This window comes from Paenibacillus xylanexedens (assembly GCF_007680605.1).
Lineage (GTDB): Bacteria > Bacillota > Bacilli > Paenibacillales > Paenibacillaceae > Paenibacillus > Paenibacillus xylanexedens_B.
The window spans coordinates 1,984,947-2,042,617 of the sequence record NZ_VEIO01000001.1; the positions used below are offsets into that span (position 1 = coordinate 1,984,947).

The following is a 57,671-nucleotide window of genomic DNA, read 5'->3' on the forward strand; positions in this document are numbered from 1 at the left end:
ATCCGAGGACGATTTTCCTTTTTGCCCCAGATCGGATGTCCACCCATCGCATGAACTTCGATTCCCTGAGCTTTCGCTCTTTTTACAAAACTGCGATAACTGGAGTAGCGCTGATCCAGATCAAGCCGTACGTATAGCCAGTTAATCTTTTGTTGCTTGGCAAAAGCGAGAATGTGATCCCCGCCATCATCCGTCACTTGTGAGGCCTCCCAGATATAGGTGCCGCGAATTTCAGGTGCACTCGCAGGAGGGTTCGCTGGTTTCTCTGGCGGTGTCTGTTCTCCTGGCTCCAGTTCGCCCCAATACGTCAAATCATGTACAGCCGAACCGGCATAGGACTTATGTTCCCGAAATGCAGTTGCGACCTCTTGGAGCGCATTCTCCAGCTGCGCTGAGCCTTTGCCGGCAAAACTGGTAAACTCTTCACCTGGCATCGGCTTGGTGTTTACTCCCACGGTAACACTTGTCCCGCTCGCGTCTGCCCACTGCATCTCCTGTTCGATTAAACGAATAATTCCGTTACTTCCTTGTGCATTATCCCGGTAAGCAAGCAAGGTCACATGGTCTACATTTTGAATAAACCAGTGTGACAATGCTTCGTTATCTGCATCATCAGCTGTGCGATCACCCTTCACCGTGTATGAATCGAGCCAGAAAGGCAGATCGACATGCACGGCTATTCCGCCATCCTGTTTGGCCTGATTTAAAACCATTTTCATATTACTGATCCAGGATTGCACTAGTGGTTTGGCATCTTCCTTCCATGCAGGCAACACGTATGGTTTAACATCCAGATGGATTGCATCAAAACGTTCGCTAGCTTCCACAGCCTGATTGTAATCCTGCACCCAAGAAGTGAATCGAAGCATCGGAGCCTCGCGGCCTTGAACACCCCAGGAAGGATCGCCGCCCAGTGCCTCAATGGAAACACCTTCACGATCCGCTTTGGCAATAAATGCTCGATACACCTCTTTGGAGATGGTCGTGTCTACGTTTACATACAGCCGATTTATCTTATGTTTAGCCGCATTTTCCAGCAGCTCATCTCCTGCACTCTTAACAGACTGTGCCTGCCATATCCAGGCTGCCCGTATATCCACATCTTCAGCTGTAGCAGGTGACTTGATCCCGATCATTATCATTCCTCCGATCAGTAATAACAGCCAAAATACTTTCCGGGACGTTTTCCCGAACATACACTCCCTCCATTCCTGTTCTGTTGTAAAATCACATTCATTATAGCAACCGATTTATCAAAAACAAATAAGCCCAAGTGCTTAACTTGGGCTTATTCCAGCTTCGAGGAATATCGAAAGACCGGCTTCGGGGCAACGTCCCGGTTCTAGTCCTCATATATCATTTTTCGGGTCATGCCTCCATCAACTACGAGATTAGTCCCTGTGACAAAGGTATTAGCAGGGTCGGACAAATACAGACAGGCCCTTGAAATATCCGATGGCACCCCCACCCGGCCGGATGGATGTTGCTCATGGTCTTCTGCTTTGAGTTTGGACACATCTCCAGTCTCAATCCAGCCGGGACTGATACAATTGACCCGAATTTTGTCTTTACCAAGTGAGACTGCCATCGCATGTGTCAGCGCTGTAATTGCACCTTTGGATGCGGCATATGCCTCGCTATTCGGCTCAGACATTCGTGCACGAGTCGAAGCCATATTTACGATGGCACCGCCATGTTCATTTTTTTTCATATGCCGGGCCGCCTCCCGACTTGCCAGAAAACAGCTTCTTACATTCGTATTGAGCACATCGTCCCATTCGTCCAGCGTTAGCTCATAGGGCGATTTCCACCTGGACACGCCAGCGTTATTCACCAATACATCAACCTGCTTGAACTCTTTCACTGTGGTATCGAATAGCTGCTGAATATCCTGCTCCTTCCGCACATCACACTGCACAAAGATAGCTTCGCCGCCCTCATTGCGGATAGAAGCCGCTGCCGCCGCTCCCTCGGCTTCCTGAACATCGGCAAGCACGACTTTGGCCCCGGCAACCGCATAAGCTTCGGCAACACTACGCCCAATTCCCTGGGCCGCTCCCGTGACAACAACAACCTGATCTGTAAATGACATGACCATCTTCCTCCTCTGGTAAGACTCTCTTTTTAATTTGATATACTTATTACCTTGTTCACTTCTTACCGATTTCCACTAACTCTATACTTATATACAAACACGTTCGCCCCTTTAAGAAACGCTTGTCCTCGAATCCGTCAAAAAAAGCTTACGCCATTCGGGCGCAAGCTACTCCATTTTCAACTTCTTTTAACCTCGTAAACGTTCAGTGTACAGACGATTCGTGCGTTCAAATCCAATATACCGGGTTCCCTTGAAGGAGAGCCGTCCTTCATCCCCTTCGGCACACATACCGTACTCTTCGCCATTCACTTTGAATTCCAAGCGGTCACCGCTCTCTACTTCAAAAGTGACGTAATACAACGTTCGTGCGGCATTTGCGGTGCCGGATTCGGAAGGCGCCTGGCTCATCTTTACCCGTCTGCTGGTGATGCGAGAGTGTACGGTCAGCAGAGGCTCTGCATTGTTGCGCCCCCACCTCCATACTTCTTTGCCCATTGATAACAGCACGATACCCAGAATCAGGACAAATGCCACCGGAAAGACGGTTCCAAACAAATCAAACATCCAGGATGATTCAATGCCCATGTCTCTCCCCTCCGTTCATACTTCGGACAGCCGGAGTCTTGACCCGTCTTCTGTAATGTATATGCGGACGAACACGGAACTTGTTAACCTGATGAAATATTTACATCGTATATCGTAGGTGGAGCACCGATTATATTATGAACATACTCAGCCATGCTTCAACCGTTTTATAGCACTATTTATTACGCGGATTTATCTAAAGAATCAGGTTTGGGCTCAATCACGATATAAGAGTTGCGGCTGAAAGGCAACCATGTGTTCCATAACGATTCCAGTTCATTTACGCTTATCTTCCGGTTGTACTGCGCTTCGTCACAATTTCGCTTGAAATCCAGAGACTCTGCCAGATAAAAATGAGTTTCGTCATACCCGACAACAGGCACAAAGTGCAAAAATCGCCGGTCCGAATGAACCCTGATGAACAGAATGACAGGCACGCCGCGGCTGATCTGCTTTCTTAACGTAGTGACATTACCACGCAAATACGTGGCAGAGTACCCGAGTTTTTTGAAAAAAACAATGATTGCTTTTGGATAAAAGGTGCCATCCAGTAATTTGCGCGGATACCTCCGATAAAGCTCATCTCCTTCGGATTCGGTACCGAAATGTCTTAACACATATGCACTGGAAAAAGCAGCACATTCGACGTTCTTCTGTACCTCCGTCCTGTTGGGGGACGAAATGAAATATGTAGTGGGCACTTTGACGCTGTACATGTGATCTTTCTTCGGAAGACTGTAATAGCGATAAATTAACCAGATGATTGCCAGCCATATGATGGTGTTGAATATCATTTCGAACCTTCCTCCTGCCAATCACTGGACAATAAGCTGTACGTCACAATGTTCTCATAATGATCATATAACCACTGAGCCTGTCTGGATGTGCCCTCGTTTATAAATCCGATCTTCTCAGGGATGGATCTACTTTTGATGTTGTTCTCTGCGCATTGAATCACAATTCGGTTTAACTTCAGTTCATTAAATAGATATGTACTCAATTTTCGAATAGATGTTGTGATGATGCCCTTCCCTTGAGCCGATTCCGATAGGAAATATCCGATGCTCGTCGCTTTGTTTTTCCAATCGATGTAATGCAAACCTATCATGCCAACCAATTCTTGGTTATACCATACTCCTGCATCGAAACCATTTCTTTCTTCGTAGTTACGTATCCATATTTCAATAACAGTATCCAAATCCTCAGGAGATTGTCTTTTATCAACCCACAACAGCCACTCTCTTAGAATCACTCGGTTCTCATCAATTAAGGAGTATAGTTCATCTCGATCTTGTGATTGTATAACCTTTAACTGAATAGAATCATTGACTTGAAAAGGGAGCATGTAACCCCTCCAATCATCCTTCTATGTTACCTTCTGAACGTTTTTTCCATTCAGATATAAGACTAGTCTACCAATTCTTCCTTACCCACTACTCAATCTGTTTCGTAGCTTCTTCGGAAGACAGGTTCGTTGTATCCACCGTCGGCATCGCCGGGTCAAAGGCTTTATCCGCGTTCTGCAAAGACATCAGATTCAGGCAAAAGCTTGCGAACAAGCGATGGCACCGCTGTTTTTCCCGTACCGCTCGCACCTGTGATTACAAATAAAGGTAGTTTACTCATTAGAGTATTCATCCCGTTGTCGTCTTATAAGCTCTAATCTCGCTGTGAATCACTAGATTTCCACTCATCGGCCCTTAGGCCGTACATCACTCGATGTAGAAATCTCCCATTCAAAAACTCGTAATCTCGCAACTCGCCTTCACGTTGAAATCCCAGCTTCTCCGGTATGGCACGACTTCTCTGGTTACCAGTTGCTACACCAATCTCCACTTTATTTAATCCAAGTTGCTCAAATGCGTGCTGAATAAGGACCTTAACTGCCTTCGTGATGAGTCCATTCCCCTCATATTCCTGGCCCAGCCAATAACCAATTTCAGCCTTTCTGTTACCAATGTCAATGTCACAATATCCAATCGAACCTGCCAGTTCGCCTCGAAACCAGATCCCTAACCAGTATCCTTCCTCCTGCGCGTAACGCAGACGAGTGCGTTCGATAAAACCCGCTGAATCCTCTTCAGTCAAAGTCATATCAGGAATCCTGAGCCAGGCTCCGAGATGTTCCCGGTTACGATCAATTAACCGAAATAACGCTGCAGCGTCATTGGATGTAAACAGCGAAAGATACGCTGTATCTGTTCGGTCTAAGGCATGTTTGAACATAATTACCCCTCCACATATTTATTCTACAGCCGCCTTAATCTGCTACCAGCCAGCTTCAAATCTTAAATCGGTTTATATTCCCCTTCGAAATGAAATTGGTAGCCATCATTGATTCGAATGTATCCAAGAATACAGTCACCTCTGGATCTGTTTACGATGCCCGAGTAGTTGTGATTATCCACGTTTCCTTCTGCGACGAGTAAGTGATCACCCTCACAAGACAAAACGATGCCAATGTGATCATGCGAGTCATCGGACAGCAGTTTTTCGTATACGACCAAGTCACCACGCTCTGGCTTGAAACCGTCTTCCTCATCAAGATAGAAAAATCCAGTTTCAGGTAATCTCGACCAGTCCAGCCATGCTCCAACTCCAGCTAAACGATACGTCTGGTTAGGATAACGAATAGGTAGTTTAATACCAACCTGCATACAGCAATGATACAAAAAAGCCGCGCACCAATTAGCCTTGAGTATCGAGTGGATATCGGGGTCCGGCCAATACTGGCAAATCTCCCGAAAGAGTTCATCCTCTGGAACTCCGATAATCTTTTGCTTGGCCAACTTTTCTGCAACATCAGCAAGGGCTAAGCGTCTTTGTTCACAGTAACCCTGTTTTTCTACCGTTGAGCCAGTGGAATCCATTTCATCTACCTCAACCGTCATTCCAAGCTCATGTAGTACATGATGCAATCTGACCTTCTCCATTTTGGTTGCAGTACTCTGTTTTACAGGGGAGAAGTTCATTTGTAACTGGATCGCATCCTTTAAAATCTCTTCGTACGGCCCCTGAACCTGCTGGCATGCCTCTTGAACAAAAATCGAATTCAGTATGATACTCAACTCTTCCTCACTGAATAGCTGTAAACCCCGGAGTAGCTGCCTTGCAGTATCTGCGCTATTAGGACCTGGGAAAACATTGATCCCGGTTCTGTAAAGGTAACATCCGTGAAGCAAACCTGTGATCGCAGCCAGTTCCTGGTTTACTCCTCTTCGAGTCGCAAGCAAGGAAGCGAAACTAGACACACCAACAAGTTGAATCCACACCTCTTCTTTACCCATGAATCCTTCGTGAGACATTGCGCGAATAACACGTGCCACTTCGTCTATTCTATTATTTGGGGTTCCTATAGTACCACCTGTGTTCATCTCATCGCAACCCTTCAACAATCTTGTGTGTCATCCGACTCGCAACAGCAAAGTTAACAACTACGTGGAGCGAAGCAAACCAACACTACAGCAGTTTCTTTTTCAAATCCATCCGTGTGTACGTTTTCTCGTAACTTGAACCATCTTCATTATAGTAGATAGCCTGCTTGGAGTAAGGCTCAGAGATGGCATGATAACCGTGCTTCGAGATCAGCTTGACCATTTTAGGATTTTCGACTGGATCAACACTTACGAACATTTCGTGATAACCCAATTCTTTTGCACATTCTTCCCTATACCGGATCAATGCTGATCCAACACCCTGACCTCGATATACTTCCTTAACGTACAGATCACTTAATTTAGGAACCAGCTTTCCTTGTAATTTAAGAACACCAAACCCCAAGATGGCCCGATCCTCATCATCGGTTTCAGCAACAGCTACGATGATTTCTTTATTTTCCTGCTGTTTCATGTAGGACATGAATAATTCCTCGTTATTACGAACAGAACGGAGTCCTGCGATATCCCTAACAACAGCTGTTCTTATGATATATTTCATGGCTCTGTACCTCCACATTCCGTTCACGACATCACTGACAAAGTCTCTCCAAAATAACAGCTACCCCGTCATTTTCATTCGTTTCTGTTATCTCTTTGGCTCTGCATGTTAAATCCCGAGTGGCATTCCCCATCGCCACAGGCCAACCACATTGATCAAACAGACCGATATCGTTTACATCATCCCCAAACACCATCACATCTTGCATTGCAACACCCATGGCATCACAGATCACAGAGACGGCATGTTCCTTGGATGCATTCAACGCCGAGACTTGTGTTAATTCACCTTGATCCGTGACCAATATGTTCAACTTCCCTTCAAAGCGTTCTTGAAAAGCCATCCGGTCCAGATTGCCTGTGAAAAGGATCTTAGATGCTTCTTGCTGTTTAAGCTCCATCAACGACCTGACCATCGGCTGGCCTTTTACTTTCATGATGGTCTCTGCATCATAGGGCTTCAAACTCATCCATACATCCCTCACTTCTAAACTAATGTCCAGATCCGGATTACATGCCAAACAATAGTCTAGAACCTCCGCAGTTAACGCAGGTGTGATTCCAATGTGATTTTGTTTTCCAGTATGTCTGCAATTTGTATACGCGCCGTTATAATAGACAAATGAACCAAGCTTCAGCAATTCTTCGGGCAAAAAAGCTTTCACAGCCCTCGGTGGGCGCGCCGTCGCAAATATGAATTTCATCCCACGATGGGCACAGTTCAAGATCGCCGTTATGTTTCTCTCGGAAACTTCTTTGTTAGCCTTCAAAAGTGTTCCATCCAAATCTACAACAATTAACGGGAATTCCATTGCACAGCCCCTGTCTCGCTTTTGTACACTTTTAGAAAAAGTTATATATTCCATCTTCGAAATATCGATATTCTTCTTCCGTTAATCTCCGTTTGCCATACGCATCATAAAAGATATCTTTGTCCCGCTCAAGCTCGAATGCATTCGTTTTCGGCCGAATGGCTAAGGCCACGTCATACCGGGGATCACCATAGGTAGCGCCCGCCCAATCGATTATTCCCACGACTTCGCCGTTATGGACGAGTACATTATCGATAGTGAAATCGCCGTGAATTAAGGTAGGCTGCACCGGACTTGGTCGGTTCTTTTTCAAACGAGTGAGCAATTCTTCGGTTCCGTCTACTGAATAATGAGCCAGATTATACTCCGCCTTGGCTAGCATTGTATCGAGCCAAGTAGACTCCGCATGTTGCCATTCCATTGGACAAGGGCATTCATGTAGCTTTCTCAAGGAACGTCCGAAGCTGGTAATTGCCTTTTCCTTATGCTCTTGAGCCGGATGGCTGGCAAGAAATTGCCTCAACGAGATTCCTTCCACATAATCCATCAATAGCCATCTGGAGTGATTCTCTATGTAAAATAAATGCGTTTTCGGAATAGGGATTCCTGTTCCTTGAAGAAGCTGCATCGCGATATATTCGTCCGATAACCATTCATTGTAGAGTTCATGCTCTGTTTTTTTGATAACATATCTCTGACCTACTGTCTCCAGAACGGCAACGGTAGACGTGTGACCTTGCCTTGGAAACGTAATTCGCTGTACCGTTCCAACCTGCCCCAATATCTCCGATGGAATATCTGCGAGTTGCAAGGGAGTTCCTCCTCCGTTTAAGTGAGATGTTTAGTACAGTTATAGAGCGAGCAATCCCACCGAGGAGTTCCGCTATGCAAGTGAGTTACCGATGTGTTTGACAGATTTTCATGAATATCCATATGAGCAAGAAGTTTTTTCATGGTTAGACCGAGAAATGCTCCGTGACTTACAACTAATATGTTCTCACCTGAATGTCGGTTAGCTAGCTCGGCAAGACACTGCCTTCCCCTTTTTACAATCGATTCATGAGATTCAATCCCCAAATCCAGCTTGGACCAGCCATAACCCCACCGATCTACACGTTCCTGCTCCGTGGTACCTTCAATCTGTCCGCAGTCCATCTCGCGTAACCGTTCATCCACACGTATTTCAATCGAATTTGCTTCGCCAAGGATAGATGCCGTTTCCAATGCTCTCGATAAATCACTTGAATAGATGTAATGCCATTGCTCCGATCGAATTCGCTCAGCAAGCAAATGTGCCTGTCTTCTCCCCTCTGCATTGAGCGGGATATCAGTGTGTCCTTGTGCCCGATATTGATCGTTCCAGTCTGTCACGCCGTGACGGATAATTCCTAATGTAGCCATATGTATCCCTCTTTTCTAGAACCGTTCATTCATTCCTGCATCTATGTAAAATGAAGTCTTTACATGTATTTGCTGTTCGTCAATGGGAGCTATGTAATGGCTTTTTCATTGATGTAGAGATTTATTAATTTATATAGAAAATTAATGTTCCAAATATAGATAGAAGTGAAACAGAGTATAATATCCATTTACTCACACGATCTTTGTACCTGATAACCAGACAAATCATACCCGTGCACACAACCATAAATTCAAAATTGATCCCTCCAATACAACGAATGAAATGGATTATTTACTATACTATCTAGGCGAGTAGTTACGTGGTTTAATACCCATTTTCCACTGAGCCTCGACGGTATCTTATTTACCATTTTATGTTATGAAACTAATGGGAGCAAGCATTGTTAAATAGATATATATTATACACGACATGTTTAGCTTCCAAAAAATGCCCCATCAACCTAAGTTGATGAAGCACTCTTCATTAATATTCACTTACCTCAAATGTCAGGATACGATCAAACAGGACATAGTCCTTGCGGCTTTTAAAAGGTCCTCTGTTATTATCATGCTTATCAATGGCATACGATGCTTTTCCGCTACCTGCTTGTTTTGTTTCATACCAGTCAATAAAGCTGTTAACTTCTTGCATGCTTAGGTCAAATTCCTTTTCAAGACCTGTATTCATCGTAACTACCAAGATTGCACGGTTGCTAGAGGGTTGCTCTGGTTCTGGTTCTGGTTCTGGTTCTGGCTGTGGAGTAGGGATCTGGTCGTACACATTAAATTCATATACTTTTAAAGGTTGAGTTGTATCGCTGTGAGCAAGGCTTACTTTACTAACTCCTGTTACAATCTCAGGAAACTCAACTAATGAACCATCTGTCGTGGAAATATCAAATCTTTTAATTTTGATCCCAGCGTTGTCATATAGCTCAATAACAATACCATTGCTCCGATCCGTTTTTAAACGATATGCTTTTAGCGTCTGTGGAGTTGTAAAATCATAGTTGACATGATCAAAGGTTCCTGATGGTCCTTGTGTGTATTTTGCAATCAAAAATGAAGTGCTCTCATTATTGTCGGTCATCTCAGTGTCCGTTAGTACTCCATTTGTAGGACCACCACTATTAAACAATTTTTTTCCGTCTAACAGCCCTCCGCTATAATCTACAGTAGCTCCTACACTAGCATTTGAAACTAAACTTGCTACTAACATAAATGCAGCAATTAATAGACCAGCTTTTTTGAATAATGTTGTTTTCACCTGAATCCCCCTAAAGTGTTTATGTACAATCCTAATTTAATGTTTCCCTATCCACTTGTCTAAACATTAACTTGCTGATCTATAAATATCATCTAAATTTTTGCATTTTTATTTTTTTACTGGATAACAACAGAAGGAACAAAGGTTACTCACCCTACTATCTTGTTGTATTGCAGGTTATGTGATTTTCCTTTGCTTTTTCAAAAAGAAAAACCCCCTTTTGGGGGTCAATCGTTGATACAGCGCTATTTTCATCTCCACTTTCTTTCACTAGGCGTACATCATGTCCATGAATCCACGGGTTACATCTACGCCTTCTGCTTGTTCCGGCTGCTCTGTCTCTGCATGTGCAGCCATGCAAGCTTTCACGGCTTCTTCAGTGGTGCAACGATTAGCATCGTCACATGTGTAGCATAAGTGAAGCATGTATCTTGTTAATTCATCCGCCTGCGTGAATTGAGTTTGACCGTTGGTTCTCATCTTCATCACTCCTTTTCTTCTTGAGTTAAATATAACATCATCTTCACGATTTAATTGTGATTTATTTCACAATGTATCAAAAAAATAAAATAAAAATAAAGGGAAACCTCATCCGAGATTTCCCCTACACTTTTCACAATAGCGGCATATTAAAGTACTTTCCAATGTTCTCCGCCATCTACAGTTTGCAATAGCAACGATCGTTTGGCATCGGTATTCTCCACCAAGATCCAGCCGAGGTTCGGCGATACCATCTGCATCTTCACAATTTCAGGATAATCTTTGAAAATCTTTTCTAAAACACTGCTCGTTGGATAGGCTGTCCACGTTTTGCCTGTATCTTTCGTATAATACATAATGCCCTTCTGCATCGCCCAGCCTTCGGACGGACTTAGAAATACAGGCGCCAGGTTGCGGTTAATCCCTGTTTGCTTATTCAGGTTGAATGAATACGGCTTCCAGCTTACACCACCATCTGCTGTGAAGAAACCGCTGAACGTTATGCTCTCTCCGCTGGCACAGGACATGGACATCCAGGCCGACTTCGCTTCACGTCCAAAAAATTGAGGTGCACTAATCGTGAAATTACCGCACGCTTTGAATTTATCCCGGTTGAAAAAAGAAGAACCCGTTCGCCACTGCTCACCACCATCTGATGTCACATACAGCTTCGGTGTACCGAACTCTATGGCACTCAAGAATCCATGCTTGGAGTCTGAAAATGTCATGCCCGTGGTGTAGCCACGTCTTGAAATTTCACCCGTTTGGAATTTATCCTTGTCATCACTGGAAGTCATTCGCTCCCAAGTTGTACCTCCATCCTGAGTACGATACAGGTTCTTGTCCTGTTTACCGATTCCCGTATCGAGTGTCGTCAGAACCCAGCCTTTCTCGGGAGAGACAAAGGATATCGCTGTTACTTTATCCGTCTTCGACAAGGAAGACAGACTCCAGCTCACGCCTCCATTATTGGTACGAAGCACAATCGTATCTGTGCCCCCCATCCCCTCTCGAACAATCCAGCCATGCATACGATCTACAAAATAAATACTTTCTCCATATTTCGGATTAGCCGGAAATTGCACATTCTCTGACGGCGAAATGTTTGTCCACGTTTTCCCCCGATCCTGAGTGTAATAAAGCCGGAGCGCGTTACGCGTAACTCCCCAGGCCAGGCCGCCGTTATCATTAATGAGTTGAAAATCGGTCAAACGTGTCTGAATTTGATATTTGGCCATCTCCGTTGCTTCAGTGTTATTGTTTGTCGGAGGTACAACGGTAAGGGTCTGACCCACGTTACCGCTGTCATCCTGTTCCTGAGGTTCTGCAACTGGCGGCTGTTCCGTTTTGGTACATGCAACCAGCAACATCATGATGCCTATAGACAGCAGGGCTGTCTGCGCGATTTTTTTCCATTGCAAACGCAAGTGGGTTCCACCTCTCTCATTCATCAGACAGACGCGCATGTCTCTGTGACGAAGTTATATTTACGATTCATCAGAATCCACTGCTCCTATTCTACCACAAACTTCGACCTAAAGGCTCACACCGTCGGGGAACCTGACGAATGTTGAATATACTTGCCGATCATTGTCCTTAATTAAAAAGGCACAACTAATTTATTTAGTCGTGTGAAGTCCATTTATTAACCTTTTTAGCGAATTTCCTAGGTAAATGAGATATATTGTGAAAAAAGTTATAGACAAAACTCGCTTTATCTCCACATATCCCTTAATATGGATGGTAGTATACCCAAAAAGGAGAGGATAAAGATTATGACAACAAGTACAGCATTGAAACCCAGTCGTGTCGTTATTATCGGCATGGGTGCGGTAGGAACAACAACGGGATACACGCTAATGCTCAGACAGCGTTCGTCCGAGTTGGTATTTGTGGATGTGAATCATGACAAGGCAACCGGCGAAATGCTGGATATGAACCACGGTCTGCCATTTACCGGGGGAGTTAAAGTTTGGGCAGGCGACTATTCCGACTGCAAAGATGCCGATATCATCATCATTACTGCGGGTGCTTCCCAAAAGCCGGGCGAGACTCGAATTGATCTGCTGAAGAAAAATGCAAGCATTTTCAAAGACATCATTGATCGAATTACCGAAGTCAACTCGCACGGTATTTTGTTGATTGCTACGAACCCTGTCGATATCTTATCCTATACGTCCTGGAAACAAAGCGGCTGGCCGGCATCCCGGGTCATCGGCTCAGGTACGTTGCTGGACAGCGCACGATTCCGTTATCTGATCGGTAAAAATAAAGGCATCGATCCTCGTAGCATTCACGCTCACATCATCGGTGAACATGGCGATTCCGAGGTGCCTGTCTGGAGTCTGGCAAACGTTGCGGGAACAGACCTTGAACTGGACGAAGAAACCCAACAAGAGATTTTCAACAGCACCAAAAATGCAGCTTACGAGATCATTAATGCCAAAGGAGCCACTTCCTATGCCATCGCCTTGGCGCTCGATCGTATTGTCGCTGCCATTCTGGGTAACGAAGGCTCCGTTCTGAATGTTTCCACACTGCTTGAAGATTATAACGGCGTTTCTGATGTATATCTGGGTGTACCTTGTGTCGTAGATCGCCATGGTGTGCGTGAAATTCTGCCTCTTCCGTTGAATGAAACCGAGAAATTGGCCTTTCAGGCATCTGCAAACAAATTAAAAGAACAGATTGCCGGACTGGAATAACATATACTCTTATCCATTAAAAAAAGACCATCCAACAACTCTGTATGGAGTTCCGGATGGTCTTTTGATATGACGTGACAAGGCGTTCCACTTCCATACAAGATCATCGTTTAATCTCAGCCCGTTCATGATTATCATTAATTATTTTAATCTTTAACTTTATAGCATCCCTTTGTTTACATAACAATAATGGCGGAAACTAAAAATTAAATTTGATTGACAATCATACCTCCAAGGATACCTAATAGAACAATGATCCATGGTGGACATTTCCAGAAGTTTAGCAGCACAAACAAAATACATACTAACGCAAAATCAGCAGGTGACAACACAGCCGTTGTCCACAACGGCTGATAGAGTGCGGCTAACAGAAGACCTACGACTCCTGCATTGATTCCAGCTAACGCTCCTTGCATATGCGGATTACCGCGAAGTACATTCCAGAAGGGCAACGTACCGATAATGAGCAAAAATGCAGGTAAAAAGATAGCTATTGTAGCAATAAACGCTCCTGCTCCGCCCATTGAAACGGCCCCAAGATACGCGGCAAAAGTAAACAAGGGGCCTGGGACCGCTTGTGTTGCCCCATATCCAGCTAGAAAGTCATCTTTGCTCACTATACCGTGAGGTACGAGTTCCTGCTCAAGCAATGGCAATACGACATGTCCCCCTCCGAATACCATGGAACCTGCTCGGTACATCGAATCGAAAAGAGCGATCCACTCCATATTTATGGCCTGCCGCAGCATCGGCAACAGGATCAGCAGACCTGCAAAAGTGATTAAACACAGCACAGCCAAGCTACGACGGATGGGGACATTCATTTTGATAACTGGAGTGACCGGAACATCGCGGTACATCCACCAGCCAATGAAACCCGAGAACAGGATCAATATGACCTGACTATATGGAACTGTCCATAGTAAAGCCGCTGTAGCCACTAACACAGCGATGGTAATCCTCACTTTGTCCGGGGTAAGCTTCTGAGCCATGCCAAGAATGGCATGAGCAACAATTACCACTGCTACGATTTTCAAACCGCTAATCCAACCCGCATGGCCCACATCGTAACCTTTTAACATAAAGGCAAATAACACCAATACGAGCACCGACGGAAGGGTGAATCCGATCCAGGCCATTAATCCACCAAGCAGTCCTGCACGCATGACACCGATACCAATTCCCACCTGACTACTTGCTGGTCCCGGGAGAAATTGACACAAGGCCACAAGATCAGCATATCTCTGCTCGTCCATCCATTTTCGTTTGCGTATATACTCATTATGAAAATAGCCCAAATGCGCTGTCGGACCTCCAAAGGATGTAAGTCCCAGCTTGGATGCAACCATAAGCACTTCCCACAGCGCACGCCATCGTTTTCGTGTAACAGCCTGATCTTGATCATTCGAAGCAGGAATGCCCGTCTTCATGCTCGCCCATCTCTCCTAGCAGGTCATGTGTTGTTGTCCAGATTTTTTTGGATTCTCTTTACCAAAGGTAAAAATCTGGTGATAAGCGTAGGCTTACGATGTAGCTTTCTTTCAGAAAGTTTTCAGGCGAAGGCTTCGCTTTTCCAGAAAAGTTCAACTCATATTGTTCATTTTAACTAATTCGTCACTTCGTTAACCGGAAGTTTGACATCCAGCAAAGCCATCGCCTCTTCTTTTTCCCGGCTGGTAACATGAGTGTATACCGTTGTCGTTTGAATGGAGGCATGTCCAAGCAGTTCCTGTACCGTGCGCAGATCTGCTCCGCGCCGCAACATCATGGTTGCGAACGAGTGACGCAGCTTATGGCTGGAATAGCTTTGGCGCTGATGAACAGGAGCTTCCTGCTGGAAACGTTCGAAGGTTTCGGTTGAGATGAGTTGAATGCTACGAATGGACAGACGCTTGCCTTTTTGCGATACAAACAGGGCTTCTTCCTTCTCGCCCCGCCACGGATTTAGCCGTTCTTCAAAAGCCCGAGACAACACTTCTGCAACCGTTTCAGGAACCGGGATCGATCGCCATTTCCGCCCCTTCCCGAACACATCGAGTGTGCGTCGCTCGGGGTTGTAGTCTTTACAATTAAGGGCATGAACTTCCCCCACCCGCAGTCCCATATAGCCCATAAGCAGGAACAACGCCAGATTACGAGTGCGATATTTCCCTTCGACGGATGCCAAAAAACGTGTCAAACCGCCTTCGTCCAGGAAGACCGGAGCACGGTTTTTCTCGGTTTTGGACTTCTTGATGCCAGAAGCCGGATTGCTCGCCAGCACTTCGAGTTCAATGAGAGACTTGTAGAAGCAGTTGACTGCCGCGTGTTTACGGTTCCGGGTAGCATCACTCACGCCACGCTCCCGTGCACGAGACAGAAAAGCAAGCACATGCAGCTTTTTCACCTGCTCCAGTGACTTTCCCTGGATAGAGGTAAGGAATTCCGTTACGTCCCCCGTGTAGGATTTGACCGTATATCCGGTGTATCCGGCATCCTTCATCCAGATACGAAAGGCCTGCAACTCATCCCCATACTGCTCCTGAACCTCTTCATTGATCATCTGCTCTTGTCACCTCCACTGACTTCTCTTGTACGGACAGGCCTGATGTACTGAATTGATATGCATGCATGTATTTCTATTTTCAGGATCTGTTTACTATTGCAGAACACAGATGCTTAACTTAGTGGAAAATCAACCTCTTCGACGATCACGACATCAGCCATCATCAAAATCATCTCCGGTTTGCCCTCACGACGTGTGAGCACAAACGATGGGATCGGATTTTCATGAAGCTCATTGACTGATTCAGCCATTTGAACATACAGTTCCAGATGTAAGGTCTCGCCTTCACCTGAAATATCAATGACAGGCCAATCTTTTCGTATACAATCAGCCCAAAAAGCAAGTTCATTCGCTGGAATGATACTTAACTGCTGCACGTTTGTATCAATCGGATATATCGCTTGCCGCTCAGGTTCATCCCCCAGCTTGTCCCATGGCAATACATAAGAAGCTTGCTCGCTTGGTGGGGAAAACAGAGAGTAACACCACGGAGTGATGCCCCACACAACGACCATCAGCCCTTCTGCGAGCAATACATCCAGGCGACCTTCCGTAAAATGTTCAATTAAATTATGATTACCTGGCCCCAAAAGTTCCTCTACTCTCTTCGCGAGACGATCCAGATCCGCCAGAATGAATCCCCTTCGGCCATAAGAGTCGAACACATGATGATTCCGAGTCCATGGTGCGGATGGTAAATCGAGTATTGGGGCATCTGCCGGGAACAGTGTGATATGTACGGTATTCACTTGTGCGTATTTCACCATCGCTAGCTGTTCCGGTTCTAACGGACCTTCTGCGATTCGGGGTGTTTTTCGGTGCAAAGCAACGCGAACCTCATATTCACCCTCTTTATAAGGTGCGAGATCAACTTCAATCGGATAACTTATGCCTTGAATCGAAGCTAATGAAATCTTGCTGTTCTCGGTTAGACGAACCGCGTATTGTACATAGGATATTTCGGCTCCATACAAAACATTAGCATCCTCACGGTGCACAGGTGTCTGCAATAGCTGCGCGATGACGGAAACTTTACGACCATCCTCCAGATGTCGCTGCGGATCGATGTCCAACTGCATATCATCTGTCTCATTCTCTTGTGATATGATCAGCTTCGCCTCGGCGAGAACGGTTGAATCCGCAAGTGCAAACCCAAAATGCGACGAGTGTTCATTGAAATGGTTATGTAATGGTTCTTTCATAAGTTAACCCCTCTCTTCGGTTCTGGTTGCAGATCACACCCCCAAATATATTTCATATTTGGTTCATCCGCAACCCCGACCTGCTGATACATGCAACATGTCTCCTATAAACTTTACCCATGTGAGTGACAAATTTACGCAGCAAACTTCTTTCAATCTATCGTTTTAAACTTCTCGTTTTATGCAATCATCCATATATTGCGGTACAAAAAAATCCCTGCTCCTTCGCTTGGCGAACGGAGAACAGGGAAAGATTCAAAACTTATTTTTAAATTCACTTTCGCCGAATCGGATTCAGATGACTATGATGGCGACCATAGGCAAAATAAATAATTAATCCGATAATCAGCCATCCGAAAAAGGTAATCCACGTCAGAGCCGCAAGGCGCGACATCAAGTAGAAACAGCCGAGAGCACTCAAAATCGGGATCAGCGGCACCAGCGGAACACGGAAACCCCGTTTGAGATCAGGGTTATTTTTACGTAATACGATAATCCCGATACTCACTACAGCAAATGCAAACAACGTACCGATGTTCGTAAGCTCTGCCAGATGGCCAAGAGAGATAAAACCGGAGAACAGTGCAACGATGATACCTGCGAGCCAGCTACCCACTGCCGGCGTCTGACTTTTACCACTTACCTTGGAGAAAACGGGAGCTAACAATCCATCGCGCGACATGGAATAGAGCAGACGGGTCTGACCATACATCATCACGAGCAATACCGTTGTAATTCCCGTAATGGCACCAAGGGATACAATCCATGACAATCCGTTTAGTTGAACAAATTCAAAAGCAAACGCAACCGGATCACTAACATTCAACATGTTGAACGGCACAATACCCGTGAGAATCAGAGATACTACAATATATAGGACAGTACAAATGGCGAGGGATGCAATAATACCAATCGGCAAATCCCGCTGGGGACGTTTCACCTCTTCCGCTGCAGTGGACACAGCATCAAATCCGATATACGCAAAAAACACTGTTGCTGCACCCGCCGTTACACCTGAGAAGCCAAACGGCAAGAACGGATGCCAATTCGCTGGCTGCACGTAAAACACACCCACACCGATGAAGATCAGTACAACGATGATTTTTATCCCTACCATGACTCCATTCGCTCGTGCAGCTTCCTTCACTCCCCGAGTCAACAGGAACGTAATAATTAACGTAATCAGAGCGGCTGTAATGTCAAAATACGTCCCTTTTTCCGGATTAAACGCACTGGTTAACGCATGAGGCAATTCTAGTCCAAACCCGGTTAATAAGGTCTGAAAATACCCCGACCAACCGCTGGCTACCGCCGCACTCGCAAAGCCATACTCCAGAATGAGATCCCAGCCCAGAATCCACGCGATCACTTCACCAAATGCGGTGTAGCTATACGTATAAGCACTTCCGGATGCCGGGATGGTAGAAGCGAATTCGGAGTAACATAGAGCGGCAAATGCGCAGATGATACCTGCTAGTAAAAAGGACAATACAAGTCCAGGCCCAGCATACTTGGCAGCTGCCACACCTGTCAGCACAAATATGCCTGTACCAATAATAGCTCCTACGCCAAGTGTTGTTAAGTCGAAGGCACTAAGTGCTCTCTTTAACGCACCGCTTTCATTCGTTTGGCTTGCAATCGGTTTTTTGCGAAATAACACACTCATTTTTTCATTTCTGCTCATACGCATGTTCCTTTCATGGTGAATCTCGAATGTGTTGCCGCGTAACTACGACGAAATAAAATTTCTCATCTGTTCTACGAAAAACTCATTTGTTCTATCTTATCCATCACCTATAAAAACCTATCGAATTCTACACGTTATCGCGTTGAATGATTAAATTTATTTTTGAAGATGGCTTATTTTGACCTTTATGCACGAAAAATATCACGTTCTGTTGCCTATGCTCCAATATGAAAATGGATTTAAATAAAAACTGCGTATAATTTATATTATGCGCAGTTTTTTGAAGGCTTTTTATCGTTCTCCAACTCATTTTTATCGTTGTTAGATGAACTTATGTGAATGAGCTTCTTTTTCGTCTTTTTTCGCTGTCATTTCTTCCTCTATTTCGTCTGATCAGCTTTCGTTCTTCCTTCTTTTCTTCCTGCTGCTTCCTTCTCTTATTATCTAATTCGGATTGCGTCCCTACTGTTCGTAATAAAAAAGCCGCTAGCAATTAGCGGCTTTTTTCAACACATTTTCATATAGACCATATCCAGGTCTGTGACCAATGATCATATCCAAAGGCTATTTCACTACGATACTTTTTATCCTAACCCAGATCCTCCCCGTTGGATTCAATCACTTTTTTATACCAGTAGAAACTATTCTTTTTACTTCTTTTCAGCGTGCCTTTGCCCTCGTTATCCTTATCTACATAAATGAAACCGTAGCGTTTGGCCATTTCACCCGTGGAAGCACTCACAATATCAATACAACCCCAAGATGTGTAACCGATCAGGTTAACGCCGTCACGGACAGCTTCTCTCATCTGTTCGATGTGGGCGCGTAAAAACTCAATCCGGTACGTATCGTTAATGGTGCCATCCTCTTCAACGACATCCACTGCACCCAGACCATTCTCTACAATCATCATCGGGATGCGATAACGATCATAAACGTGGTTCAGCACGTAACGCAGTCCAACCGGATCAATCTGCCAGCCCCAGTCCGTCGCTTTCAGATACGGATTTTTGTAGCCACCAAAAACGTTACCTTGGGTCTCATCGCCCTCTGGTCGCGTACCTACCACATGAGATTTGTAGTAACTAAAGCTATAGAAATCCACACAGCCTTGTTTAAGAACTTCTTCATCATCTTCAGCCATTTGAATGTTTATATTTTTCTCTGCAAAATATCTCTTGGCAAAGTCAGGATATTCGCCTCTAACTTGTACGTCACTGCTCATCATATTGTTGATTTGATCCATTCTTAGCGCTTGTAACATATCTTCCGGTTTACATGTACTTCCGTAACCATGGCTGTAATTGATCATACAGCCGAGTTTGAAGTCTGGATTGATCTCATGCGCAAGCTTGACAGCTTTGGCACTCGCCACGAATTGATGGTGCAACGCTTGAAATCTCATCTGCGTGCTGTCTACGGATGTATTGTTAAATACACCGCCATTTTTATCAACCAGAAGTCCTCCTGCCAAGTAGGCACCTGCCGGAACAATCAGGCTATTGATCTCGTTAAAGGTGATCCAGTACTTCACCACGTCTTTGTAACGATTAAAGATGGTGTCGCAATACTTTACGTAACAATCGATCATTTCTCTGGAAGCCCAAGCATTGAATTTCTTAGTTAAAGCAAACGGCGCCTCATAATGGGAAATTGTAACGATGGGTTCGATATTATACTTTTTCAATTCATTGAAGACATTGTCGTAAAACTGAAGCCCTGCTTCATTCGGCGCTGCATCGTCTCCGTTTGGAAAAATTCTGGACCATGCAATGGACATTCTGTAACAACGGAAACCCATCTCCGCAAACAGACGGATATCTTCCTTGTAATGATGGTAAAAATCTACCGCTTCATGAGAAGGATAATGTACCCCGTCTTCAGTCGTTATCGTAATGCGACGGGGAACCGCATGGGTTCCACCTGTCATCATATCGGCTGTACTCGCTTTTTTACCGTCTAGATTCCAGGCGCCTTCGTATTGGTTCGCCGCTGTTGCACCGCCCCACATGAAAGATTCGGGGAAACCATTTTTGTTATTCATAAATCATTCCTCCTAAGATTACCTTTAAATAATTTTGATCAGTTTTTCACCAATCGTAATCGATGTCTTGTCCGTGTTGATTACATCTACAAAATCATGAGAGTTCGTAACGATAATGGGTGTAGTCAGGTCAAAGCCTTTCGATGCAATCGCATCCGTATCAAACTCGATGAGCAAATCTCCAGCTTGTACAGTATCTCCTTCTTTGACGTGAACCTTGAAATGCTCACCTTTCAGCTTCACCGTATTCATCCCGATGTGAATGAGAAGCTCCGCTCCATCATTCGAACTAATACCGATGGCATGGGACGTAGGGAAAACCGCGGATACCACACCATCTGCTGGTGCTACAAGTTTTCCAACCGCAGGTTCAATAGCGATCCCTTTTCCCATAGCGCCAGTTGCAAAAGCTTCGTCATTAATCGTAGATAACTCCAGAACTTTACCAGTTAACGGAGCAGTGAGGATATGTTCAGAAACACCGGCAACAGCTGTACGATCGTTTGTAGACGTTTTCTCTTGTGTTGCTTGATTCTTTCCATCCTCAGGTACATCTTCAAATCCCAAAATCAGAGTCATTAAAAATGTCACTACAAAAGCAATCACACAACCAATTGCGGCATGAACCAGATTCCATGGATGATCCGTGATAAATGCCGGCAAGGTAGCTATACCTGCAATACCTAGAGCCGACCGAGCTACACCGAACAATCCAACATATATACCCGCTACAGCGCCACCAACGATTACAGCAATCAGCGGTTTTTTCAAACGTAAATTGACACCAAACAGAGCAGGCTCGGTAATTCCGAGCAGCGCAGTTACACTGGTAGAGTATGCGACTTGTTTGAATGCTTTATTTTTGGTTCTCAAAGCAACTGCAAGCGCAGCGGCACCTTGAGAGATATTGTGTACAAGCATACCTGGACCAACAATACTATCGGTTTTCGTCTGTGCATAAGCCGTGAGCACAACAGGTCCCAAACTATAATGCATACCTGTCATAATCAAGAACGGGAATGCCCCGCCGATAATACCAGATACTAACCAACCTGCATGTGTATTCACAAAAGAAACGCCCGACGCAAGGTAGTTACCCGCGATGGCACCGATTGGACCTAGTACAATCAGCGTTAGTGGAGCCATAATAAGAATAACGATCAACGGTTTAAGAATGGATTTAATAACCGATGGAGAATATTTCTCGGCAAAGCGTTCCACGTACGACAAAATCCATACGGCTAAAATAATCGGAATAACCGACGAGGTGTATGTCGCCGGCGTGACAGGTAGCCCCAAAAACGCAACTGGCTTACCTGCAGACATCAACGCACCTAATGAAGGATGCAACAGAACACCAGCAATGGTTAATGCAAAGCCCACGTTAGCTTTAAGCTTAACGGCCGCACTCCAGGCAAGCAGCATCGGCAAGAAGTAATAAGCCGCATCACCGATAAAGGTCATAATTGTATTAAATTGTCCATCCAGATCAACGAGATCAAATGTTTTCAAAATAAGAAGAACGGCTTTGATCATCGCACAACCAATCATGGCTGGCAGGATCGGTGTAAAGATTCCGGAAATCGTGTCCAGAAGCGTAGTCAGTTTTCCCTTTTTCACAGTAGGAGCATCGTCATTGGTTGCAAAGTTCCCCAGCTTCGTCAAAGCTTTATACACATTGTTTACCTCGTTACCGATAATGACCTGATACTGCCCGCCACTGCTGGCAACACCCACAACACCTTGTACATTTTTTAAAGCTTCATCGTTCGCGACCTTCTCGTCTTTCAGATTAAATCGCAACCTTGTAGCGCAGTGTGTTACACTATCTACGTTTTTTTCTCCACCGACCAGTTTTAAAATCTCGGCGGCTGTGCTTTCATGTTTCATGTACTGCTCCCCCTCAATCGTTTTTAGGTATAAAAAAAGACCTAGAATTCTATCGAATATAGATAAGCTCTATACACGATGGAACTCTAGGTCTTGCCTGCCTCACCAGTAACAATCCTAGTATACTCATTATAGTGGCTGATGAATTATTCCTTCTCTTCATCAATGACCCTTTTGATATGAACCGTTAAATACACCAATTCATCTTCCGTTAATTCTTTTCCATAATCGACCCGAATCAGCTGTGCAATTCGGAGACTGCATTGATATTCATTCGCGTACTTTTCTTTAATGATATGGAGAAAGTCACTGTCACCGCTTTTCACAACCGTATGATTAAACAAGCGATAGGCGAAAAACTTCAAATGAGTGACAAGTCTGGAATAATGGAGCGAGCTTTCATTAAAATGTATATTAAACTGATATCGAATAATATTCAAGACTTTATGGATCAACTGAGTAATCTTCATGGTTTCTTCCATTTCAGATCCCAGTTCTGCATTGACGATATGAAGCGCGATGAACCCGGCCTCATCCTCAGGCAGTGTAATGTTAAATTCCTCATTAATCATATCCCGGGCTTTCATAGCCACGCGAAATTCATTGGAATAAAACGCTTTAATTTCAGACAACAAAGCATTATTGAAATTCATACCCTGCTTGTAGCGTGCCACGGCAAAATTAATGTGGTCCGTTAACGTTAGATATATATTTTCATTGAGTTCCTTGTTTAAGGACTGCTTGGCGTACTGAATAATACTATCGGACACACGAATATATTCCATGGGGATTTGTGCCAGCAGGGCATATAATTTACCTGTTACATTTTTGGATTTCAGAAAAAATTCTTTCTCAATTTTGACTGTGTCCACATCGTCTCCCTTTTTCTTCTGAAAACCAATGCCACTGCCTAAAAGCATCATCTCCTGGCGCCGTTCATTGACTGCACAGACGACATTATTGTTAATAATTCGTGTGATCTTCATCGGAATCTCCTTTTAAAATGAAACGTTAACAGAATTTAGCAACAAAAAAAGACCATTAATTATGCATACATGAAAAAACACAATTCTGCATGTTTGCATTATCAATCGGTCTTGCCTGCTGATCAGTAACAATCCTGATTAAATTCATTATTAACTTATATGGCTATCTTAGTAGAAAGCGTTCTATTTGTCAACACACCTTACTCCAACCCCAATTTACTGTGAAAACCTCTTACGAAAAACGGAGTAAAGAAGAAAGACGCGAAAAGAGCCGCATTCTGGGTGAACGGCTCTTTAGCTTTATTTTTTATAGACATATCTATTATGAAAAAATAACCCGATTCGCATCTGACATCCGATATTGCGTCAACAAATATTCCTTACTCTGCGTGGCTTTGCGCCGAATTTCATCCAGATCGACTTGTAACAGCTTGCCCTCTCGCTTCACAGGTTTCCCCGCAACGAAAACCGTATCCACATTGGACGGATTCGCGAATTGCACAACGGCACCAATCGGATCATGCACGGGGAACAGGTTCAGATCCGTCGTGCGAATCATGATTACATCTGCCTCTTTTCCCGGCGTAAGCGAACCTGTTTTTTGCTCCAGTCCTAAAGCCCTTGCACCCGCGGAGGTTGCGAATCGCAGAACCTGACTTGCCTGCAAACTGAGTTCACCCGGCATCTCACCCTGTTGCAAAAGGTACTCATTCGTTCTTGAACGCTCAGCTTGCAACGCGAATTTCATCTGCGAAAACATATCTCCGCCCGTCGAAGTCACGACATCTACGCCAAGTGTTGGCGTACCTCCATGCTCCAGAAAGTGTCCTGTGGCTGGATAACCATGCCCCATCATCATCTCGACTTCAGGTGTGACCGACAACGAGGCTCCGCTGTCCGCGAGCATTTTGAATTCATCCATGCCCATCGTATTACCATGAACAACATTGATTCGTGGACTAAGTAGCCCTGCCTCATACATTCGGCTAATCGAGCGATCCGCTGATCCCCAGCTGCCGAAACCGACATGCATCGAACAAATGGCGTCCAGTTCTTCTGCAAGCTGAATATCCTGCACCGTTGTATCCCAATGGCTAAATTCTGGTCCACGGATCGCAAGTCCATAGGTGAGTAGTTGATCATTTGAAGAGAAATATCGCTCCTTAACGCCTCTCACATTCTCTGGATACGCCAGCCTACTCTCACGATTCCAATACATCGTTTCCCCTGGCACACCATGGGCAAAAACAGCACGAATTCCTGCATCCTGCAGTCCTCGAATCAGCTCATCCGTATGTTCAGCCGAGTATGGCATGCTCCAGTCCAGTACCGTGGTGACGCCCGCATTAAGCGCTTCCAATGATCCGAGCAGATTGGCGATATAGCTGTCCTGCGGACGAAGCTTGCTTCCCATAGCTCCATAGTACAAATTTTGCAGATAGACGGGGAGCGACCAGTTGGTTCCGGCTGTTTTGACAAGCGATTCCCACATATGCCGGTGTGTATCCACCAGTCCAGGCATAACAATCATATCTGTAGCATCGATGACCTCAACATCTGTATCGGACACCTCGATATTGGGTTGAATCGCTACGATCAAAGAATCCTGAATAAGTACGTCTGCCCGTTTATACTGGCCAATACGAGCATCCATCGATAATACACAACCGTTCTTCAAAAGATAACCTGTCCTCATGAGACATCTCTCCAATCGTAATGGTTTGTAAAATGATCTGATCCGCATTGCTTGTTCTTACATAAAATTTATGACTATATTTTCGCTAGTATATATACATTATATATCAAGTCTTGAAATTTATCAAATTCTGGAAGAGATACCTTCGACCTGTATGGAGATTCACGGATTGTAAAGGTTTGAACTTAACTGGTAAACTTAATTGATAAACTTGATTGTTAAACTTCATTCTTTTCCTCATTAGAGTGCATTTTTCGTTTCGCTCGAAAACGCCTCACCTTCATTAGATTGCCGCACATCTTATCATCGCAATATTTCTGTGTTCTGCTCCGAGTATCATCATAGAAGATCCAGCGGCAGTCCGGATTGTCACAGAATCGAATTCTCTTCCCTTCGCCTTCTACGAGTGTCATGGCAAAATCAGCCGCGACCTCTGCCATCACCTGAGCCCAATGTCTATGAATGGGAACCAGCGCAACACACAGTCCTTGATCATGTATAATTATTCGTCTAATGACTTCGCCAGCCAGCATAAAATCATTCAACCAAGCTTGATCCTTCTCAGTAAATAGCTTCCCGTTAGACAAACGGATAGCTAATGACTGTAAATCATCTCTAAAAACTCTCATTGCGGATTCCTCTTCATTCGATGCAGGTACTGGCGCTTCTAATTGCCACCGATTTAAAAAGTCTTGCTGCCAGCTTGCGTTCCCCAATCTGTCTTCTGATCGCTCCCCACCACGCCAATCATGATAATCGCTGTTTACAAAATCAGTCCATAATCTATCCATGAGAACCTCCGATTAATGTAACTATCTAAATTATCAAAAGATGGTTACATCCAATAAAATTGTGTTATATTAATTGTAACCATTTCGACCCATATTAGCTAGTTACCAGCATGATGAAGCAAGAACGAGATGAGTCTGACAGGAGAGGAATGAAATTTAAAAATGAGAACGGTCACCACAGCATTAGATGTATTGGTTATTCAGAATGAAGATACCTGGGATCAATGTAACTGGATCGTCCCATTGTCCAAGGCTCTGGAGGGGCTGACCGCCGAACAGGCTGCCTGGGTTCCGCCTTCAGGTGGACTGAGCATATGGCAACTGACCAATCATATGTTTTATTACAACCAACGGATTTTGGAACGTCTGCAGGGGAAAGCACCGTCTGTACCCGCTGCTGATTCAAACGTAGCTACGTTTGGTATTTCCGGCGATCCTTTGAACGAAGCTGGCTGGAACAAGCTGATGGAACAAACCAGGAAACTGGCTGAGCAGTTGCGCGATACCCTTGCTACTTTACAGGACTCAAAGCTTGAGGAAACTTATATGGATTCTGAAGACAACTGGGCTCAGACGCTTGCCCGCTGGGTTCTGCATGATGCTTATCATGCAGGTCAGATTGTGCAGCTTCGAAGACAACAGGGATGCTGGAGTATTGTTTTCTAAAAAAACACTTGAACTGATAGCGTTTACAGGAATAAGATGAACTTCATAAGGTTACAACTTGTTCAATACACTAATTAATTGAATAGGATCTTCGGGGTAGGGTGCAATTCCCAACCGGCGGTGATGTTCTTCTTTTATAGAACCAGCCCGCGACTCGCTGTCAATGATGACTATCTGGCAGCGACTGACTTGGTGAAATTCCAAGGCCGACGGTACAGTCCGGATGAGAGAAGATCAACACAACGGCAAGCGTATTTTGGGAAGTCTTTTTTCCCTGACGTCTTGTCTTTGAATGATCCCCCGTTTATTTGGCGTACGCCAAGGACGGGGGATTTTGTCGATTTTGCCAACTGAAGATTCCGTGTTCTGACGAAGGAGTCCTGAATATGGAAAACACATCAACAGCATCAACGATTTATCGCAAGGAACGAAGCAACACCGGATTTTGGCTAGTTGTGCTAGGCGCAGCCCTCTGGGGTGTAGACCCTTTATTCCGAATTCTTTTGCTAAAAACGATGACTTCTACACAGATTGTTCTAATCGAACACATCATCGTCAGCCTTGTCGCGATACCGGTATTATGGAAGTTCCGGGATGATCTGAAGAAACTGCGTGCACGTCACTGGATCGCTGTTATCTTCATCTCCTGGGGCGGATCAGCGTTGGCGACGGTTTTATTCACGTTAGCCCTTACCCATAACGATCCCAATACGGTATTGTTGTTGCAAAAAATGCAGCCACTCTTCGCGATTGTACTTGCGAAATTGTTATTAAAAGAAACATTGCCGCGTCACTTCGGCGGACTATTCATCATTGCGCTGGCAGGGACGTATCTTCTTACGTTTGGCTTCTCACTGCCGCTCGGCAACTGGAATAACTGGATTCATGCAGGTAGCCTGCTGTCTCTTGGTGCCGCAGCTTTGTGGGGTGGATCTACCGTTATGGGCCGGTTAATGCTTGGTCAAGCACGGTATGAGACGGTCACCTCCCTTCGCTTTGTCGTTGCGCTTCCACTCCTGATCTTCATGACCTGGAATGAAGGTGCTCCTTGGACACTCCCGGCTGGAACAGGGGCACAGGCTGCCGTTATCCTGAATATTCTTGGGCAGGCGCTTTTACCAGGCTTGCTAAGTCTACTCTTGTATTACAAAGGGTTGTCTTCCACCAAAGCTTCTGTTGCAACCCTCGCCGAACTCAGTTTCCCGATGGCCGGCGTGCTTGTAAACTGGATTGCCTTCCGTACGCTGATAACCTGGGAGCAATTGCTCGGCTTTATCCTGATCTGGATCGCCCTGTTTGCAATCTCCAAACAACAGGAGCGCTCTACGCCGATTGCTGAAGCTGCACCTAAACTTCGCACGGAGTAACTCATCTTCATGTATTCAAACTAATAAGCACTGTTTCACCTTCCGAGGTGAGCAGTGCTTTTCTTCTACTATTTTTCTTCGTCATGATGGCTTGATATTTTGTCTTTTGTCTGCCTAGGTGGTACGATGGCTTATGGAACTTGGAACAAGATATCCCGATATCCAACAGGAACTATTTTCAGAGAGGAACGATTACTAATGTCTTCATTCTCATATACCTCCTATGACGCCATAGGACTCGCCGAACTGATTCGCTCACGGGAAGTATCCCCGGTTGAATTGCTCGAAGCTGCCTTTGCACGTCTCGAAGAAGTGAACCCACAACTTAATGCCGTTATTCGTACATATGAAACCCGTGCTCGTCAAGAAGCCGGCATGATACGGCCCGGAGAACAGCCGTTTGCTGGAGTGCCGTTGCTCCTCAAAGATATTTCTCAATCTTTGGAAGGTGAGGTTCTAACCTCCGGATCACATCTGTTCAGCAAGCATCGTGCTCTTCGCAACTCCAATTTCGTAACGCGTCTGCTCGAAGCAGGTTTTATTGTGATTGGACATACGAATACTCCGGAATTCGGGTTGAAAAATATAACCGAGCCGCGTCTACACGGGCCAACGCGCAATCCGTGGAATGTGAATCATTCCCCAGGCGGCTCAAGCGGCGGTGCCGCTGCCGCTGTAGCATCAGGCATCGTGCCGCTTGCCGGCGCAAGTGATGGCGGTGGTTCGATTCGAATTCCCGCTTCCTTCAGCGGTCTGTTTGGACTGAAACCTACACGCGGACGCACTCCCGTCGGTCCAGGTGTGGGAAGACAATGGCAAGGAGCCTCGATAGACTTTGCAGTATCCCGTTCCGTCAGAGACAGTGCTGCACTGCTGGATACGCTCCAGATTATCCAACCGGAAGCCGCATTCCATGCACCTTTATTCCCGGGAAGTTACCTTGCTGATATGAACTATCCGCACCAACGCAAATGGCGAATCGCTTATACAACGGATTCACCTGTTGGCACACCTGTCAGTGAAGATGCCAAAGAGGCGGTGATGAAACTAGTCCGTTTCTTGGAATCTCAAGGACATCACGTTGAAGAAAAGTTAAGTCCAGTCAATGGCGTACGCCTGATGGAAAACTACTACATGATGAACAGCGGCGAGATGGCCGCCATGATTTCATCCATGGAACATGGCATGGGTCGTTCTCTCACTGCAGATGATATGGAGATTGAGTCTTGGGTACTGGCTGAAGCCGGAAAGAAAGTATCTGCTGCTGAATTTGTGCACAGTTTGGCCGAATGGGACGTAGCGGCTGCGCAGATGTCTACGCTGTTTGAACGGTATGATTTTTACATCACACCTGTTAATGCTTTTCCCGCACCACGGGTCGGAGAGCTGACGCCAGATGCGGAGCAGATTGAACATCTGATGTCCGTCAGTGATCTGGATAAAACGGCGCAACAAGAGCTGATCTATGAGATGTTCAAGCCGAGCCTTACGTACACCCCGTTCACACAACTTGCGAATTTGACAGGCCAGCCTGCCATTAGTCTTCCTCTGCATTTGACTGCGGAAGGTTTACCCATGGGTGTTCAGGTTATGGCAACCAAAGGCCGTGAAGATTGGTTATTGCATCTGGCCGGTCAACTCGAATCAACCGAGTTATGGGTTGGCATGGAAGCCAATCCCATGTTTCCAAATTCATTATAAGTTCAGGCTCAGCTTCATCGAAAAAAAGCTAGCAGGTACGTCCCTGCTGGCTTTCTTTCAACTATTCATGAATAATATGACAACCGTAACATGATCAATGATCAGTATTCGCTTTTATTATCAGTATTTAAGTTTACATAATAATTATGATGTATATTGTAGTGGTGTTCCACTTTTTAGCCAATAAAAGATCTAATCCATGGCCATTCTAATATTGTTATAAAATCAAACTTTTTCATCTCCTGACTCGTAATTGAAATGCTCTACATCCACATACCCTTCTTCTCTTTCATGGTTCAGATTGTACACCCCGACCCGATCTCCCCGGTAAGGTCCCCAACCCAGTTGATAGACCTCACCAAAGGAGAAAAATTTCTCTCCATCCAGGCTATATTCATATCTGTTTTCACCACGCAAGTTCCAAATCGATCTCAACCATAAATTAGTGGTATCAATAGATGGCCCCCATACGATTGTACCTGAATGATTGAATTTCAATACCCGAATTCCTTCTTGCTGATGAATACCAATCGTACAATAAGTTTGTCCAAAATGGCATAGACCCGCTTCCTGGTCATCCACCATCCCACTTAGATCATACTTGGCAGTCACTACGTTATGAGGAACACGATACGCCCGTTGGGAAAGAATGTTCGAGATTTTAAAGAAATCATTTTTCTCGGAAGGCACACAAGCATGCAAACGTAAATTCCCTGCTCTCTCTGTTAAAGACCACATATCGGCTTTGGGTTGGTGGTTCCATCCCCAATGAGATTGCAGTACCGGACTATTGAAATCATCATTCACGGTTAAGATCGTTTTGGGATAACCGTGAATTGGTTTTGTTCCTCCCCATACCATCTCTCCGACACCATCACCGTCTGTATCCTCACCAATGATTGGCCAACCGTCGACCCATGTAACGGGAAGCAGGTGAAGAGTTCTGCCTTCAAAGTAACCGCCGGCTCCTTGATGACTAATGAAATACCACTCCCCAGACGGTGTTTGCACAAGTCCGCCTTGATTCGGTTCGCGGTCCATTTCCACGCCGTGCGTATGAATTAACTCTTTTTCTTCGTAAGGACCGTATAAATGCTCTGAACGGAGCATCATAACAACCCTTACCTCTTCACCATTTCTTGGTCGAACTTCACTGTGGAACATGTAATAAAGTCCGTTGATTTTGTAAAGCTTACTCGCTTCGCTACCTTTATATTGATGGATCACGACACCACTATCAGGCACAATTCGTTTTCCATCGTCGCTAAGTTTGAACAGATAAATATTATAATTGTCGGCAAAATTCGTAGCTACCAGATATCCTTGACCGTCATCATCCCAAAAAGGACAACAATCGTCCCAGCCAGCAATCCCCCAACTATGATAAAGAGGCTCCCATGGGCCAGCAGGATCTGTAGCTGTGCTCACGAACAAACCCTCATCCGGTGTGAAAAAATACACCCAAAATTGTTGGTCATGAAACCGGATCGCTCCCGCCCAGACCCCTCTTGCATAACGATTCATTCGATCATGCCGATATTCAGGCCCGATAACTGTCAAATCTTCTACGACATGACTAATTACATTCCAATTGACCAAATCTTTAGAGTGCAGAACAGCCATACCTGGTGAGCAATGTAATGTGGAAGAGATCGCATAGTAGTCTTCCCCAATGCTTATCACATCGGGATCGCAGTAATCTCCAGGCAAGACCGGATTGACATAAGTACCGTCCCCTTGATCGCCCCATTTCCCTTCATTGGAAAGCAAAACGTAATCTTTTTTCATCATTGTTTTCCTCCATAGCTTTTCTGCGATGCAGTTAAACTAACTTTTTGATGATCTGAGACATTACACTACTACGAATCTCGTAATCATTATACTACTTGAAAATTAATTTATAAGACAGCAAAACACGATCTAATTCTCAGAGATCATGTTTTATGATGAAACCTTAGGCAACGTAGATTCAGAAATAACCACCTGTTTAGCTTTAGAAGTTTCTGTTCTTCACTTGATTTTGTTCCTTTGCTTTCGAATACCAGTAATATGAAAGGCGGCTCCCTTTAACGGAGTGTTCTCATCAGCTTGATCCTTCTGCTCGCCTTGCTCCGTATTGGCAACGGATGATGTTTTTTTGCGCTTACGTTGTACGATGATATCACTTAGAGCAATCAGAGAAATTAGCAGTAAACTAATAAAAAAACCAGGTCGGCTTAGGCCATGAAAAAGAGTTCCTGTTATGGCCATGCTGATCAGCACCAATCCAATCCAGCGTTTTATGACATCTATGGTGCGGGATTTCAGTAACCGACCAGATGAAAGCAAAATAAACAACCAGTTATACATCAACATTAACCCGGCGGCAGTAGTTACATATTCATAGACTTTTCCAGGTAATAACAGCGACATAATAATGGTACCGACTAAACCACATCCGATCAGACTTAAGGCCAATAGGGGGTATTTCTTCTTCCATTTCTTTGAGAATAACTTTGGCGCATCCCCCTCCTGTGCCAGCGTAATCATCATGGACGTCACCGCATAGAGCGATGCGGTCATCGTCGAGAAACCGGCCACAATCAGAACACCGTTGAACAAATGTGGTACAAAAGCAAGGTGATCACTGCTCAGCGCAAGTACAAACGGACTCTCCTTCGGATTAAAAGCAGACAGTGGCACCATCGTTAACGCAAGACCAATAGAAACGACATACACTGCAGACAGTGAAATAAGCATGACTTTGCCCGCTTTGGGTGCATCCTCCGGTTTTTCCAGTCGATACGACATAATGCCCAGTACTTCAATACCTCCATATGCATAAAACGCAAACAGGAATGCAGACCATAATCCGACTGCCCCTTTCGGGAAAACGGAAGCCATATCCATCGGTACCTTATGTGCATATTTGGTCCCCCCAATCCAGCCGTCAAGCAAGGCGATCGCCAGAACAAGAAACATGATTATAGCCGCTATTTTGATGACTGCGAGTACATTTTCAACCCGGTCGAATCCCTTGTTTCCAAAGAACACAATACATAAACCAACGATTCCATACCCCGCGGCAAAGATCCAGAGTGGAACGCTGGGAAACCAGAAACGTGAAAAGATAGAAAGTGCGGTCAACTGGCTCCCCATAATGAGAAGCTCCGAAAACCAATAGACCCAACCACTCGCAAAACCTGCCCACGCACCAAACGCCTTCTTCGCATAAGAACGAAATGATCCTTGCTCCGGATGATCCGATGTCATACGTGCCAGAGCATCGAAAACAACGTACGTACCTAACGCAGCAAGTGCGTAAACAATGACTACAGCCGGTCCCCCGATGGTAATCGCTAGACTTGAACCGAGAAAATAACCCGTTCCAATGGTCCCGGCAACACCCAGCAAACTGAGTTGCCACCATTTCAATTTCTTTTCATCCGATGATTTGCTTGAAGCCTGACTCATTTCGTCAATCCTTTCTACTCTTGATAATCCTCGCAACAGGTAGCCTTCCCCAATTCAAGCAAAACATCTCCCTGAATATTTCTTCGAACCCCTCAGCATAATACACAGGTAAATTCAAACAAATAGGAGGCAATATCATGAACCAATTTTCACAATCCCAACAGATTACGCAACTCGCTCAACAACTGACGCAACAAACACAACAAGCTTCCATGCAATATCAACAATTGCTGAGACAAGAGCAAAGCAATGCTCAACAATTGGAACAACTGGCCCAGCGCGAGCAGCAAGCGGCGCACATTATTCAAACGGCATTGCAAGGACATCAGACAGCCATTCAACAATTGCAACAGATTTCCAACCTTGCTCAGCAGCTTGCGAACACCTCTTCCCAGCATGTATCCTACACCGATCAACCGTACAATACACCTAACACGACAATCCAAGGACAAAGTCAGTCATTTGGCAATTTCTCCAACCAACATCGCCAATAGGTTAAGATTTGACAGGAAATTGAAAATAACAAGGAGCTCAATACTGAGCTCCTTGTTTGCGTTTCAGCTAGTTCCTTTCTTCTGAAATTACTGCTTGGAACAAAACTACATCATGATGCGCATTTCACTGAACAGTGTGCCCGATGTTACTTTCATAAATGGACAGTCACCATTTTGCTTGCAGGCGATATCCTATAAGTAAAAGGAGGCTTACTGATGTCGCTACTGTTTTCTTCTATTGATATGGAAAATGGTGAGCTCCCGCTGGATCTGTGGCAAAGGGATGCTTATCGTTTGTTCTCCGCCAAGATGAGTGACCGGGAGGCCAGGTTTCCTTGCATTCCTGCAACCCAGGCATACGCATTAGGTCATCTTCGATATGGATTTGTCTTTCAGTCCAAACGTCTTTCTTTTGCGGAGCAATTATCAGCAATTGTAACGGAATATGGAGCTTCTTCACGTTCCTTCGGAGATTATTCATCACTGGTCATTTTTTTTGAAAAAGAAAAGGAACCCAAAGACGTGCTCGCTTACGAACAATCATTCTGGAACCTGTTAAGTGAATTGCGGGCTCTCGATACCGAATCATGGCCAGCAGATATCCCGGAAGACCCCGAGAATCCATTATGGGAGTACTGTTATAACGATGAACGGTATTTCGTTTATTGCGGTACACCAGCTCACATTTCAAGACAAAGTCGCCATTTTCCTTATCTCATGTTAGCTATGACGCCTCGCTGGGTCCTTGATTTATGGAATGAGCAGCCACAGCGGGCTGCAGCCATCGGGCCGAGAATTCGAGCAAGGCTTGCTGCCTATGACACGATTCCCGCACATCCTGAATTGAAGCAATACGGGGCAGAAGGAAATCTGGAGTATAAACAGTATTTTCTACGAGATGATGATACGGCCCCATCCAAATGCCCTTTTCTACGCTCCTTGTTACAACAACCACAAGCAAAAGAATAACATCAACCGTATTCTAAACAAGCTCTCCTTCGAATAAGCTGTATACGAGTCGAGGTCGTTAGGAGAGCACTTCTTTTTATATACCTTCCATGTGAGGAGTTACATAGACTACTAGAGCATACGTCTTTTTTTAGTGGACAAGCTGCTTTTCTTCCATCAACCCATCTTCTCAGAAAGGAAATGAATATGGAGATTTATGTGAAATTCATTCTGATCGGACTTGCTATTGCCATGCCGGTAGGCGCAATCACGGTAGAGATGACCAAGCAGGGATTGCGAAATGGATTTCTTCATGGCTGGGCCGTTGGTCTAGGTGGCATGACACTCGATATGGCTTTAATTGTTGCTATGTATTTTGGATTTGCTACACTGTTATCTGTTCCATTCGTTCAGATTCCACTATGGCTCGCTGGTGCAGGATTTTTAGCTTATTTGGGCTATGAGTCCATCCGTAATTCGGATGTGAGCCTCATGACAACAGACGGAAAGACGTTTCCGACCAAACCCTCATTTTGGCGGACTTATCGTAATGGTTTATTGGTTGCGATCTCCCCAGGTAATCTGATGTTTTGGGTTTCTGTCTTTGGTGTTGTCTTATCCGACTCTTATCAATCGGCAGGCAAGCTCAGTTTTGTCATTGCGGCAATAGGTATATTATGCGGCATTCTGCTACATGATCTTGGTCTGCTCACCATCGTATCCATCACACGTAAAATGATGAGTGCCAGGATGGTACAGCTCGTTTCGAGCCTGGCCGGAGTTCTTCTGATTGGCTTTGCGTTTTACTTTTTATATAAGTTTGTTAGCGCACTGTGGCAAGTTATTTTTTAAATATACAGTCTCTATGGCTTCTATGCCATGCATTGCCTATCATCCGTCTCAGCACACGAATTGCTTAGACAACATAAACAAGCTGCCCTTTCATAGAAAAAGGAGCAGCTTGTTTATTGACGTTGACCACAGCTTGTGGAAGTTCGTTAATACGTTACTCGTAGTTAATTGGAGTGTGATTGTATGAAGTATAGCGATGTAACAATGGAGCACATTTGATCTTTCTATTGTGAATTTTTCATATGTTGAAATTTTATAATTTTACTGTAAATCTAAACAATTCCTCCAGTTGCTCATCGACCTCGTACAGTAAATTCAGCATTTGATCAGCGTACGGCCCAATTGCCGTTCTGCTCTCACTAAAATGAATCCATTCCAAAGTAACCGGGACTGGCACATGCCATACTAAACCTTCCCAGAGGGTGTCCATACTTTTAAAATGAGCTGGTTGCAACGAAAATTCGGTCTGAAGTATCCCGTGCAGATCCTCTATACTTCTTATCGTTTTCCCATCAATAGTTACTTTTTTCATCATCGTGTTCTCCTGCATCCAGTTTGTTTAGTGATCTTGATCGACTTTGCGTCGATTTGCGATAAACAAAGCAGCTACCATAACCAAGATGGCCATAGACCACCAGAACGTCGACATCGCTTGATCATGATCAATGATAATTAACCGGATTACCGCTGTAATTCCAATATAGATAAAGTATCGAAGAGGGAAATGAAAATTAGACTTGAAGTACTTCACGATTAAAGCGATAAACTCAAAGTACAAGAAGAAAACGAGTAATTCGGATAACATCTCATAGTAGCTATCCTGGCGAGTTACAAAAGACTGGTACACAATTTGTACGATATACCATGTCTCACTGATTAGAAGTGCACTTAAAGCTAAGGCCAGAAAGAACAGGCAGACATTCAAAAGTACTTGTAGAATGTGTGGTGTTTTTTGGAATTTAGTCATTAAATCTTTCATTTGTCATGTCCCCTATTTCAATACGTGATGTCAACTAACTGTTGTTTCATATGTTTTCTTCCTCGAAAGAGATACGTTTTGGCCGTATTTTCGGGTATATCGTTCAATACACTGATATCTTTGACGGTCATTTCCAAGTAGTACCGCTCATAAACGTAATGCCTCCATTTACCTGGGATCTGATGAAATGCATCATTGATCCGACGTTTGTGCTCGGAAGAAGTCTCGTTCTGAATCAGCCTTTCTTCAGGGCCAGGTTCATGGGACATTAGTTCAGATATCGCATCCGCAGATCTATTTGAATCCTCTACATATAACGAAGTTGTGGCAAGATTCTGTCTCTTTTTCTTGCGTAGCACATCCAGGCATACATTTCTCCCAATGGTATAAATCCAGTTTACGACATTCTTTTGGCTGTTCATTTGTTCGATATGTGTATACACCCGCAGGAATGTCTCCTGCACGATGTCATCTCGATCTTGCGTGTCACGGAAATAGCGCGAAGCCAATCTCCAAACCATCGATTGATAAGTGGCCATTAGTGATGTGAACGTGGATTGGGTTGGCAATAAGGCACCTTTCATAGGTTTCTCTATCGGGTTCATTCTGATTCCTCCACAGATGTAGTTAAACCCCTTGTGTTTTTTTATATCAATTGAAAATTTCATAGTACTACGGTTAGATTTTGGACTTCCTGAACCTCAACACAACACTATAATGTATTCCATCTGGGTCACTGAGAAACTGCCCTTGCATGCGGCTCATCATCCGGCTTATGATTCTCTCGCCCAGTCCTGTACTTTCCGGAGAAACCTCGACAATTTTAATCGTGTTGGCCAGTTGAATGTCAAACATCTCCGGGCTAGAGTTGAATGTAATGCAGATTTCATCTTTGGGTTCTGCATACTTCAACAGATTAGACAAAATATTATCAAAGACCCGCCCGAGTTCCTCCAAATTCACCGTGATATAGACTTGCGGCAGTTCACCAATAATGCGGACTTTGAATTGCTCCTGCCGCAGAATGGCAACCTGATCAGATATCAGATCATATATGGCTTCTTGCACAGCAATGCTCTCAAGGTCAGCCTCTTGCTCTTTGTCCAATAGGAAATAATCAAACAAATTATCGGACAACTTTTTAAGTTGGATGGCTTTACCATAGGCATTCGTGATGTAACGGCTATTATCTGTACCTTGGTCTCCGGGTTCTTTCTTGGCAAATTCCAAATACATGATTAAAGAGGTCAGCGGCGTCCGCATATCATGTGACATTTCGGTAACAAGGCTTCGGCTCTCCGCCTGCAAAGCTTCAATCGCATCCAATTTATCCAGAAAGGCTTTACGAAGTTCCTCAATACTCTCAGCGATCATCGCTATTTCATCATGGCCCCGAATTGTCATCTCATATTCCAGTTCTCCACCTTCAAGAATGTGGATTTCCTCATGAATTTTTCTCAGATAAGCGAGGCTTCGACGAATGCCCAGCAGGACAATCAGCAGAAAAATCATCGTGGCGCTGAGTAATTCCAGAGTAAAGGCGATATCGTAATATCGGGATGAGAAAAACCCGTCTACGGTTACTCTCCCCTCTCCATCACTAAACATGACAGGAAATGAGTGTTTCTGAGCATATAGCGTTTCTTGCTCTACCCCATATCCAGACTCATCTTCCGCTGCGTAATTCGAATCATATTGCAGTAGCTGGTCTTTGTAGATGGTGAGCATGATGTAGTTCTCTTTTTTCACCCATTCCCCAAATGCCTTACGATCGGTTGAAGATAGATGATTCGTCTCCACGTATTTGCTAAACTTTGCAATGGATTTGGTCGATTCACTCTCATAGTACGCATCCGAGTTAAGATACCTGTCAATCAGTTCATTAGTGAACATCTGCATCGTCAGAAAAACCAGACCACTTACCGTAGCCGCGAGCAAAATGATTAAGGCTAATTTTTTGGTCAGCGTAAATTTACGGTGTGCCAAAACGGTATCCTCTCCCCCATTCGGTAAGGATATAAACCGGGTGCGCCGGATTATCCTCGATCTTTGCACGCAACTTACGAATGTGAACCATCACAGTATTGTTCGAACAGTAAAAATAGGGTTGTTCCCATACACTCTCGTAAATATTTTGAGCGGAAAATATTTTGCTTCGTTTGCTCATCAAGAGCTTCAGGATGCGATACTCGAGATCGGAAAGCTTGAGCTGCTGTCCATCTTTGGACACCTCATTAAAATGCTCATTGACTTTTAGTTTACCTCCAACGAGAAACGAATCTCCGCTTTCTTTTTTCTCCTTGTAAATCTTATATCTGCGCAGTTGAGCAATGACCCTGGCATGGAGTTCCTCTTCCGAAAATGGCTTTGTCATGTAATCATCCCCACCTGCCAAAAGACCTTCCGTTTTATCCAATGTGCTCGATTTGGCCGTTAGAAAAAGAATGGGAACGTTGGAATACGTTCTGATCTGCTTACATATTTCAATTCCCGAAATCCCCGGCATCATGATATCCAAAATGATCAAATCCAGCCCGCCATCCACCAGTTGCAACGCACGTTGCCCGTCTCTGGCTCTTAATACTTCATAGTTTGCCCGATTAAGGGACTCTTCTAATAGATCACCGATATCCTGATCGTCCTCTACGACTAATATCCGATGGGTCATGCCTTTCTCACCTCATGATTCCTGATGTTATTTATGTGTCCTCACTATATATCGTCCATAGGAAACACTTACGTAATAAGATAAATCACAAATCTTAACCATTTATGAAAACAAACAAGCGCCACTAAATTGTCACATTTTTTAGAAAATATAGCTCCCTTTCAGAAACTGTTAAGAATCAATCTTTATCGTTATTTAAGGTAAGCAGGGAAAATGGTAAACACCATGACAGGGCTCAATGGAGAAAGATACTGAACATAAAAATGAATAGGAGAAATGTTATGAATGAGAAAAAAGAGAATCTTGCACTACCCCTGAGTCTGAAGGAACGTGTCCATTTTCTAGATATCGTTCGCGGATTTGCTATGCTCGGCATTATTATTGTGAATTATTTTTTGATCGTAGACTCGGTGAAAGGATTTGATATGACTTCAAACGATCTAGTTCACAGCCTAGTTTCCTCATTCGCCGAAGGAAAATTCATCACGTTATTTTCTTTTCTGTTTGGTGTTGGATTTATGATTTTTATAGATCGGGCCGTGCAACGCGTAGAACATCCTCGTATGCTTTTTGCCCGCAGGTTAATGATTCTATTCTGTATTGGCTTATTGCATATCACCTTTATATGGGTTGGCGACATTTTGACTTTTTACGCCGTAGCCGGATTTCTATTATTCGCGTACTATGCTCGCACGCCTAAAACAATATTGCGCTGGATTATCGCTCTAATATTCATTCAATTTCTGGCTCCCGTATTAATGATGGTCTACAATGCGATGAACACTTCATCCCCAAACATGCCAACTTATTTTGATTTCACATTATCCAGTCATACCAGCCCTACCTATTTGGACTCCTTAGCAGCAAGGTGGGCTGACATGGGCGTAATGGCGGCAAGTTCATTTTCTACAGTTTATTCCATGTTCCTGATGTTCCTGATCGGTATGTACTTTGTGAAGATGGACTTCTTCACGAACATGGAAGCAAAGCAATCTGTCTGGAAGCGAATCTGGTTCATTAGCTTGGGTGCATTTATACTCACTCAGTTCAGTTCCATGGTGAATACACTGATTTCAGCTGAAAATACATTTTGGATGGAGCTATTCATGATTTTGGGTCAACAGGGGAACTTAACCGGTAGCATGTTTTATATGAGTAGCCTCGCGATGCTGTTTTTGTATGTTCCTGGGCTTCGAAAAGCGTTGATGGTATTTACCAAAGTTGGACGTATGTCGCTGACCTGTTATCTCCTTCATTCCATCATTGGGACCGTGCTCCTGCTTCCATATGCATTTGGATTGGCTAATTCTATAAAACCTATTGGTACACTTATGCTTAGTATTACTGTATATGTTGTTCTTGTCATTTTCGCCTCGCTGTGGCTAAAACGCTTCAAAATCGGGCCAATGGAATCGATCTGGCGCAAACTTACGTATGGTAAGGTTAACCGTGCTCCCAAAACAGTTTCGGCTAAGCTCGCCCAGCCATTGAACAGCAATTTGCGTCAATAAACGCTAATGAATTTAAGAATTTCGGATAAGTTCTACCCAACATCCCAAGCCCCTTCGGGGGCTTTTTTCTATCTTTTTCGAAAAACCTTCTTCTATTATGAATTTTTCAAATGTTGAAAATATATAATATTTAAAGCAATGGACAAATTATTATCTCTCTGCTATCCCTTCAAACACACTCCTTTAAGCACAAAAAAACTGCCTTTTCTGGGCAGTTTTTTAGAAATTCGAATCGTTCACAGCCACTCTTAAATGATTAATGGAATTTGTTGAAATTAACTCGAACTAAATACGACCTGTCCAGTCGGATCCCGCGACTTCCTTCCAGCGTTCACGAATGGCATCATATATCTCCTGCTCAAGCGGCCCCTTCGCTACCAGATCCGCATTTTGCTGCCAACGATCAGGTTTGGCGGTACCTACAATGGCGGTATGCACGCCTTCAGTGCTCAGCGTAAATCGCAATGCGATGTCCACCACTTGTTGTGCTTCCTCAGCCAAAAAGTCATATTTCAGTTCATTTAACCGCTTCCAATAGTGATAAGCATAATCCTCTTCGGTCACCTTATCATACATCCAGGCTACGTTGGCAATCGGTCTTTTGGCGATGATGCCCATATTTCTTTTTCGCGCCTCAGGCAAAGTCAGTTCAATCGCTTCCTGATCGGCAATATTCAATGATGTCTCCAGGCTGTCAAATGCCCCTGTCTGAATGGCATATAGCGCATCTGTCGTATCTCCGCTATATCCGATAAAACGAGTTTTACCAGCTTCTTTCGCTCGTTGCAATACCTCGATTACCTCACCCTGCCGAAGTACTTCTTCCGAACAGCTGTGCAGATGTATGACATCCACATAGTCTGTTTTCAAACGTTTGAGACTACGGTCGATGGTCTGGGCGAGCACTTTGGCATCCCAGTCGGGTCCATCTACACCTGCCGCATGTCCACATTTGGTGAACAGAAAATACTCCTGGCGGCGATGTCCCAGCACATCACCGATTTTCTCTTCACTGTCTCCATAACATTCCGCGGTATCAATCATATTCAAACCCGCATCCAAAGCACGATTCAGCAACAATTCTACGTCTGCTCTGGACGCATCCCTTATCTCAGAGCCGCCAAAACCGAGTGTACTGACTTTCATTCCGGTATTTCCGTAATTACGAAGTTCCATCATGATCCTCCTCCAAATCAGGTTTGTCTCTTATGGCCTTTTCATATCGTATCATATGTTATTACCCGGTTAGTCACGGGGTGGCACATTTTCTTGAACTTCTAGAAACCGTAGATAGACATGCCACCGTCAACCAATAAAGTCTGACCTGTTATGTATCCGGCTGCCTCCGACGCAAGAAAAACAACAGGCCCAACAACTTCTTGTAATTCCCCTACACGTCCAAGCGGTGTGCGGTTAATAATTTCTTGCAAATACTGCGGATCATCAAGTAGCTTCTCGGTCAGTGGCGTACGGAAATACCATGGTCCAACCGAGTTCACGCGAATACCGTATTTACCCCACTCCAGCGCCAGCACCTTGGTCATATGGATTAAGGCCGCTTTGGTAGAACCATATACAACACCTGTTCGCAAGGCCGTATGTCCGCCTACCGATGAGATGTTAATAATTTTGCCATCCCCATACTGCTTCATATGCTGACCCGCCAATTGTGAAGCGAAAAAAGCAGATTTAAGGTTCGTTTGCATAATCGTTTCCCACTGTTCCTCCGTAACTTCCAGCGCTGGCGTCCGAATGTTCATCCCCGCATTGTTTACGAGAATATGAATTCGTCCCATCTCCGAAATGGCTTGCTGAAAAGTCTTTTCCAACTGCTCTTTAGAAGTAACATCTGCACATAGCGCCAAAGCTTTGCGGCCTGTCTGTTCATTAATCATTGTTGCTGTCTCTTCGATCTCCTTCATGGTTCGAGATACAAGCACGACATTGCTCCCCGATTCCGCTAAACCGATGGCAAGCGCTTTTCCGATACCTCTGCCTGCACCTGTAACCAGTGCTGTTTGTCCTTCGAGATGAAATGCTGGTGCGATCATGTTAGACCTCCTTTGTTTTGTTATAATATAAGATTCCAATTTCAAAGGCATGTTTTTACTGAATCAGGTTACAAAATACTGGCTGGGATTCCCTAGCTCCGGATGGAATTTTTCCCGAAAACGCCCTCCGGTATAATCGCCGATGATTTTACGCCAGAATGCCTGTGCGATCACATTGTTCCGAACCTGTGTCACTTTCCACCGCCCAGGGAAACGTCTAAATAGTTCGTACGCCGCATTTGTTCCAACGCCGCTACGTCTGTATTTTTGCATCACAAAAAATTCAGTCAAATAGTAGTCATTATCCTTACTCCCGGGATCTAACTTCTCCACAAGTGCAAACCCCGCTGGTGACCCATCACTCGTGATCAAAAAAGGAAACTTGCGTCCTTTCTCCGTCCAGAACGCATCGAGTCCCGGATATTCCGGGAAAATACCATCCTGGTCTACATCAATATTCAGATATTTCGTAAAATCATAGAGATAAAATTGCATGAGATGACGAATTACCTGACTGCGTTCTCGGGGAACCAGCTCAATCTGCATATTCATTTGGTTCGCCTCCTCTAATCTGTATGTATACATACTGTAAACCTTTATAAGATGAAGGGCAACAACGTGACAAACCGTCCCCTATGCATCCCGAAGCTTGACCTTACCTCTCAGCATAATCAAACAAGATGATTGCATGTAAATTATGGTACACTTAATATACTTTGTAGAAAAATAATCGTTCACATGGAGGTGCCGAACTTGACCAATGTGCAAAAAGAGATTGACCGACGCAAACTAGATGAAAAACTACCATCCATGCCCTGGTTTGTTCAGCAATTCATTGACTATAAACTGCCTGATCTGTCTCCGTCCACATTGCTGGAGTATTTGAGAGATTATGATACCTTTTTCAGCTGGCTACGTGCAGAAGGGCTGTCCCAAGCTGAGTCAAACCAAGGGGTAACATTGACCGAGCTGGAAGTGCTACGTATGGATTCGGTTACTGCGTACCGACTTTTCCTGACTACGAAACGTGAGGGTACCAATTCAAGAATTACGGTTTCACGCAAACTTTCTTCCCTGCGGTCGCTATTTCATTATTTAAGCCAAATTGCTGAAGATGAAGACTTCTATCCCCTGCTTAAACGTAATATCATGGCCAAAATTGAAATCAAACGCACCCATAAACCCAAAGATACTGCCGCGAAGCTCAAAGGCAAGATATTGGAAGAGAATGAATTACTCGAATTTATCGGTTACATTCTTGAAGGCTACGCTACAGATATGCAGAAGAACAAACAGGCTCTTTACTCCCATGAGTTGAACAAAGAACGAGATGCCTGCATAGCCAGCCTCATCCTCAACTCCGGTCTACGGGTATCTGAAGTCGTTAACTTGAATGTGGATGACCTCGATCTGGGTAACAAACTGCTCTATGTTTACCGCAAAGGTAACAATGATGAAACATACAAAACGCCCGTATATTTCAGAGAACAGGCCAAAGATGAGCTGGCAGCTTACATGAATCTACGGCAATCCCGTTACCGCACACCTAAACGAGAAAAAGCGCTCTTTATAGCACTCCGTAACGGGGAATCCGAAGGCAGTCGAATGACCAAACGTGCAATTCAGGCGATGATCATGAAATACGCGAAATGTTTTGGCAAACCGTATCTTACCGTTCACAAATTACGCCATTCTTTTGCCACCGACTATTATTTGCAAAATGATATTTACAAAACGAAAGAGCAACTAGGTCATGCTTCTACCGAAACAACCGAAATTTATGCGCATCTGACCGACAAAACGATGTCCGAGGCCATCGAACGCCGCGTGGATGACAACGTTTAAAGTTAACTAGACTCATGTTATAAGTCGAACATTACTACGGTTCGATAAATGTCTTATCGCAAGGGACTCGTAAACCGTTGACCTGTGGCTGTCCACTCTTGTTATGAAACAGGGTTAACCCAGTAAGCCATTAAACGTTTGATAGTAATCAATCATTCGATTAATGGCTCTCTTTATGTCATTTTTTGATAGTCAAACCCGCTAATCTTTTATATGTGTGTCTGTGTATAAATTAATGGTTTACATAATAATAATTACGTTGAATATTTCTGCAAACCCTGATCACTCTAACGATCTCGGATATGGAGCAATTTTAGCTGAAGCAAAGCCTCTACAATAACTTCCCGTTCATGGAACAAGAAACACGCCATAGTTCTTTCGCTAATGTCCTGTTCCTCATGCATCTGAACATTTAACTTTTCCGCTTCTGCTTCCTTTATTAACTCCGGCTTCCAAAAAACAATGCCAACGACCTGCTGAAGCTTGCATATCAGGGTCAGGTCATCTTCTTCGCGCACCATCACCAATTTCGGATACGGGGCATCTTTGAAACCTTCAATCACAATCCAGTCATAATCTGAAAACTGAATCAACATATCGTCAAGCCGGGTGTTATGCTGCTTAATGATCGCCGTTCTTTTCTGTGACATCACTGCTACAGCTGTTGCCCCTGCCTTGCCAAACTGATAAGAGTCCGTGCCTTCCTGATCCATCTCAAAATGGTCATGTCCGTCATGTTTAATTGCAGCAACCTTCAACCCCCTGGAAGCAATTCCGGCGATTAATGCAGCTGTCATCGTTGTTTTACCTGTATTTTTATATCCAACGACTTGAATGATCTTTGGCTCTGAAGCAATCTTTTTATCCATTCTCGCTACCTTGGCTGCCCGGTTGGAAGTTTGAGAATGGTGACCTGTTCCCCTGCCGCTATGCCCTTCTTCTCAGGCGGAATCACGATCAGACAGTCACTGTCTTTAATTGTGATCATGACACTTGACTCATCCACACGGGATGCAGCTGGAGCCGCAAATACTTTTCCCTCTCGAATGATCGTACGTCCACGTACGAACCGGGTGAAGTTGTTCACCTTTTCATAACCGTCTTCCAAAATCACATTCCATTCTTCCAAATAAGGATGGACATCTGCTTGCATCGCACGAAGTGTGGGGCGAACAAACAGATTAAATCCAACAAAACAAGCTCCTGGATTACCTGATAAAGCAAATAACAGCTTGTCCTTATATACAGCAGCCGTAGTTACACTGCCTGGACGCATCGTGACTTTGTTAAAGAGAAGTTGCATCTGTTCTTCGAGCACAAGTTCGCCCATAATATCGTAGTCCCCAACGGATACGCCACCTGTCGTCACAACGATATCATTATCCCTGATCGCTTCCTCCAGTTTTGCCCTTGCTGTATTCACATCGTCTGCGATGGCTCCGTACATGACCGGCTCTCCTCCCGCTTCCACAACCAGTGAGCGTAACATATAGCTGTTGCTGTTGCGAATCCGGCCAGGTTGCAACGGCTCATGAACTTCAAGTAACTCCGTTCCTGTAGCAAAAATAGCCACCCTCGGCCGTTCAAAGACCGGCACTTCTGCCACACCAAACGTCGCCAGCACAGATTGTTCACCCGCCCCGATCACGGTACCGGCTTCGATCAGTTGCTGTCCCTCCTGCACTTCAAGCCCAATGGGCGTAATATTAGCCCCAGCCTGAATCTGACGTTTCAGTGCAATCCAGTGCTCCCCTTCTTCCTGCTTGCTTTCCGTCATCTCCATCATGACGACAGCATCTGCACCATCCGGAACTTGAGCACCCGTCATGATTCGTGCAGCCGTTCCAGGTGTAATATGATGTTCTGATGTATATCCGCACGGAATTTCATCAATAACGCGAAACCACACTTGATGATCACTTGTGGCCTCAGCCGTATCTGCACTTTGAATCGCAAAACCATCCATACCTGATCTGCGGAAAAAAGGATACGCATGCGGCGCTTCAATCGACACAGCAAGTGTGCGGCCATGTGAGTCGGCAAGAGGCACATGTTCAATCCGGCCTGCCGATATCTGAGCAGCAATCCTGCTCTGTGCTTCCGGCACTTGTACAGCCGTGCGATGGAATTTGGCAGTGGTCATATCATATGAATGGGAATTATGTTTCACAGTAACTTACCTCCTGAGGTCTTTTTCTCATTTAAGAAAGTGTAGCCCGAATATACGCCGATGACAAGTCGATTACTCACTGAATACGAACAGAAATACTGCATATGTACCTGAACAGACAACATGAATTACCCTGTCATTGCACATAATAGCATTCGATATCTGGAGGTGATCACCATGAATCATCATTGTGAATTATGCGGGAGAGAACCCGTTGAGACAACAGTGCATCATCTAACGCCAAAGGAAATGGGAGGAAGCTTCATGCCCACAGCTAACCTGTGCATTCCCTGCCATAAACAAATCCACTCGTTATATACGAATCGGGATCTGGTCACGCTGGGATTAACCGATCTGCAATCTCTGCGTGCAGATGAACGGATCATTCCTTACCTGCGCTGGATACGCAAACAGCCAGCTTCTTCGATTCCTCGTGTTCGCAAGTCCCATCGTGTCCGTAAATCATAAAAAATAACAGTAACAAGGTGCTCACTGTCATTCGCCAGTGTCTCACCATGCTACTGTTATTTTGTCCTGTATATAATGATCATTCTGTGAATCATAATCATTCCATAAAGCATATATATCAGGCTTGCGAGGTGTTATCTTCGCCTCATAATCCTGCCACCACCGATTCGAGTCTTTGGCTTTTTGTAGGATTTTTTTGGTGAATCGAACAAACCACCCAAGCCGCCGCTGCTTTTGTTACGATCGATACTTCCTCTACTTTGATCCTTTTTGCGGTCAAATAAACCGCCGCCAGAACCAACGCTTGTGTCCTTATCACTGCCACGCCGTGTAATGGAGCCTTTGCGCTCAACGGTAATAGGCGGAGCCAGTTTTTTATCATTGCTCGTTGGGGCCCGGTACGATCCCGCACTTGGTTTGTACGTATCCCGTTCCGTGTATCCCCGATAGTTGCCTGATCCGCGTCCACCAAAAGTATCAAATAAATTGCCAATTAACGTTGCCGTCAGATATCCTTGTAAGAAAGAAGAGCTATAGTTCTGACGAACATATTCCTTGGAATCAACTTCGACGAGCGTATCTTCTGGTTTCTTGGGATCTTGCTGCAGATGATAATACTGGTCTTGATACACCAGAAACATCCGCTCTGTATTTTCTGCCGAAATCTGGTCGGGTGTTCGTTGATCTGACAGCTCCTTTGCTACTTCAGGAACTGTACGATCCGCAGCCCGATATACGTAAGACGTGGATTGACCGCTGCCACTTACCGATTCAAGAGGATATGTATCCTGTACGGAAGGAGCTGCACCACACGCAGACAGCAGAGACATCACAAGGCTGAGGACCAGCATTAATTTTAATCCATGTGCCAAGCGTTTTTTCATTGGAACCTCTCCTAGTTCGAACGAATCACTTTGATATCCGCAGGAAGAATGGACTCACCCTCGTAGAGGTTAAACCTTCTGTCTTGCCATTCCACACGAAGAAGTTTGTTATCATCCGATTGATACTGCCACACAAGTTGCTCACCAGCCTGACCATAAGGCGTTCTGCCCACAGTCTGCACCATACCTCCATACTCTTCCTCCAAATGATACACATGATCATCCAGTTCAAGAATGGTCGGCACCTCGTCAGGGGCATCAAGTCTCCCATCAATAGGTGTATAAAGGGCGTAACGTGTGATCTCACGCTCCTCCACGTGTAAATATCGGAATGAGCTACCATCCTGGAGCGTTAATACAACTGCGTTACGAGCCCGATTCTGCACTCTGCCAACGACTTCATAGGTGACCAGAGACACTTCACAGATATCCCCAGGAGCAAGCTGAAGCATCGTTTTTTCCGCTTTGGGCGGCTCGGGCTTTGTTAGTATTCCTTTAATACGTTTCCATACACTCATGCCAATTACTCCTGTTCCTTATCTTATCGGCTTACAAGCACGCTGCAATAATCAATGCGCCTACAATATGCAAAGCGCCTGAGAACAAACCATACCCTGTCTTACCTTGCTGTATTCCCGTATCCAGATCCAATGTGGCCCATTTACGAATCATAAAGTGAACAACACTTTCCAGAATTAATAAAATGACGAAAGATACAACCGAAACGAGCAACGCTTCTCCAAGATGTCCTGCCGTTGAGATGGATGTTGCCAGCACGTAACCTTGCGCAAACAACTTCATCACCATCCGGGTGGTGACCGCCATATTGCCAGCCTTGACTTCAGCAAAATCCTTGTATTTCGTAAAGAGTGAATCTACATACATCAGTACAAACAGCAAAACCGAACCTGAAACCGTCCAGACCAGCATCGCCAAAATGTTCAAATCCATTTATACAGCCTCCACTTATCAACATGATCCGCATTTAAAAGCGAAGGAGAAACGCTGTTCCCCTCCGCTGGTTAACCCTGCTGAACGCCAAGGTGTTAGTTTTTGTTTTCGTACTGTTTCATGAGAGCAGCAAGTTCGTCCTCAACAGCCGCATCCTTGCCAAGCTTCTCGAATTCCTCGTCAAGTGACTTGCCTTTGGAAGACATCTCGTTGCTCGCTTCAGCCTGAGCTTCCATCTGCATCATTTTCTCTTCCATACGTTTCAGGCCTGCACTTGCGGTATCCGAACTAAATCCGTTCAGCGCTTTGTTGATTTCGGTTTGTGCTTTGGCTGCGTTATAACGAGCAACCAGCGTCTCGCGTTTGTTTTTCATCTGCGTCAATTGTTTGCGCATCTCATCGAGTTTACCACGAAGATTGTCTGCGGAAGCTTTGTTTTGATCGTAGCTGGCTTTGTATTCCACCATTTTCTCTTCCGCTGCTTTTTTCTCTTCCAAAGCGCGACGAGCAAGATCCATGTTCTGTGCACGAGCTGCCGTGTGAGCCTGCTCTTCACGTTTCTTCACAAGCGCTTCCTGTTCCTCGAACAATTGCTTGAACTTCTTCTCGATTGCGATTTGTGCGGCTACTGCTTTCTCAGCATCTTCCAGATCTTCTTGCATGTCACGGATATATTGATCCGTCATCTTGATTGGATCTTCAGCTTTGTCGATAATCGCATTGATGTTAGACATGGTCAGGTCACGTAATCTTTTAAAAATGGACATTAGGTTATTCCTCCCAGTGGATTGTGCATTGTATATAAAGATACATACGTTACAATCTGCAACTCGTTTCAATTTTACAAAAAAAAAATTAAAACTTGATGACAACCTCTAATATAAGGAGGATTATCTCTAAAGGTTATGCTTATCCAGGCACTTATAGTTTATCCTATAAGGTGACCGATTAGCACAACATTACTCTGACTTCTTATTCAAATGTTCATCCACAAGTCTCTCTGCAGTCATTACGATCTCGTCGATCTGCACTCGTGTAATGCTGTCAAAATGTATGCCCATAATAACAGTTACCGTAACTTTCAATTGCAGGGCCGCCTTGCGGGCAAGCCGCTCACACAGCTCTTGTTCCTTATGTCCTGGAATATGCACCGTCGTTCCACTAACCCGATCATGGTCAACATAGAATGTAGCTACAGCCCCAATATGAGCTTCACCACCCGTAACCAGAAATACCTTGTCCTGTCCTGCCTCAAAAACCTCTAAACGAATGGATTTCAAATCATATGTACTCATCGTCTCTCCACCTATCCTTCTCTTTATGTTATATATGGTGGAATTATGGCTTTCATGACCTGATGATGCAATGAAACTTCTCACACACGCATAAAAGAAACAGGCAACGGGCATACCATAGAGAACGCAATTTTGGAAAAAGGAGGCCGTTAACATGCGAATGCGCCTCGTCATGCTCGCACTCGTTATTATTATATGTTCTGGGGTTTATACAGCTCCTTTAGCCCCTGTGCCTGTGTCTGCTGCTTCATCTGAGGAACCTTCTTCAACCCTCAGTGATACACCGGCGTCTGGGTCAGACGTTAAAGAAGAACGGTTGACTCTAGGTCAACTTCGTCAGAAATACGCGGATACGTTCAAAACCAATGGCCCTTCCACCAAACAAGTTGCCCTGACTTTTGATGATGTACCTGATCCAAGATTTACGCCGCAGGTTCTTGATGTATTAAAAAAATACAAGGTTCGTGCAACGTTTTTTGTTGTCGGCAATCGTGCGGAGAAACACCCGGATTTGGTAAAACGGATGGTGAAAGAAGGCCATATTGTCGGTAATCACAGCTACAATCACCCTGAATTCAGTAAGTTATCGATGAACGCCTTTCGCAAACAAATTTTACATACCGGCGATATTATTCACCGCCTGACAGGTTATACGCCCAAAATGATTCGCCCTCCGTACGGGGACATTAACGAGGAGCAGTTGCGCTGGGCTGCAAAACAGCATTACAGCATTGTGAACTGGAACGTGGATTCTCTCGATTGGAAAGGACTATCCAAGGAAAAAGTAAAAGATAATATTCTCTCCGCGGTGAAACCCGGTTCCATCGTATTACAGCACGCTGGCGGCGGCACAGGTTCAAACCTGAAAGGTACGGTAGAGGCTTTGCCTGAGGTTATTGAGGAATTGCGAAACCGAGGGTATGAATTAGTTACCTTGGACGAGATGCTTAAACTGCCAAAAGAGAAACAATAAATGAAAAACAGGGTGTTCCTCTACGTCATCATGAATTATGCCCATCCTGATGATGCAAGAACACCCTATTTATTAATGCTCCATTCAACTTATGACCCCACATTCATATATGGGAGGGTTTAAGCCTTATTTTAAAATGTACAACTCAATATCCTGAAAACCAAATGAGCTAACGAACTGTTTGCTCCCAGGGATAAAGATGTCAATGCGATTTCCTTTAATCGCGCTACCTGCATCCAAAGCCGTTGCTACGAAAGCCTGTTTCGGCAATCCAGGATGTGTATGCCCTGTCACCAATACCTTCGTTCCAAAAGGGATAACCTTGGGATCCACCGCGATCGTGCCGAGTTCGAGCGGATTTCCAAAATAATCAACGGGGCCCCATCCGCCATTTTCGGAAGCATCTGCGGAATACGCTGTTGCTTTAACACTCAGCATTTTGCTGTAGTCGAATGTTTTCCCCCAAGCCTGTACCACTTTATTATCTGTATTCACGTCTAGGCTTGCGGCAGTAACCGTTTTTTCCTGCGACTTCGCTTGAACCGGTGCCGCTTCTACTTTGTTTTCGTTACCTGGGATTGTAATTTTCAAACCACCATAGATGTTATAAGGTGAGATGTCTTTATTCGTTTTAATTAATGTGTTCATATCAACGCCGTATTGCTTGGATAAGGTGAAGAAGGTGTCCCCTTCTTTGGCCACATGAACGGAATCCGCGTGAGCCGGAACGGCTTGAATGAATAGAATGGATGTCAGTAGTGCAATGGCTGTTTTGGCTAAACGTTTCTTGTTATACATGGTCTTCCTCCCTCATGATGCCTGCGAAGTTAGTTGTCGGATTCGGATGGAGGAACCCACCCTATAGGCTGTACGTGACATGCTGAAGCATTATGTATTCCTAATTCACCCCAAGCAGCATATTTCTCAAATCATTAACTATGTCTGCATTGTTACGTCCCCCGCACTTCCGCTTCGGAAGTTTCGGCAGTCTTGAATATATCACAATTTTGTAACCTTAAGCTGTAGTAAATGTTTCCATTTGGCGTTTTAATTCATTTTACAGGTAACAGAAAAGTTACTTTTTAAGTTCTACCTTTTCCGCAAACAACAAAAAAACGTTACCGGATCTTTCGATCCGATAACGCCGTTATTCATTTGATTCTATAAACAGCATGGCATGAATTAAAGTACTTTTGCGAGAAAGTCTCGAGTACGCGGATGTTTTGGCGCCCCAAACACTTCATCCGGGGTACCTTCCTCAACGATGACACCGCCGTCCATAAACAGAATGCGGTCTCCCACCTCACGCGCAAAACCCATCTCATGTGTTACAATGACCATCGTCATTCCGCCTTCAGCAAGACGTTTCATGACTTCCAATACCTCTCCGACCATCTCCGGATCAAGGGCCGATGTTGGCTCGTCAAACAGCATTACATGCGGCTGCATCGCGAGCGCTCTTGCAATTGCAATCCGTTGCTTTTGACCACCGGACAGCTGGTTCGGATATACGTCTTTTTTGTCCGCCAAACCGACTGTCTTCAGAAGATCCTCGGCAATTTTGTTAGCCTCATCCGTGGATTGTTTCTTCACTTTGATTGGAGCAATCGTGATGTTTTGCTGCACCGTTTTATGAGGAAACAGATTAAAATGCTGGAACACCATGCCCATCTTTTCACGTGTAGCATTAATGTTATGCTTGGGATCGGTAATCGAAACACCTTCGAAATCGATCTGTCCCGATGAAGGTTGTTCCAGCAGATTCAGACAGCGCAGAAATGTACTTTTTCCCGAACCCGAAGGACCAATAACTACAACGACCTCACCTTTTCCGATCGTTACGTCAATGCCCTTCAGAACATCATTTTTACCATATGATTTGTGTAATTGTCTAACGTCTATCACTTGCACCCAACTTCCTTTCCAATCGTCCGAGCAGCTTGGACAGAATAAATGTCATCACAAAGTAAATCGCTGCCGCAATAATGAACGGGTTCAGACCCTGGAACGTAAGATTTTTGACTACACTTGCTTGATACATAATATCCACCATACCGATGACGGAAATAATAGATGATTCTTTAATAATCGTTACGAACTCGTTACCGATGGCTGGCAAAACGGCCTTAAAGGCCTGTGGCAGAATAATGTAACGCATCGCTGCGCCTCTGCCCATACCCAGTGAACGAGCTGCTTCCAGTTGACCTCGATCAACGCCTTGAATACCGGCACGGAAAATTTCGGCGAGATACGCACCGCTGTTAATGGAAAGCGTCATAATCCCTGCTTGAAGCGCCGAGAAGTTAATGCCAAAAGTCAGCGACACCCCGTAATAGATAATCATGAGTTGCACCAGCATTGGCGTCCCGCGGATCACCTCTACATAGGTTGTACCGATCCAGCGAAGAATCGCCATATTATGAAGACGGAACAGGCAAATAATCAGACCGATGATGACCCCGAATAATACGCCTAGCGCCGACAACAGGAGCGTGTATCCGATACCTGTTGCATATAAGCCTTTGTATTCCCAGAACAGTTGGAAAATGTTTTGAGATTTATTGACTTTGTCAGCCATCAGGAGACTTGCTTCTTTAACCATCTGGTTGATCTTATCTTCGCTTTTCAAGCGATCCAAGGTTTTGTTTACAGCGGTTAAGAGCTCCGTATTCCCCTTACGGATCCCGACAGCGGCCTCAGCCTGTTCTTCGTCTGGAACCGCTGCAGCAAGACCGATAATGTCATCCAGGTAACCGGCGGCTACGGTATCTTCTACAATAGCTGCATCAACGCGTTTGGTTTGCAATTGAAGCACGATGTCGGATATTTTATCCAGTGAAGTCAGCTTTGCTCCAGGAATCTTCTGTCCGATGGTCTCTTGAATGGATCCCTTTTGCACGCCAATCTTGACATTTTCCAGTGATTTCATGTCCGGATAGTTGTCCTTGTCGACATTACGAACCATAATCACTTGTTTGGATTTGTAATACGGTTCTGAGAAATCAATGCTTTTCTTACGTTCATCCGTCGGTGTCATGCCAGAGACGACCAAGTCTACACGGCCACTCTGAAGCGCGGGCAGAAGTCCATCGAAGCCCATATCCTCAATAACGAGTTCAGCTCCAAGATCCGCTGCAATTTCTTTGGCAATCGCAATATCGAATCCGACGATTTCGTCTTTGCCATTGATGACTTTGTGGAATTCATATGGTGCAAAATCCGCACTTGTACCAAGCACCAGTTTTTTACCACCTGAGCTGTTGTCTGTCGTTCCGCTCGCCAGCGCCGCAGGTGCAGCCGCCGTCAGAAAAAGAAGGAACGTTAACAACATTACGGTATAACGACTTATTAATTTCAACCTTGTTCTCCCCTTACAATGCTATAATTACGATTACTTACTGATTCGTCAGTCATGTTGATGACTGAGTCATTATAAAGTACAATGCATGATTATGCAATGCATTTTCAAGATCAAATCTTGACTTGTTTCTGAAAAAATACTGCAAACATGTTATACTCATGGAGTTATTTTCATTTTTGCCTAAGGAGTTTAGCCATGACAACAAACAAAATCCAAATTTTTAACGTTACTGATCAATATGCTTCCCGTTTCAAAGACATTTCATCATATATCGGGGCTCATCCTGAACTTGGAAATGAAGAATATCTTGCCTCAGCCCGCTTGAAGGAAGAATTGTCTTATCATGGGTTTGAAGTACAAGCTCCGATTCTCGGACTGGAAACAGCTTTCATCGGTACTTATGCTTCGAGCAAGCCAGGCCCGACCATTGCCCTACTATGTGAATATGATGCTTTGCCCGAAATTGGCCATGCTTGCGGACACCACCTGATCTGCATGATGAGCCTTGGCGCAGCCGTTGGCCTGAAAGCCATTGTGGACGATGTCGGCGGAACGATCAAGGTGTTTGGTACACCTGCAGAGGAGACACGCGGGGCTAAAGTTCCGATGGCGGAAGCGGGGTTATTCGACGACTGTGATGTCGCACTGATGGTCCATCCATTCTATGCTTATGAAAAATCAGGCAGCTCCCTTGCAATCGATGCCGTACAGTTCGAGTTTCATGGTAAATCCTCACATGCGGCTGCCAGCCCACACGAAGGTATTAATGCCCTCGATGCGGTTATCCAAACATTCACCGGAATTAATGCGTTTAGACAGCAGGTGAAAAGCACCGTCCGTATTCACGGCATCATAAATAGCGGCGGACAAGCTGCTAACATTATCCCGGATTATGCTTCTGCTCAGTTTTACGTGCGTGCAGCCACACGCAAAGAACTGAACGTACTAACCGAACGTGTCATTCAGATTGCACAAGGCGCTGCACTTCAGACCGGATGTAAACTCGTGACATCCAACTACGAAACATCTTATGATGAAATGGTCACGAATGAGACCTTCTCTGACGCGTTCAGTCAGAATCTAATGGAACTCGGTATTCCGCAGGAAGAGATCGTCAGCGGGAACGACCATGGCTCAATGGATATCGGTAATGTTTCCCTGAGATGCCCAGCGATTCACCCTTATATCCGTGTCGTTGATGAAGTTCATACGCTACACTCCGTTGAATTCCGTGATTTGGCGTTGCAGGAACGCGCTCTGGACGGCATGATTTTGGGAGCCAAAGCACTTGCTGCTACAGCTTATGATGTTCTGAGCAAGCCTGAACTGTTACAAGCCATCCGTAAGGAATTTGACCAAATTACTCGCTAAGTGATTCCGGAGTATGTTTGGACCGCTTTGAATGAATCAATTCAAGTGTGGTAACCAAACTTACTCCTTTTTTTCCTTTTTTCGTAACAGCAAAAGCCGCAGTTATTAAACTGCGGCACTCCATACGTAAATAAAACCTCAATCTTGGATCACACCTGAATTCGACGATAAATATCCATATATTCCTCAGCCGATACTTCCCAGCTGTATTCTCCGCTCAATGCGTTTTTCACAATTTTTTTCCACTCATCCGGTTTACGATAGAACTCTTCTGCACGGCGAATGGTATTCATCATGTCATGTGCATTAAAACTTGTAAATGAGAAGCCGTTACCTTCACCTGTAAACTCATTGTAAGCTTGAACTGTATCGTTTAATCCCCCTGTCTCCCTTACCAGTGGTACACTGCCATAACGCAATGCCAGCAACTGGCTAATTCCACATGGCTCAAATTTGGATGGCATCAGGAAGATGTCACTGCCTGCATAGAAACGACGAGATAATCCGTCATTGAATGTGATCTGTGCTGACATTTTTAGTGGATACCGATTAGCCGCCTCTCTGAACCAATGCTCATAAGCTGAATCTCCAGTCCCCAGCACGGCGAATTGAATGTCATCGTAGTAGAGCAGTTCATCCAGTACACGGCATACCAGATCCAGTCCTTTAGAATCAACGAGCCTAGTCACCATGACCATCAGTGGTGCATCTGGACGAACCGGAAGCCCCAGTTCTTTTTGCAATTCGATTTTATTCTCGATTTTTTTGGACAAGCTTGATCTGTATTTGACCGCAATCTTATTGTCCGTTGCCGGGTTATAACTTCTGGTATCAATGCCGTTCACAATACCGCTGAAGCGGTCACCGAGCGAACTCAGTAATCCATCCAGTCCATACCCATAATACGACGTTTGCACTTCTCTGGCATAGGTTGGGCTCACCGTTGTCACATGATCAGAATACACAATTCCTGCTTTCAGGAAATTGACATTCCCATAATATTCGGCGCCTTCCATCGTAAAATACCGATCATCAAGCTCCAAAATTTCACTGAACAACTGGTGTGGAAATACACCTTGATACAACAGATTATGTATGGTGAATACCGTTCGGATTTCACTATAAAATGCATCATAAGCATAGTGAGCCTTGAGCAACAACGGAATCATACCTGCATGCCAGTCATGTGTGTGCAGAACGTCTGGCTTAAAATCGAGCTGTGGAAGCACCTCAAGTACAGCGCGGTTAAAAAATGCAAATCGCTCGCCATCATCCATGTAGCCATAAACGCCATCCCGTGCAAAATAATACTCATTGTCAATAAAATAAACCGGAATCCCTTCATACTCCAGCATCTCAACGCCACAATAGGCTCTACGCCAACCAAGCGGAACATCCGTCACGAGCACGGGTTTCATAGCTTCTTTGTACTCTTCGGGTATCCCTTTATATTTCGGCAAAATCACGCGTACATCTGCTCCGTTATTTTTCAACGCTTGCGGTAGAGCACCGATAACGTCAGCCAGGCCTCCCGTTTTG

Annotated in this window: 56 protein-coding genes and 2 riboswitches (2 of these 58 cut by a window edge); of the genes, 12 read left to right on the forward strand and 44 right to left on the reverse strand. The window is 44.6% G+C overall.

The genetic code is table 11. The features are described from left to right. The 14 genes from FS818_RS08680 to FS818_RS08750 all read right to left on the reverse strand — a co-directional run. Window positions 1–1,196, reverse strand: partial view of a hypothetical protein gene (locus FS818_RS08680; RefSeq protein WP_145331415.1) — the 5' portion only. It extends 565 nt beyond the left edge of the window; only the first 1,196 of its 1,761 coding nucleotides appear in the window; the start codon lies at window positions 1,194–1,196; the stop codon falls past the left edge of the window. Window positions 1,197–1,342: 146 nt separating this feature from the next. Next, entirely contained in the window at window positions 1,343–2,092 is a 750-nt protein-coding gene (locus tag FS818_RS08685) for an SDR family NAD(P)-dependent oxidoreductase (protein ID WP_145331417.1), read from the reverse strand. 192 nt (window positions 2,093–2,284) lie between these two features. Then, on the reverse strand, window positions 2,285–2,683 hold the full coding sequence (locus FS818_RS08690; protein ID WP_145331419.1) for a DUF2500 domain-containing protein: 399 nt from the start codon (window positions 2,681–2,683) through the stop codon (window positions 2,285–2,287). A gap of 182 nt (window positions 2,684–2,865) precedes the next feature. After that, complete coding sequence (locus FS818_RS08695; protein ID WP_145331421.1) at window positions 2,866–3,477, reverse strand: C39 family peptidase; 612 nt, start codon at window positions 3,475–3,477, stop codon at window positions 2,866–2,868. Next, on the reverse strand, window positions 3,474–4,028 hold the full coding sequence (locus FS818_RS08700; protein WP_145331423.1) for a GNAT family N-acetyltransferase: 555 nt from the start codon (window positions 4,026–4,028) through the stop codon (window positions 3,474–3,476). The genes FS818_RS08695 and FS818_RS08700 overlap by 4 nt, the downstream gene beginning before the upstream one ends. A 314-nt stretch (window positions 4,029–4,342) precedes the next feature. Then, on the reverse strand, window positions 4,343–4,909 hold the full coding sequence (locus tag FS818_RS08710) for a GNAT family N-acetyltransferase (RefSeq protein ID WP_145331425.1): 567 nt from the start codon (window positions 4,907–4,909) through the stop codon (window positions 4,343–4,345). A gap of 62 nt (window positions 4,910–4,971) precedes the next feature. Further along, a complete protein-coding gene (locus FS818_RS08715) occupies window positions 4,972–6,057 on the reverse strand; it encodes a CHAP domain-containing protein (protein ID WP_145331427.1) in 1,086 nt (361 codons plus the stop codon). 85 nt (window positions 6,058–6,142) lie between these two features. Then, a complete protein-coding gene (locus FS818_RS08720; protein WP_145331429.1) occupies window positions 6,143–6,619 on the reverse strand; it encodes a GNAT family N-acetyltransferase in 477 nt (158 codons plus the stop codon). A 31-nt stretch (window positions 6,620–6,650) separates the two neighbouring features. Then, window positions 6,651–7,430: an HAD family hydrolase gene (locus tag FS818_RS08725; RefSeq protein ID WP_186375441.1), complete on the reverse strand. Its 780-nt coding sequence runs from the start codon at window positions 7,428–7,430 to the stop codon at window positions 6,651–6,653. A gap of 31 nt (window positions 7,431–7,461) precedes the next feature. After that, window positions 7,462–8,241, reverse strand: coding sequence for a phosphotransferase (locus tag FS818_RS08730; RefSeq protein WP_145331433.1), 780 nt, complete (start codon window positions 8,239–8,241; stop codon window positions 7,462–7,464). Window positions 8,242–8,258: 17 nt separating this feature from the next. Further along, window positions 8,259–8,831, reverse strand: a complete 573-nt coding sequence (locus FS818_RS08735; RefSeq protein ID WP_145331434.1) for a histidine phosphatase family protein — start codon at window positions 8,829–8,831, stop codon at window positions 8,259–8,261. A gap of 484 nt (window positions 8,832–9,315) precedes the next feature. Continuing rightward, complete coding sequence (locus FS818_RS29225) at window positions 9,316–10,098, reverse strand: hypothetical protein (RefSeq protein WP_260989814.1); 783 nt, start codon at window positions 10,096–10,098, stop codon at window positions 9,316–9,318. A 270-nt stretch (window positions 10,099–10,368) separates the two neighbouring features. Beyond that, window positions 10,369–10,578, reverse strand: a complete 210-nt coding sequence (locus tag FS818_RS08745) for a hypothetical protein (protein WP_145331436.1) — start codon at window positions 10,576–10,578, stop codon at window positions 10,369–10,371. Window positions 10,579–10,727: 149 nt separating this feature from the next. Beyond that, the gene (locus tag FS818_RS08750) at window positions 10,728–12,005 is read right to left on the reverse strand and encodes a WD40/YVTN/BNR-like repeat-containing protein (protein WP_186331687.1); all 1,278 of its coding nucleotides are present in this window, start codon (window positions 12,003–12,005) and stop codon (window positions 10,728–10,730) included. Between the two features lie 348 nt (window positions 12,006–12,353). Here FS818_RS08750 and FS818_RS08755 point away from each other — a divergent pair, with 348 nt between their 5' ends. Continuing rightward, complete coding sequence (locus tag FS818_RS08755) at window positions 12,354–13,283, forward strand: L-lactate dehydrogenase (RefSeq protein ID WP_145331440.1); 930 nt, start codon at window positions 12,354–12,356, stop codon at window positions 13,281–13,283. 206 nt (window positions 13,284–13,489) lie between these two features. On the opposite strand, the gene FS818_RS08760 is transcribed toward FS818_RS08755, so the two are convergent. From FS818_RS08760 to FS818_RS08800, 9 genes are all read right to left on the reverse strand, one after another. Then, on the reverse strand, window positions 13,490–14,713 hold the full coding sequence (locus tag FS818_RS08760) for a chromate transporter (RefSeq protein ID WP_145331442.1): 1,224 nt from the start codon (window positions 14,711–14,713) through the stop codon (window positions 13,490–13,492). 176 nt (window positions 14,714–14,889) lie between these two features. After that, window positions 14,890–15,825 carry a tyrosine-type recombinase/integrase gene (locus FS818_RS08765; protein WP_145331444.1) on the reverse strand — a complete coding sequence of 312 codons (936 nt, stop codon included), beginning with the start codon at window positions 15,823–15,825 and terminating at the stop codon, window positions 14,890–14,892. Between the two features lie 116 nt (window positions 15,826–15,941). After that, window positions 15,942–17,030, reverse strand: a complete 1,089-nt coding sequence (locus FS818_RS08770) for a hypothetical protein (RefSeq protein WP_145331446.1) — start codon at window positions 17,028–17,030, stop codon at window positions 15,942–15,944. Window positions 17,031–17,304: 274 nt separating this feature from the next. Then, a complete protein-coding gene (locus FS818_RS08775; protein ID WP_397351729.1) occupies window positions 17,305–18,714 on the reverse strand; it encodes a branched-chain amino acid transporter BcaP in 1,410 nt (469 codons plus the stop codon). Between the two features lie 592 nt (window positions 18,715–19,306). Further along, complete coding sequence (locus tag FS818_RS08780; RefSeq protein ID WP_145331448.1) at window positions 19,307–20,761, reverse strand: glycoside hydrolase family 1 protein; 1,455 nt, start codon at window positions 20,759–20,761, stop codon at window positions 19,307–19,309. Window positions 20,762–20,785: 24 nt separating this feature from the next. Continuing rightward, window positions 20,786–22,651 (reverse strand): beta-glucoside-specific PTS transporter subunit IIABC, encoded by a 1,866-nt coding sequence (locus tag FS818_RS08785; protein WP_145331450.1) that lies wholly within the window; start codon window positions 22,649–22,651, stop codon window positions 20,786–20,788. Window positions 22,652–22,797: 146 nt separating this feature from the next. Next, window positions 22,798–23,637 (reverse strand): BglG family transcription antiterminator LicT, encoded by an 840-nt coding sequence (gene licT, locus FS818_RS08790; protein ID WP_090916598.1) that lies wholly within the window; start codon window positions 23,635–23,637, stop codon window positions 22,798–22,800. A gap of 322 nt (window positions 23,638–23,959) precedes the next feature. Next, window positions 23,960–25,333, reverse strand: a complete 1,374-nt coding sequence (locus tag FS818_RS08795; protein ID WP_145331452.1) for an amidohydrolase family protein — start codon at window positions 25,331–25,333, stop codon at window positions 23,960–23,962. A 218-nt stretch (window positions 25,334–25,551) separates the two neighbouring features. Further along, window positions 25,552–26,124, reverse strand: coding sequence for a CGNR zinc finger domain-containing protein (locus tag FS818_RS08800; protein WP_145331454.1), 573 nt, complete (start codon window positions 26,122–26,124; stop codon window positions 25,552–25,554). A 162-nt stretch (window positions 26,125–26,286) separates the two neighbouring features. Here FS818_RS08800 and FS818_RS08805 point away from each other — a divergent pair, with 162 nt between their 5' ends. The 3 genes from FS818_RS08805 (at window position 26,287) to FS818_RS08815 (ending at window position 29,858) form a co-directional block, all read left to right on the forward strand. Further along, window positions 26,287–26,790, forward strand: a complete 504-nt coding sequence (locus tag FS818_RS08805) for a DinB family protein (RefSeq protein WP_145331456.1) — start codon at window positions 26,287–26,289, stop codon at window positions 26,788–26,790. 83 nt (window positions 26,791–26,873) lie between these two features. Beyond that, a riboswitch (FMN riboswitch) is annotated at window positions 26,874–27,029 on the forward strand. Window positions 27,030–27,176: 147 nt separating this feature from the next. Next, window positions 27,177–28,157 carry a DMT family transporter gene (locus FS818_RS08810; protein ID WP_145331458.1) on the forward strand — a complete coding sequence of 327 codons (981 nt, stop codon included), beginning with the start codon at window positions 27,177–27,179 and terminating at the stop codon, window positions 28,155–28,157. Between the two features lie 198 nt (window positions 28,158–28,355). Next, window positions 28,356–29,858: an amidase gene (locus FS818_RS08815; protein WP_145331460.1), complete on the forward strand. Its 1,503-nt coding sequence runs from the start codon at window positions 28,356–28,358 to the stop codon at window positions 29,856–29,858. A 225-nt stretch (window positions 29,859–30,083) separates the two neighbouring features. On the opposite strand, the gene FS818_RS08820 is transcribed toward FS818_RS08815, so the two are convergent. Continuing rightward, on the reverse strand, window positions 30,084–31,646 hold the full coding sequence (locus FS818_RS08820; RefSeq protein ID WP_145331462.1) for a glycoside hydrolase family 43 protein: 1,563 nt from the start codon (window positions 31,644–31,646) through the stop codon (window positions 30,084–30,086). 222 nt (window positions 31,647–31,868) lie between these two features. Next, entirely contained in the window at window positions 31,869–33,311 is a 1,443-nt protein-coding gene (locus tag FS818_RS08825; protein ID WP_145331464.1) for an amino acid permease, read from the reverse strand. A 137-nt stretch (window positions 33,312–33,448) separates the two neighbouring features. Here FS818_RS08825 and FS818_RS08830 point away from each other — a divergent pair, with 137 nt between their 5' ends. From FS818_RS08830 to FS818_RS08840, 3 genes are all read left to right on the forward strand, one after another. Next, complete coding sequence (locus FS818_RS08830; RefSeq protein ID WP_145331467.1) at window positions 33,449–33,805, forward strand: AMP-dependent synthetase and ligase; 357 nt, start codon at window positions 33,449–33,451, stop codon at window positions 33,803–33,805. Between the two features lie 216 nt (window positions 33,806–34,021). Beyond that, window positions 34,022–34,774 (forward strand): YqcI/YcgG family protein, encoded by a 753-nt coding sequence (locus FS818_RS08835; RefSeq protein WP_145331468.1) that lies wholly within the window; start codon window positions 34,022–34,024, stop codon window positions 34,772–34,774. A gap of 186 nt (window positions 34,775–34,960) precedes the next feature. Further along, a complete protein-coding gene (locus FS818_RS08840; RefSeq protein WP_145332820.1) occupies window positions 34,961–35,605 on the forward strand; it encodes a LysE family transporter in 645 nt (214 codons plus the stop codon). Between the two features lie 253 nt (window positions 35,606–35,858). On the opposite strand, the gene FS818_RS08845 is transcribed toward FS818_RS08840, so the two are convergent. The 5 genes from FS818_RS08845 to FS818_RS08865 form a co-directional block, all read right to left on the reverse strand. Beyond that, window positions 35,859–36,137 (reverse strand): barstar family protein, encoded by a 279-nt coding sequence (locus tag FS818_RS08845; RefSeq protein ID WP_186375442.1) that lies wholly within the window; start codon window positions 36,135–36,137, stop codon window positions 35,859–35,861. Between the two features lie 27 nt (window positions 36,138–36,164). Next, on the reverse strand, window positions 36,165–36,572 hold the full coding sequence (psiE, locus tag FS818_RS08850; protein ID WP_260984618.1) for a phosphate-starvation-inducible protein PsiE: 408 nt from the start codon (window positions 36,570–36,572) through the stop codon (window positions 36,165–36,167). 29 nt (window positions 36,573–36,601) lie between these two features. After that, complete coding sequence (locus tag FS818_RS08855) at window positions 36,602–37,189, reverse strand: RNA polymerase sigma factor (RefSeq protein ID WP_186375443.1); 588 nt, start codon at window positions 37,187–37,189, stop codon at window positions 36,602–36,604. Window positions 37,190–37,262: 73 nt separating this feature from the next. Then, window positions 37,263–38,570 carry a HAMP domain-containing sensor histidine kinase gene (locus FS818_RS08860; RefSeq protein WP_145331476.1) on the reverse strand — a complete coding sequence of 436 codons (1,308 nt, stop codon included), beginning with the start codon at window positions 38,568–38,570 and terminating at the stop codon, window positions 37,263–37,265. After that, window positions 38,557–39,252 carry a response regulator transcription factor gene (locus FS818_RS08865; protein ID WP_145331478.1) on the reverse strand — a complete coding sequence of 232 codons (696 nt, stop codon included), beginning with the start codon at window positions 39,250–39,252 and terminating at the stop codon, window positions 38,557–38,559. The genes FS818_RS08860 and FS818_RS08865 overlap by 14 nt, the downstream gene beginning before the upstream one ends. A gap of 281 nt (window positions 39,253–39,533) precedes the next feature. Between FS818_RS08865 and FS818_RS08870 the strand changes: the two genes are divergently transcribed. Continuing rightward, window positions 39,534–40,763 carry a DUF418 domain-containing protein gene (locus tag FS818_RS08870; protein WP_145331480.1) on the forward strand — a complete coding sequence of 410 codons (1,230 nt, stop codon included), beginning with the start codon at window positions 39,534–39,536 and terminating at the stop codon, window positions 40,761–40,763. A 285-nt stretch (window positions 40,764–41,048) separates the two neighbouring features. On the opposite strand, the gene FS818_RS08875 is transcribed toward FS818_RS08870, so the two are convergent. The 3 genes from FS818_RS08875 to FS818_RS08885 form a co-directional block, all read right to left on the reverse strand. Continuing rightward, window positions 41,049–41,939: an aldo/keto reductase gene (locus FS818_RS08875; RefSeq protein ID WP_145331482.1), complete on the reverse strand. Its 891-nt coding sequence runs from the start codon at window positions 41,937–41,939 to the stop codon at window positions 41,049–41,051. A gap of 101 nt (window positions 41,940–42,040) precedes the next feature. Then, complete coding sequence (locus FS818_RS08880; RefSeq protein WP_145331484.1) at window positions 42,041–42,814, reverse strand: SDR family NAD(P)-dependent oxidoreductase; 774 nt, start codon at window positions 42,812–42,814, stop codon at window positions 42,041–42,043. 63 nt (window positions 42,815–42,877) lie between these two features. Further along, the gene (locus FS818_RS08885) at window positions 42,878–43,366 is read right to left on the reverse strand and encodes a GNAT family N-acetyltransferase (protein WP_090916635.1); all 489 of its coding nucleotides are present in this window, start codon (window positions 43,364–43,366) and stop codon (window positions 42,878–42,880) included. 186 nt (window positions 43,367–43,552) lie between these two features. On the opposite strand from FS818_RS08885, the gene xerS reads away from it, so the two are divergent. Continuing rightward, window positions 43,553–44,659 carry a tyrosine recombinase XerS gene (gene xerS / locus FS818_RS08890; protein ID WP_145331485.1) on the forward strand — a complete coding sequence of 369 codons (1,107 nt, stop codon included), beginning with the start codon at window positions 43,553–43,555 and terminating at the stop codon, window positions 44,657–44,659. 287 nt (window positions 44,660–44,946) lie between these two features. Here xerS and mobB read toward each other — a convergent pair whose 3' ends face one another. Next, window positions 44,947–45,528, reverse strand: a complete 582-nt coding sequence (gene mobB, locus FS818_RS08895) for a molybdopterin-guanine dinucleotide biosynthesis protein B (RefSeq protein ID WP_145331488.1) — start codon at window positions 45,526–45,528, stop codon at window positions 44,947–44,949. A 5-nt stretch (window positions 45,529–45,533) separates the two neighbouring features. Further along, window positions 45,534–46,802: a molybdopterin molybdotransferase MoeA gene (locus tag FS818_RS08900; protein WP_145332821.1), complete on the reverse strand. Its 1,269-nt coding sequence runs from the start codon at window positions 46,800–46,802 to the stop codon at window positions 45,534–45,536. A gap of 204 nt (window positions 46,803–47,006) precedes the next feature. Between FS818_RS08900 and FS818_RS08905 the strand changes: the two genes are divergently transcribed. Further along, a complete protein-coding gene (locus FS818_RS08905; protein ID WP_145331490.1) occupies window positions 47,007–47,297 on the forward strand; it encodes an HNH endonuclease in 291 nt (96 codons plus the stop codon). A gap of 134 nt (window positions 47,298–47,431) precedes the next feature. Here FS818_RS08905 and FS818_RS08910 read toward each other — a convergent pair whose 3' ends face one another. The 5 genes from FS818_RS08910 to lpdD all read right to left on the reverse strand — a co-directional run bounded on the left by FS818_RS08910 (window position 47,432) and on the right by lpdD (window position 50,427). Next, complete coding sequence (locus FS818_RS08910) at window positions 47,432–48,181, reverse strand: DUF4247 domain-containing protein (RefSeq protein ID WP_090916641.1); 750 nt, start codon at window positions 48,179–48,181, stop codon at window positions 47,432–47,434. A gap of 11 nt (window positions 48,182–48,192) precedes the next feature. Continuing rightward, on the reverse strand, window positions 48,193–48,699 hold the full coding sequence (locus tag FS818_RS08915; protein ID WP_145331492.1) for a DUF4178 domain-containing protein: 507 nt from the start codon (window positions 48,697–48,699) through the stop codon (window positions 48,193–48,195). Between the two features lie 31 nt (window positions 48,700–48,730). Further along, complete coding sequence (locus FS818_RS08920) at window positions 48,731–49,132, reverse strand: DUF350 domain-containing protein (protein ID WP_090916645.1); 402 nt, start codon at window positions 49,130–49,132, stop codon at window positions 48,731–48,733. A gap of 95 nt (window positions 49,133–49,227) precedes the next feature. Then, the gene (locus tag FS818_RS08925) at window positions 49,228–49,899 is read right to left on the reverse strand and encodes a PspA/IM30 family protein (RefSeq protein ID WP_090916647.1); all 672 of its coding nucleotides are present in this window, start codon (window positions 49,897–49,899) and stop codon (window positions 49,228–49,230) included. A gap of 192 nt (window positions 49,900–50,091) precedes the next feature. Beyond that, window positions 50,092–50,427: a prenylated flavin chaperone LpdD gene (lpdD, locus tag FS818_RS08930; RefSeq protein ID WP_145331494.1), complete on the reverse strand. Its 336-nt coding sequence runs from the start codon at window positions 50,425–50,427 to the stop codon at window positions 50,092–50,094. A 154-nt stretch (window positions 50,428–50,581) separates the two neighbouring features. On the opposite strand from lpdD, the gene FS818_RS08935 reads away from it, so the two are divergent. Next, complete coding sequence (locus FS818_RS08935; RefSeq protein ID WP_145331496.1) at window positions 50,582–51,400, forward strand: polysaccharide deacetylase family protein; 819 nt, start codon at window positions 50,582–50,584, stop codon at window positions 51,398–51,400. 126 nt (window positions 51,401–51,526) lie between these two features. On the opposite strand, the gene FS818_RS08940 is transcribed toward FS818_RS08935, so the two are convergent. From FS818_RS08940 to FS818_RS08950, 3 genes are all read right to left on the reverse strand, one after another. Then, window positions 51,527–52,198, reverse strand: coding sequence for a 3D domain-containing protein (locus tag FS818_RS08940; protein WP_145331498.1), 672 nt, complete (start codon window positions 52,196–52,198; stop codon window positions 51,527–51,529). A 2-nt stretch (window positions 52,199–52,200) separates the two neighbouring features. Then, a riboswitch (cyclic di-AMP (ydaO/yuaA leader) is annotated at window positions 52,201–52,397 on the reverse strand. A gap of 185 nt (window positions 52,398–52,582) precedes the next feature. Further along, window positions 52,583–53,305 carry an amino acid ABC transporter ATP-binding protein gene (locus FS818_RS08945; protein WP_123065699.1) on the reverse strand — a complete coding sequence of 241 codons (723 nt, stop codon included), beginning with the start codon at window positions 53,303–53,305 and terminating at the stop codon, window positions 52,583–52,585. Beyond that, window positions 53,292–54,758 carry an ABC transporter substrate-binding protein/permease gene (locus tag FS818_RS08950; RefSeq protein WP_145331500.1) on the reverse strand — a complete coding sequence of 489 codons (1,467 nt, stop codon included), beginning with the start codon at window positions 54,756–54,758 and terminating at the stop codon, window positions 53,292–53,294. The genes FS818_RS08945 and FS818_RS08950 overlap by 14 nt, the downstream gene beginning before the upstream one ends. Before the next feature lie 198 nt (window positions 54,759–54,956). Here FS818_RS08950 and FS818_RS08955 point away from each other — a divergent pair, with 198 nt between their 5' ends. Beyond that, window positions 54,957–56,132, forward strand: a complete 1,176-nt coding sequence (locus FS818_RS08955) for a M20 family metallopeptidase (RefSeq protein WP_145331502.1) — start codon at window positions 54,957–54,959, stop codon at window positions 56,130–56,132. A gap of 149 nt (window positions 56,133–56,281) precedes the next feature. Here FS818_RS08955 and glgA read toward each other — a convergent pair whose 3' ends face one another. Beyond that, window positions 56,282–57,671, reverse strand: partial view of a glycogen synthase GlgA gene (gene glgA / locus FS818_RS08960; protein ID WP_145331504.1) — the 3' portion only. Its footprint extends 41 nt past the window's final position; 1,390 of the gene's 1,431 nt are visible here — the last part of the coding sequence; its start codon lies beyond the right edge, outside the window — the gene reads right to left on this strand; the stop codon is at window positions 56,282–56,284.

Coding starts and splice junctions, on each gene's coding strand:
- FS818_RS08685 (WP_145331417.1), bottom strand. CDS start 2,092: ATGTCATTTACAGATCAGGTTGTTGTTGTCACGGGAGCGGCCCAGGGA.
- FS818_RS08690 (WP_145331419.1), bottom strand. CDS start 2,683: ATGGGCATTGAATCATCCTGGATGTTTGATTTGTTTGGAACCGTCTTT.
- FS818_RS08695 (WP_145331421.1), bottom strand. CDS start 3,477: ATGATATTCAACACCATCATATGGCTGGCAATCATCTGGTTAATTTAT.
- FS818_RS08700 (WP_145331423.1), bottom strand. CDS start 4,028: ATGCTCCCTTTTCAAGTCAATGATTCTATTCAGTTAAAGGTTATACAA.
- FS818_RS08710 (WP_145331425.1), bottom strand. CDS start 4,909: ATGTTCAAACATGCCTTAGACCGAACAGATACAGCGTATCTTTCGCTG.
- FS818_RS08715 (WP_145331427.1), bottom strand. CDS start 6,057: ATGAACACAGGTGGTACTATAGGAACCCCAAATAATAGAATAGACGAA.
- FS818_RS08720 (WP_145331429.1), bottom strand. CDS start 6,619: ATGAAATATATCATAAGAACAGCTGTTGTTAGGGATATCGCAGGACTC.
- FS818_RS08725 (WP_186375441.1), bottom strand. CDS start 7,430: ATGGAATTCCCGTTAATTGTTGTAGATTTGGATGGAACACTTTTGAAG.
- FS818_RS08735 (WP_145331434.1), bottom strand. CDS start 8,831: ATGGCTACATTAGGAATTATCCGTCACGGCGTGACAGACTGGAACGAT.
- FS818_RS08745 (WP_145331436.1), bottom strand. CDS start 10,578: ATGAGAACCAACGGTCAAACTCAATTCACGCAGGCGGATGAATTAACA.
- FS818_RS08755 (WP_145331440.1), top strand. CDS start 12,354: ATGACAACAAGTACAGCATTGAAACCCAGTCGTGTCGTTATTATCGGC.
- FS818_RS08760 (WP_145331442.1), bottom strand. CDS start 14,713: ATGAAGACGGGCATTCCTGCTTCGAATGATCAAGATCAGGCTGTTACA.
- FS818_RS08765 (WP_145331444.1), bottom strand. CDS start 15,825: ATGATCAATGAAGAGGTTCAGGAGCAGTATGGGGATGAGTTGCAGGCC.
- FS818_RS08770 (WP_145331446.1), bottom strand. CDS start 17,030: ATGAAAGAACCATTACATAACCATTTCAATGAACACTCGTCGCATTTT.
- FS818_RS08775 (WP_397351729.1), bottom strand. CDS start 18,714: ATGAGCAGAAATGAAAAAATGAGTGTGTTATTTCGCAAAAAACCGATT.
- FS818_RS08780 (WP_145331448.1), bottom strand. CDS start 20,761: ATGAATAACAAAAATGGTTTCCCCGAATCTTTCATGTGGGGCGGTGCA.
- FS818_RS08785 (WP_145331450.1), bottom strand. CDS start 22,651: ATGAAACATGAAAGCACAGCCGCCGAGATTTTAAAACTGGTCGGTGGA.
- licT (WP_090916598.1), bottom strand. CDS start 23,637: ATGAAGATCACACGAATTATTAACAATAATGTCGTCTGTGCAGTCAAT.
- FS818_RS08795 (WP_145331452.1), bottom strand. CDS start 25,333: ATGAGGACAGGTTATCTTTTGAAGAACGGTTGTGTATTATCGATGGAT.
- FS818_RS08800 (WP_145331454.1), bottom strand. CDS start 26,124: ATGGATAGATTATGGACTGATTTTGTAAACAGCGATTATCATGATTGG.
- FS818_RS08805 (WP_145331456.1), top strand. CDS start 26,287: ATGAGAACGGTCACCACAGCATTAGATGTATTGGTTATTCAGAATGAA.
- FS818_RS08810 (WP_145331458.1), top strand. CDS start 27,177: ATGGAAAACACATCAACAGCATCAACGATTTATCGCAAGGAACGAAGC.
- FS818_RS08815 (WP_145331460.1), top strand. CDS start 28,356: ATGTCTTCATTCTCATATACCTCCTATGACGCCATAGGACTCGCCGAA.
- FS818_RS08820 (WP_145331462.1), bottom strand. CDS start 31,646: ATGAAAAAAGATTACGTTTTGCTTTCCAATGAAGGGAAATGGGGCGAT.
- FS818_RS08825 (WP_145331464.1), bottom strand. CDS start 33,311: ATGAGTCAGGCTTCAAGCAAATCATCGGATGAAAAGAAATTGAAATGG.
- FS818_RS08830 (WP_145331467.1), top strand. CDS start 33,449: ATGAACCAATTTTCACAATCCCAACAGATTACGCAACTCGCTCAACAA.
- FS818_RS08835 (WP_145331468.1), top strand. CDS start 34,022: ATGTCGCTACTGTTTTCTTCTATTGATATGGAAAATGGTGAGCTCCCG.
- FS818_RS08840 (WP_145332820.1), top strand. CDS start 34,961: ATGGAGATTTATGTGAAATTCATTCTGATCGGACTTGCTATTGCCATG.
- FS818_RS08845 (WP_186375442.1), bottom strand. CDS start 36,137: ATGAAAAAAGTAACTATTGATGGGAAAACGATAAGAAGTATAGAGGAT.
- psiE (WP_260984618.1), bottom strand. CDS start 36,572: ATGACTAAATTCCAAAAAACACCACACATTCTACAAGTACTTTTGAAT.
- FS818_RS08855 (WP_186375443.1), bottom strand. CDS start 37,189: ATGAACCCGATAGAGAAACCTATGAAAGGTGCCTTATTGCCAACCCAA.
- FS818_RS08865 (WP_145331478.1), bottom strand. CDS start 39,252: ATGACCCATCGGATATTAGTCGTAGAGGACGATCAGGATATCGGTGAT.
- FS818_RS08870 (WP_145331480.1), top strand. CDS start 39,534: ATGAATGAGAAAAAAGAGAATCTTGCACTACCCCTGAGTCTGAAGGAA.
- FS818_RS08875 (WP_145331482.1), bottom strand. CDS start 41,939: ATGGAACTTCGTAATTACGGAAATACCGGAATGAAAGTCAGTACACTC.
- FS818_RS08880 (WP_145331484.1), bottom strand. CDS start 42,814: ATGATCGCACCAGCATTTCATCTCGAAGGACAAACAGCACTGGTTACA.
- FS818_RS08885 (WP_090916635.1), bottom strand. CDS start 43,366: ATGAATATGCAGATTGAGCTGGTTCCCCGAGAACGCAGTCAGGTAATT.
- xerS (WP_145331485.1), top strand. CDS start 43,553: ATGGAGGTGCCGAACTTGACCAATGTGCAAAAAGAGATTGACCGACGC.
- mobB (WP_145331488.1), bottom strand. CDS start 45,528: ATGGATAAAAAGATTGCTTCAGAGCCAAAGATCATTCAAGTCGTTGGA.
- FS818_RS08900 (WP_145332821.1), bottom strand. CDS start 46,802: ATGACCACTGCCAAATTCCATCGCACGGCTGTACAAGTGCCGGAAGCA.
- FS818_RS08905 (WP_145331490.1), top strand. CDS start 47,007: ATGAATCATCATTGTGAATTATGCGGGAGAGAACCCGTTGAGACAACA.
- FS818_RS08910 (WP_090916641.1), bottom strand. CDS start 48,181: ATGAAAAAACGCTTGGCACATGGATTAAAATTAATGCTGGTCCTCAGC.
- FS818_RS08915 (WP_145331492.1), bottom strand. CDS start 48,699: ATGAGTGTATGGAAACGTATTAAAGGAATACTAACAAAGCCCGAGCCG.
- FS818_RS08920 (WP_090916645.1), bottom strand. CDS start 49,132: ATGGATTTGAACATTTTGGCGATGCTGGTCTGGACGGTTTCAGGTTCG.
- FS818_RS08925 (WP_090916647.1), bottom strand. CDS start 49,899: ATGTCCATTTTTAAAAGATTACGTGACCTGACCATGTCTAACATCAAT.
- lpdD (WP_145331494.1), bottom strand. CDS start 50,427: ATGAGTACATATGATTTGAAATCCATTCGTTTAGAGGTTTTTGAGGCA.
- FS818_RS08935 (WP_145331496.1), top strand. CDS start 50,582: ATGCGAATGCGCCTCGTCATGCTCGCACTCGTTATTATTATATGTTCT.
- FS818_RS08940 (WP_145331498.1), bottom strand. CDS start 52,198: ATGTATAACAAGAAACGTTTAGCCAAAACAGCCATTGCACTACTGACA.
- FS818_RS08955 (WP_145331502.1), top strand. CDS start 54,957: ATGACAACAAACAAAATCCAAATTTTTAACGTTACTGATCAATATGCT.